We start from the raw sequence: 57,671 nt of genomic DNA on the forward strand, positions 1-57,671 counted from the left end.
GAGCACGTGTTTGACGTACACGGGGTCAGAGGTTCAAGTCCTCTACCGCCCACCACCCCAAGAGCCCCGGGCCGCAAGGCTTCGGGGCTTTCTTCGACTCGACGTCCGGCGAAGAGACCGGGGCGTCGCTCAGACCGTACTTCCTTTCGAGGGTTCGGGACAGGGTTCGGGATGCGGTAGACACGCTGGCGTCGATCCGCCGCGCGGGGATCTCGCGGCTCCGGACGGCCTGCCTCGGCACCGGGGTAGGAGTCCGCGGAGGTCCCCGGTCTGAGGAAGCCGCTGCCGCATCGCCGGCAAGCCATCGGGAAGACGGCGGACGGTATGCATCCTTCCAGCTCTTCCATAAAGACGGAACTCGTCCCACTTCCTACACTTGCCCATGGGTCGGCCTTCCGGCCCCGGACGAGGGGCGACCCGACTCCCGCCTGGAAAGAGGTGCTGCCTTTGAAGCGAAGCGAACATGGCCTCGCCACCCGCAAGGGGGGTTTCCTCCGGCGTGTGCTCGTTCCCGTCGCCCTCGCCGGCTTGGCGGTCGCCTGGGCCCTGCCCGCCCGGCCGGCGCAGGCGACGAGCGTCTACACGGTCCAGCCCGGGGATTCGCTCTACGCGATCGGTCAGGCCCACGGCGTGGACTACCGCGCCATCGTGACGGCCAACGAGCTGACTTCCAGCTGGATCTACCCGGGTCAGCGGCTCTTCCTGCCGAGCCCGGGCCAACCGTACACGGTCCAGCCGGGGGACACGCTCTGGAAGATCGCCCAGCGGTTCGGGGTGGGCGTGGCCGCCATACGCTCGGCCAACGGCCTTCAGAGCGACTGGATCTACCCGGGACAGGTCTTCTCGATCCCGACCTCCACGGACCCCGGCGGCGGCGCACGGCCGCCCGCCCCGGTCCCGCGTCCCGTGGTCCGGCTGGCCCCGGGTGAAAGGGATCTGCTGGCGCGCCTGGTCACCGCCGAGGCGGGCGGTGAGCCCTTCCTGGCCCAGGTCGGCGTGGCGGCCGTGGTCCTCAACCGGGTACGCAGCCCCCTCTTCCCCGACACCGTGAGCGGCGTGATCTACCAGGTGGACGCCTGGGGCAACTACCAGTTCACCCCCGTCCTGAACGGGTGGATCAACCGCCCGGCCACTCCCAGCGCCTACCAGGCGGTGGACGAGGCGCTCTCCGGCAGCGACCCCACCGGCGGCGCACTCTACTTCTGGGCGACCGGCGAGATCAGCAACACGTATCTTTTGGGCCTGCCGGTGACGGCGCAGATCGGGCACGTCACCTTCGCCCTCTGACGCGCGGGCCCGCACCGGGTTCGTCCCGGCAGACGGTTCCATGGCCAGGAGGGGCGGCTCCCGGGGGGCCGCCCCTCCTGGCCCGGCCGCCCGTGGGGGAAGCGCCGGTGCCGGCAGCCGATCGCCCCCTGGACGGAGCCGGCCGGCAGGTGCAAGATGGCAGACTGGCAGGAAGCTCTCCAGGCGGGCCGTGCAGGCGACGGACGGCGCGCCCGTGACGCCGGAGGCGAAGGCCGTGGCCGTGGATTCCATTCTCCGCCCACTCTTTCAGCGCTTGGCCGTCAGCCGCACCGCCGTCCGCCTGGCCCACTCCCGCGGGCTGAGCAGGGCGGCGCGGCGGTTCGTGATCGCCGAAGGGCTGGACGAGGCCATCCGCGGAGCGGCGGAGCTGAACGCGCAGGGTGTCGGTGTCACCCTGGACAACCTGGCCGAGTCGACGCGCAGCCTGGGGGAGGCCGAGGCGGCCGCCGCCGAGGTCCGCAGCATCCTGGAGGCGGCGGAGGCGGCGGGCCTGCCGGACACCAACGTCTCCGTCAAGCTGACGGGTTTCGGCATCGACCTCTCCGAGGCCGACTGCTACCGGCTGACCGAGGGGGTGGTCCGGCGGGCGGCGGCCGGGGGGCGCCTGGTCTGGATCGACATGGAGTCCTCGGCCTACGTCGACCGGACGCTGGCGACCTACCGGCGGCTGCGCGAAGCCGGCCTGGAGAACGTGGGCGTGGTGCTCCAGGCCTACCTCTACCGGACGCCGCAGGACCTGGAGGCCCTCTCCCCGTATCGCCCGGCGGTCCGCATCGTCAAGGGCGCCTACGCGGAGCCCCCGCGACGGGCCTTGCAGGACCGGCAGACCATCCGCCTCGCCTTCCGGCGGCTGGTCATGGCCAGCCTGCAGAATGGCAACTTCACCGCCATCGCCACCCATGACGACGAACTGATCGGGCCGCTCCGCCAGTCGCTTCGTGAGGCCGGCATCGACCGGACGCGCTTCGAGTGGCAGATGCTCTACGGGATCCGGCCCGAGCTGGCACGCCGGCTGGTGGCCGAGGGTGAGCACGTGCGGCTCTACGTCCCCTTCGGGCGCGCCTGGTTCCCCTACTTCATGCGCAGGTTGGCCGAGCGGCCGGCGGACCTGTGGCTGCTTCTGGGCCGCTGAACGGGAGTCCGCTGTAACCGTCCCGTAACCTTTCGCGCACCTCCGCCGGCGCTTCTGCGGCTCCTTTCCTCGAATCCCTCTCAGGGAAGTCCGTTTCGGAGGAAAGGAGTGAGGGAGCATGCAGAGGCCGAGGCGGGGCCTGATCGCGCTTTTCGCGCTGCTCGCGCTGGTCCTGGCGGTCACCCCGGGTCTCACGTCGGCCGCCGGGCCCAAGAAAGGGCAGGTGGCGACCGCGGTGCGCTTCGGGGACCTGGAGGAGTACCCCTGGGCGGAGGCGGCCGTCGAGGCGCTGGCGGAACGGGGCGTCTTCCAGGGCACCGCGGCGGGCACCTTCTCGCCCTCGGGCTTCACGAACAGGGCTGAGATGGCGGCGGTCCTGGGACGCCTGGAGGGTTGGCAGCCCACGCCGGCCCAGTCGGCCTACGCGGCACGCTTCCGCGACGCCGGCGCGATTCCGGCCTGGGCGCGGGCGTGGGTGGCCGTGGCGGCCCGGAACCGGGTCCTCATGGGTTACCCCGGCGGCCGGTTCCAGCCGCAGGAGAAGATCACCTGGGCGCAGCTGGCGGTGCTCGTCGCCCGCGTCTTCCAGTACCCGCCTGTGCCCGCCGGGCGGGTGGCCGAACTCCTGGCGGAGCTGCCGAGAGGGGCCCAGACGCCCTACTGGGCGGCGGAGGCGGTGGCCCAGAACGTGGAACAGGGGAACTTCCAGGGCGTGCTGCGCTACCTCTACGACCCGAACCGGCCGGTGACCCGGGCGGAGCTGGCGCTCTTCCTGGAGGCCGCGGTGGAGCACCGGAACCCGCAACCGCCGGCGCCGCAGCCCTCGGTGCTGGTGGGGACGGTGACCGCCGTCACGTATAGCGACATCACCCTGAGCCTGCCCCGCCTGCCGGCTGCCATCACGGTCACGCTGCCCCTGGCCGGCGACGTGAGCGTCAGCGTCTACGGCCAGCCGGGCAGCCTCGCGGACGTGACGGCGGGGGCACAGGTGCGGGTGACCGTGGACGCCGCGGCGCGCGTCACCTCCATCACCGTCCTGCCGCCGCCCCTGCCGGCTCCGGTCGAGTCGGTGACCGGCTTCGCCGTCGGCTGGAGCCCGGACGGCCGGACGCTCGGCGTCTATACGCCGACGGGTTCGTCGCCGGGTCTGCACAGCTACGTCCTCCTGCCCGGCGCGCGGGTCACGCTGGACGGCCAGCCGGCGGAGGGGAAGTCGGAGAGCCTTCTCGGCCAGAGCGTCAGCGTGGCGCTGGATGCGCAAGGGCAGGCCGTGGGCGTGGCCGCCACCACGCCGGCCGCGCCCGTGGTCCGCGTCTGGGGTTACCTGGTGGGCACGGCCACGGGCGGGACGACGGAGATCTACCGGGACGGCATCTTCACCCCGGTGGATCTGGGCACGCATCCGCTCGCCTTCCGGGGTGGCCAGACCGTCGACCCGTCCACCCTCTCGGCCGGAACCCCGGTCGTCGTGGACCAGAAGGCCCTGGCAGACGGCTCGGCGCTGGTGATCGTCGCCGGATCGGCGGAACCCTGACCGACCGGGCCCCGGGCGCCAGAGCCTCGTCCGGGCGCCCCGGGGAGCCGGAGCGGCCAGGCTGAGCGCTGCCGAAAGGGGTGCGGAGTAGAGCCCCGCCCGTCCGGGCGGGGCTCCGCCGCACGCCCGGGCCGGACTCCGCCGCATGTCCGGGCCGGACTCCGCCTCCCCTCTCATCCCTTTCCCTCCCCGCGCTGCGAGCCCGGGTGCGTGCCGGTGTGCCAGGAACTTCCCGCCCTTGGCGCGAAAGCCTCCGTGGCCCGTGAGGGGGTACGAACCGCCGCGCCCGAGGGAGGAGGTTCCCCATGCCAGTCGACCCACTCGACCTGTTGGAGAGCCGTCGTTGGTTACGGGAGGATGAGCGCCAGATCCGCGATGCCGTCCGCCGCTTCGTCGACCAGGAGGTTCTGCCCCTGGTCCGGGAGGCATGGGAGGAAGGGCGCTTCCCCCGCGAGCTGATCCCGCGCATGGGGCAACTCGGCCTGCTGGGGGCCGACCTCCCCGAAGAGGTCGGCGGGGTCGGGATGGAGGCGGTCGGGTACGGGCTGGTGATGCAGGAGCTGGAACGGGCCGACTCCGGCATCCGCAGCTTCGCCTCCGTCCAGGGCGGGTTGGTGATGCACGCCATCCACGCCTTCGGTTCCGAGGAGCAGCGGCGGCGTTGGCTCCCCAGGCTCGCCCGCGGCGAGGCGGTCGGCTGCTTCGGCCTGACCGAGCCGGGTGCCGGCAGCGACCCGGCCGCCATGCGCACCCGGGCGCGGCGGGAGGGTTCGGGCTGGCGGCTGAGCGGGAGCAAGATGTGGATCACCAACGCGCCCATCGCCGACGTGGCGGTGGTCTGGGCGCGGGAGGAGAGCGAGGCGGGTCCGGGCCGCGTGCTGGGCTTCCTGGTGGAGCGGGGGACGCCCGGATTCCGCGCCGAGCCCATCCACCACAAGGCGTCCATGCGCTGCTCGGAGACGGGTTCGCTGGAGCTCCAGGACGTCCGGGTGGACGAGCAGGCGCGCCTGCCCGGGGCGGAGAGCCTGCGCGCCCCCCTCTCCTGCCTGGACCAGGCGCGTTACAGCATCGCCTGGGGGACGGTGGGCGCGGCTGCGGCCTGCCTGGAGGAGGCGCTGGCCTGGGCGCAGGCGCGGGAGAGCTTCGGCGCGCCCATCGCCGCCCGCCAGATGATCCAGGAGCGGCTGGTGGCCATGGCCTCCAACCTGGCGGAGATGCGCATGACCGCGCTCCAGGTGGGCCGCCTGAAGGAGGCCGGCGAGCTGGACCCCGTCCAGATCTCCCTGGCCAAGCGGAACAACGCCCGCAAGGCGCTGGAGATCGCCCGCCAGGCCCGGGCCATCCTGGGCGCCAGCGGCATCTCCCTCGAGTACGCCTCCATCCGCCACATGCTCAACCTGGAGACGGTCGAGACCTACGAGGGGACGTACGAGGTGCACACCCTCGCCCTGGGCCGCACCATCACCGGTTTCAACGCCTTCGGCCGCTGACCGCCGCCAGCGCCCGGGCCAGCTCGCCGAAGAGGCTGGCCCGGGCCAGCCGCACGACGAGGAAGGCCGCCGCCAGCACCAGGTAGATCCCCGCCACCACCATGCGCACCGATTCCACCGGTAGGACGAACTGGACGGCGAAGAGGCCGAGGAGGCCGATCGCCTCGAGCTTCGAGAAGTGGAGCTCGGTCAGCAGGAGGACGCCCAGGAGCGACTGGGCGGCGGTCAGGAGCAGTTCCTCCACGCCCACCGGGGAGAGCGGCATGGCGGCGGGCCGCCCGAGGCTGAGGCTGTAGGCGATGGGGATGGAAGCGATCAGAAGCGTCCACTGGTTGAGCTTGGAGGAGACCAGGTTGGCCATGCCCTTGGGCGCATGGACCACCGTGGCCGCCCAGAGGAAGGCGGTCAGGCTCTCGGGGAACTCCGAGAGGAAGGGCGCCACCCACTGGATCAGGAAGAACTCGGAGATCCCGAACCCCCTGGCCACCCCGATCACCCCGTCGATGAAGGGCTCGGCCCCGAAGAAGATGACGAAGGCGCCGAAGAGGATGAAGCCGCCGACGGCCAGCGCCTTCTGCAGGCCGGGAAGGCGCTTCACCGTGGCCCCCACCCCGAGGGCCGGTTCGTCCTCCTCCTCGGCCACCGGCAGGCGCATCGCCATCCAGACGTAGGCCAGGTAGACGGCGACCAGCACCGCGCTGTCGAGGAGCGTGATCCTGCCTTCCAGGACGATGACGAAGGCGTAGGCCGAGGCGATGAGGAGGAAGAGCACTTCCACCGCCTGGTGGCGCGAGAGCTCGATGCCGTCGAAACGCTGCCCCCGCCGCCGCGCCATCCACCACGCCAGGAACAGGACGACCGGCCAGCCCAGACCCAGGAGCAGCCGGTTGGAGCCGGTCATGGAGGAGATGGCCAGGTCGGTCCGCTGCTGCCAGGCCAGGATCACTTCGAAGGAGTACTCCGGAGCCACCTCGATCAGGGCCAGAACGGCCAGGGCGACGGCCTGCGGCACCACCGTCTCCAGCCCCTCCACGGCCCAGGCCAGGAACATGGAGGCGGCGACGATGGCCAGGCCGGTGACGGCGGAGACCACCAGCGGGTTGTCGCGGCCGAAGCCGGCGAAGAGGACGAGGACAAAGGGGACCAGGGTCAGCGCCAGGAGAAGGATCTGCCTTCGCTCCGACGGGCTGAATCCCGGGTTCGGCGCGGGCGGCTCCTCGGGGCGACGATGACCGTGGGGAGCAGGATGCACCACCGGACCTCCTCACTCACCCACCCGGCCGACAGCGAGACCTTCACGCCGACCGGGGCGTGAAGGTCTCGCCTGCAAGGATCGCACGGCCGGCCGGGCGGCGCTCCCGAGGGGAGGCCCCGTGTTGACGACCGAACCGACCGCCCCCTCGGGGCGGCGGCTACTCCCCTTCACCGAAAGTGACACGCGTTGGCAGGATTATATCCCTTCGAGCCGCTGCCTGGCAGCCCTGCCCTCAATCCAGCAGGAGGCGGCGCAGGATCTTGCCCGCGGCGCTCCGCGGCAGCGCCGGCAGGAAGCGGACCTCCACCGGCAGCCCTTCCAGGCCCAGGCGCCTGCAGCGCTCCTCCAGCTCGGCACGGCTCACCTCCGGCGCCGCCACCACCACCCGCAGGCCGGTGGCCGTCGTCGAGCCGGGTTCCCGGCCCAGGGGGACCACCGCCGCCTCGCGGACGCCCGGCGAGGCCGAGAGGGCGCTCTCCAGCGCGTGCACGTCCAGAAGGTGCCCGTCGATGCGGACCAACTGGCTCCGGCGCCCCGCCAGGAAGAGGTGCCCTTCCTCGTCCAGCCAGCCCATGTCCCCGGTGCGCCAAAAGCCGCGGTCAAGGCCGGCGGCGCGGCTGCGTTCCTCGCCTCCGGGGCCGAGGTAGGCTCGGGCCAGGCCGGGCGAGCGGAGCACCACCTCGCCCGTCCGGCGCGGGGGGAGCGGCTCGTCCGCCTCGTCCAGGATGGTCACCTGGCGGTGCCGCACCGGCCGCCCCACCGAGCCGTCCAGCGGCTCGCTCCAGGCCAGGCGCAGCGTCATGATCCCCGCCTCGGTCGAGCCGTAATCCTGACCGATCCGCCGCCCGTACGCCTCGGCGAAGGCGTCGTGGACCCCCCGCTCCAGAGGCGCCCCCGCGCTGAGGAAGCCGAGCACAGAGCGGAAGGCGTCCGGCTCGGCCTCCCCTTCTACCAGCCTGCGGTAGAGCAGCGGCACCCCAAAGAGGAGGGCCGGCCGGCTCCGCCTCGCCAGCGCCACCACCGGCTCCCGTTCCGGCCCCGGGGCGACGGCGACGCGGCCGCCCAGGGCCAGGGGCGTGAGCGTCCCGCCCACCAGGGCGTACGAGTGGGCGAGGGAGGTGGCGACCAGGGTGGAGAGGACGAGCTCGCGACCGGCGTCGGCGGCGAAGTCCACGATCTCGTTCCAGACCGCTGCGCCGGTGCGGACGGCCAGCTTGGAGGGCTCATCCGCCCCCGAGGTCAGCTGGGCGATCAGGTCGCCGGGCCGCCAGCCCGCGCCCCGCCCCTCCCATCGCTCCAGCCGCAAGCCCAGCGCATCGATCCGGCCTGCCACCGGGCGTCCCGTGGGGCCCGCCTCCAGGGGAAGCAGGAGCCACCGCGCTCCCGCCTCCTCCGCCCGGCGGACCATCTCGGCGTGCGGCAGGGTCGGCGGGAGGAGCGCCGCCGGCCGGCCGTCGGAGGCGGCCGCGAGGAGGGCGGCCACGAAGGCGAGGCCGTTGGGGAGCGCCAGGGCACCGGGGTCGAGCGCCTGCCCGGCGGGGGCGGTCGCCTGCAGGAGGTGTCGCACCTCCCTCGCCGCTTGCTGGAGATCGCCGTAACGGGCGGCCCCTCCGGGCTCGACCAGGGCGACCGCCCCGGGCTGCCGTCCCGCCCATCCCAGGACCGCCTCGGCCCAACGCGAAGCGGCGCCCGCCACCGCCCCGGCAGGCTCGGCCGCCCGTGGCCGGCGGGCGGGCGCCCTTCTTCTCTTCCGTCCCGACGTCGCGGAAGGTCACCTCCCCGTTGTCAACCGAGAATACGGGAGGGCGGGGGCGGCCCCCTGCCCGTGCGGCGCACGGCAGCCGGACATTTGCTAACGTGGGGGTACAGGCCGGTCGCGGCTTCCGGACGAGGAGGGGAGAGTGGGGCGTGACCGAGGTGCTGCTGGTCGACGACGAGAGCTCCATCCGCAAGCTGCTGGAGTTCAACCTGCGCAAGGCGGGCTTCCAGCCGCTCCTCGCGGGCACGGGCAGGGAGGCCATGGAGATCCTGCGCACGCGGCATCCCGATCTGGCCATCCTGGACGTGATGCTGCCGGACTGCGACGGCTTCGACCTCTACCGCCGCATCGCCGCCGAACGGCCGATGCCGGTCCTCTTCCTGACGGCGCGGGACAGCGAGGTGGACCGGGTGCTGGGGTTGGAGCTGGGCGCCGACGACTACGTGACCAAGCCCTTCTCGCCGCGGGAGCTGGTGGCCCGGGTCCGCGCCATCCTGCGCCGTACGGAGCGGGCCCGGGAGGCGGCCGACGGGCGGGCGCCGGTCGGGGAGGAGGCGCCGCTCCTCCGCTCCGGCGACCTGGTGATCGACGTCCGGGCCCACCAGGTGCGGCGGGGAGGGCGCGAGGTGCCGCTCACGCCGAAGGAGTTCGAACTCCTTCTCTACCTCGCCCGCCACCGGGGGGTGGCGCTCTCCCGCGAGACGCTGCTGCAGGCGGTCTGGGGCGACGACTTCTTCGGGGACCGGCGGGTGGTCGACGTTCACGTCCGTCACCTGCGCGAGAAGCTGGAGGCCGATCCCGCACGGCCGGTCCTCATCCGGACGGTCCGCGGCGTAGGGTACCGTTTCGGGGGGTGATGGCGTGTCGGCGCCTCTGGGGCTCTTCCTGGCGGTGGCCTTTCTCGCCGGCCTGCTTCTGGGAGGCTGGCTGCGCGAGCGCTCCTGGCAGGCGGCGGCGACCCGTTGGCGGGCCATCCTGGAGGGGTCCGGGAGCGCCGAGGAGCTGGAGGCGCCCCCGGCCATGGTCGACCTCTTCCGCGTGGCCCGGAACCGGCTGCGCGAGCTGGCGGGCGAGGTGGAACGGTGCCGGCAGCGGACGCACCTTCTGGAGGAGTCGATCCGCACCCTGCCCACGGGGCTGATCCTGGTGGACCGGGAGGGGCGGGCGCTCCTCTTCAACCCCGCCTTGACCGAGCTCCTGGGCATCGCCCGCAGCCGCGTCCAGGCCGGGCGGCCGCACATCGAGCTGCTCCAGAACTTCCGCCTGAGCGAGATGGTGGACCGGGTGCTCGAGGACGGTGTGGAGCGCGCCATGGAGGTGGCGCCGGCCGCCTTTCGCGACCGCTACCTGGAGGCGCGCTGCGTGCCGCTGCGGGCTCCGCTTCCCGAGGCCGGGGCGGGGGAGAAGGGCGCGGCCGGGCCGGGGGAGCGGACGGAGGCCGAGGGACGGCACCAGGGGGCGCTCCTCGTCCTCCACGACGTCAGCGCCATCCGCCGGGGGGAACGGCTCCGGCGCGACTTCGTCGCCAACGTCTCGCACGAGTTGCGGACGCCGGTCACCTCCATCCTCGGCTTCACCGAGACGCTCCTCGACGGCGCCATCGACGACCGGGCCCTGGCCCGCGAGTTCGTGGGCATCATCGAGGGGGAGGCGCGCCGCCTGGCGGCCATGGTGGAGGAGCTTCTGGACCTGGCGCGCCTGGAGGCCAAGCAGGTGGAGCTCAACTACCGCACCTTCCTGGTGGCCGACCTGGTGCGCGAGGTGCTGGACCGCTTCCGTCCCCTGGCCAGCCAGCGGAGCGTCGGGCTGGAGAGCGACGTCGACTCCTCGCTCCAGCTGGAGGCCGATCGCGAGCGGGTCGCACAACTCCTGGGCAATCTGGTGGACAATGGGATCAAGTATACGCCCGAGGGGGGGACGGTGCGGGTCCGCGCCCAGGGCGCCAGCCGCCAGGGGAAGGGAGGCGTCCTGCTGGTAGTGGAGGATACGGGGCGCGGGATCCCGTCCGACCAGCTGGACCGCATCTTCGAGCGCTTCTACCGGGTCGGCGAGGGACGCGAGCGGCCCGAGTCCCAGGCGGGCGGGAGCGGTCTCGGCCTGGCCATCGTCAAGCACATCGTGGAGGTACACGAAGGCACCGTCGAGGTCTGGAGCGAACCGGACAGGGGATCGCGGTTCGAGGTCTGGTTGCCCGCCCAGGCACCGGGCCGTTGAGGCGGCCCCGGGTTTCGGGGGGGTGCCGAAGGGAGGAAGCACCCATGCCGAGGGAAAGCTTCAACGCGCAACTGGAGGAGCTGCGCAGCGCGGTGCTGAGGATGGGCAGCCGGGTCGAGGAGGCCATTCAGACCACGATGAGGGCGCTGGTGGAGCGCGACGTGGCCCTCGCCCGCGCCGTGGTCGAGGGCGACGACGAGATCGACCAGATGCAGCACGGGGTGGAGCAGCTGGCCTCGCGCCTCATCGCCCTGCAACAGCCGCTGGCCGGCGACCTGCGCGTGATCATCAGCGCCATCAAGATCAGCGGCGACCTGGAGCGTATCGGCGACAACTGCGAGAACATCTGCAAGGTGGTCATCCGCCTGGACGGCAAGCCCTACGTGAAGCCGCTCATCGATGTGCCGCGCATGGCCGAGCTGGCCAGGAGCATGCTGCGGGACACGCTGGAGGCGTACGTCTCCCACGACGTGGGTGCGATCCGGAACCTGCCCGAGCGCGACGACGAGGTGGACCACCTCTACTCCCAGGTGCTGCGGGAGCTCCTCACCTACATGATGCAGGATCCGCAGACGATCCAGCAGGGGCTCGAGCTGCTCCTCGTCTCCCGCTACCTGGAGCGGATCGCGGATCACGTCACCAACGTGGGCGAATCGGTCATCTACCTGGAGACGGGCGAGCACGTCGACCTGAACGCCTGACGGCGGACCTGTCCCGGGGCGGTCGGGCGGCGGACAGGCGGCGGCAGGGCCGCCGCGGGCTGGAGGTGCTCGGGTGAAGCAGCTCTACGGAGGCATCGACCTGGGTGGGACCAAGATCGAGTCCGTGATCTGCGACGACACGGGACGGGTGCTGGCTTCGGACAGCCGCCCGACGCCGCTGGGGAGCGCCGGGGCGCTGCTGGCGGGGCTGGTCGCCTCGCTGGAGGCCACCTGCCGGAGCCTCGGCCTGCGGCCGGACGAGTTGGCGGGCGTCGGCCTGGGCGCCCCGGGCCCGCTGGACGCCGAGAGCGGCATCCTCCTCGAGCCGCCCAACCTGGGCGGTCTCCGCGACCTGCCCCTGGCGGGACCGCTGGCGGAGAGGCTGGGGGTCCGTTGCTTCCTGGAGAACGACGCCAACGCCGCCGCCCTGGGCGAGTTCACCTTCGGCGCGGGACGCGGGGCGCGGGACGGCGTCTACGTCACCCTCAGCACTGGCATCGGCGGGGGCCTCTACCTGGACGGGAAGCTGTACAGGGGCGCCGCCGGGACGGCCGGCGAGATCGGGCACATGATCCTGGAGCCGGGTGGACCGCTCTGCGGCTGCGGGCGACAGGGCTGCTGGGAGGCGTTGGCCTCCGGGCGGGCGCTGGCCCGGGAGGCGCGAGCGGCGCTGGAGGCGCTCCCGCCGGGACCGGAGCGCGACTGGTGGCTCCGGCGGCTGGACGGGCGGCTGGATGCGGTCACCGCCCGCGACGTCTTCGCCGCGGACGAGGCGGGCGTGGCCCCGGGACCGGAGCTGGTCGAGCGGGAAAGCTTCTGGGTGGGGGTCGGCCTGGCCAACCTGATCCAGATCCTGGCGCCGCGGCGGATCGTGGTCGGCGGGGGCGTCAGCAGGGCCGGCGAGCGGCTGCTCGGCCCGGCGCGCGCGAAGGCCCTGGAGCTCGCCTTCGCCAGCGCCACCCGCGGGCTGGAGATCGTGCGGGCCGGGTTGGAGGCGCCGGGGGCGGTGGGAGCCGCCACGGTGGCCCTGCGGAGGCTGCAGGAGGCGGGCTGACCCGCCCGCGAGGCGCCGGCCGGGGCCTGGACAGGCGGTATACGGGCTGGAGGGGGGCTCATATACTAGAGCGCCTTCCGGGTGCGGCAGAGAGGCTGGCCGGAGAGGAGGGGAGAGGCGTGGAGACGATTCTGATCGGCACCACGATGGCGGCGGACGCCATCGCGGACCGGCTCCGCTTCGAGGTCGGCCTGGCTTCCGACGGCGGTTACCGGCTGGAGGTCCGCTCCGAGCGACGTGACCGCTGGGAGTTCCTGACCTGCCAGTTCGCCACGCCCTACCCCCTCACCGTCGAGGCCACCCGCGCCATCCGGCACCTGGTGGCGGACTCGCTCTCGGACGTGATCGTCGAGCGGCTGGAGCCGCGCTGGCTCGAGCGGGTGCTGGAGCGGAACTACGGCTACTTCGACGAGCGGGCCCGGCAGGAGATCGGGCGGCTGGCCCGCGTCCGCCTCTACGGCTCGCCGGAGGGCCGGCCCAGGGTCAGCTACCTGATCGCCCGCCGCTCGCAGGTGCTGGAGCGGCTGTCCGAGTTCCTGGAGCGCCACAACGAGGTGGTGGTGGACGGCTTCCTCCGCTTTCGGATGAAGGATTACGTCCAGGAGCTGGAGGACGCGGTGGACGAGGCGGTCGACGAGTACCTCAACCGGCGGGAGCAGGAAGAGCTGATCCGCTTCCTCCACGAGGTGCTCGCCACGCGGAAGCCCCGCCTGCCCGAGGTCCACGTCCTGGTCCGGCCGGGGGGCTCCTTCTACCTCGCGGACGGCCGGCACCGCCAGCTCTCCCAGGAGCTGCTGGTGGAGATGGGGGTCGAGCTGGGGGAGGCGGACGAGATGGTCGACCTCCTCCTGAGCGCGCTGCTCTCGGTGGCGCCGGAGCGCGTCGTCCTGCACGGGGCCGAGCACCTGGATCCGCCGGCGCTCCAGATGGCCCGGGGCATCTTCGCCGAGCGCCTCGACCTCTGCCCGGGTTGCGCCTGGTGCCGGCGGGCCGTCTTCGGCGCCCGCCCGAGCCCCTCCTGAACCGGGAAGAACGCCCGCAGGCACCCAGCGACGAAGGGGCGGCCCCCCGCCGGCCCCCGGCCGGCTGCGGGCGGCCGCCTGTCTCCGCCGCGGCCGCGGACGGCCCGCGACCGCCTTGTCGCCCTACTTGACCTTCTTCACCAGGATCCGGTCGTAGCCGTCCTTCTCCTCGACGCCGAGGAACTCCTGACCGGCCTTCTGGGCCCAGTTGGGGATGTCCCGCTTGGAGCCCTGGTCGGTGGAGAGGACGGCGATGACGTCGCCCACATTGGCCGAACGCATCGCCCGGATCAGCTCCATCATGGGCCCGGGGCAGAAGCTGCCCCGCGCGTCGATCTCCTTGGTCGCCGGAATGCCTTCCGCCATCTTCGTCGCCGCCTCCCCTGTCGTGGTGGAGGGAGGAGCTCCCTCCGTCTCCCATCCTGTCGCCGCTTGCCGACAGACGCCTCGTCGCACCCGCGCCGGCCCTTCAGCCCTCAGATGAAGAGGGTCGAGGAGGCGTCCTGGGTCATCTCGATGAACTCGCCGACGCCGATGATGTCCTCGATGACCGGCTCGAAGTCTTCCTTGGTCAGCCCGAAGAGGTCCGCTGTCATCGCGCAGGCGTGGACGTGGACGTCTCCCAGCTCCTTCGCCTGGAGCAGCGTGTCGTACCAGTGGGGGACCTTCTTCTCCTGCATCACCGCCATCATCTGGGCGGCCTGGTCCTCGTAGTCCTTGCTCACCGCCTGCACCTTGTAGGGCTCGCCCTTGCGGAAGGCCATCAAGCCCCAGAAGGTGAGGAAGATGTCGACCCGGACATCGTTCATGACCGCGCCCGAGGTCATGATGGAGACGGGGTAGAGCTTGTCGACCGTCCCGTCGAAGACCACCATGCAGAGACGCTTCTTCTCCTCCGCCATGCTGCAGGCTCCTTTCTCTCCGCCGGCCCTCCAGGGCTTGGGGCGGTTTGTTGACTAGTGCTCCGCCGGAGCAGCCGCCACCGGCCTGCCCCGTCGCGCGGCCTCCTCGCGGGCGCCGCGCCCCGCACGGCTCAAGACCTCCAGGGCCAGCTCCAGCCCGTCCTGCAGGTCGGGGTCGCGGAGCCTGGCCATCAGGTGGCGGAGCTCGCCCCGCGGCTGGTGCCGCGGCGGCTCCCGCAGGACGTGGTCGACGTCGGCCAGCGCGGCCGGCAGCTGGCGGAAGATCTCGCTCTGCATCAGCAGGTCGGCCACGTCCAGCAGGCGGCTGAGCGTGCCGGCCAGCGAGCCGACCAGCTCGGGCGTGGTCGCGCTCAGCGCGGTCCCCAGGAAGCCCAGAAGCTCCTCGACCCGGGCCAGCCCGCCGTCCTTCTCCATCCGCTCGACCCGCTCCAGCAGCCGCTCCAGCGTCGGCAGCTCCGGCAGCAGCCGGTCCAGGAATCCCGCCAGTTCCGGCTTCGCCAGGCGGTCGGCCAGCTCCGCCAGCTGGCTCACCAGCGCCATCAGGCTGGAGAGCGTCTCGGGCGTCATGGAATCGGTGAAGGCGGTGAGAAGGCGGGCCGTCTCCTCCACGGTCCGGGCCGCGGGCTCGTCCAGGACCGGCGACGGGACGGCGCCGTCCGCCTCCACGCTCACCTTCGCCTCGTCCTTCTCGGTCACCCCGTGTCGCCTCCCTTCCGGCTGCCCGGCCTAGAGCAGCCCGCGCAGCGACAGCCAGTACATCTCGTTGTAGGCCAGCTTGAACCAGTGGATCATGGCGGCCGGCGCGGTCGGCCGGGGCGGGGTCTTGTAGTCGAAGGCGACGTAGGTGGCTTCCTCCAGGCCCGCCTCGATGAAGCAGAAGACCTTGCCGTCGTAAAGGACGGTGGGCGGCTCGCCACGCAGCTCGTGGACCAGGTTCCTGGCCACCACCTCGGACTCGTAGTGGGCCACCGAGCCGGCCTTGGAGATGGGCAGGTCCGTCGCGTCGCCCAGCACGTAGATCCGCTCCTGGCCCTTCATCTTCAGCGTCTTGGGGTCGGTGGGGAGCCAGCCCTCGTTGTCGGCCAAGCCCGAGTCCCGGACCACCTTCGCGCCCACGTGCGGCGGGATGGCGACCAGCAGGTCGTACTCCATCTCCTCTCCCTCCAGGGTGCTCACCTTGTGGGCGTCGGGGTCGACGCTCTCCATGTTGAAGAAGGTCTCGCCGCGGATGTTCCGCTCCGCGAAGACCCGGGCGGTCCAGTCGGCCACCGGCTGGACGGTGTGGAGCCGGGCGATGGGGTAGGTGTAGACCAGCTCCGTCTTCTCGCGCAGGCCTGCGCGCCGGAGATAGTCGTCCAGGATGAACATGAACTCCAGGGGGGCCACCGGGCACTTGTGCGGCACCCCGATGGTCATCAGGACGCGGCCGCCCTGGAAGCCCTGGAGCGCCTTGCGGAGGCGGAGCGCCTCCTCCGTGGTGTAGAAGGAGTACCCGCCCTGTCGGAGCCCCGGGATGGCGTCCAGGTCGGGGTGCGACCCGGTGGCGATGACCAGGAAGTCATACTCCACCCGCCTCCCGCTGGCGCATTCCACCACCCGCTTCTCGGGCGCGATGCGCACGGCGGGATCGACGATCAGCTGGACGCCGGGAAGGGTGAGCTGCCGCTGCGGGCGGAAGAAGCCGTCGGGCTGCGCCTGGTCCAGGGCGATGTAGAGGAGGCCCGGCTGGTAGAGATGACGGTCGCTGTCGCTGATGAGGAGGATTTCCAGCTCGCCGCGGTCCAGCTCCTGGCGCATCATGCGGGCCAGACGGTTGGCGGCCATGAGGCCGCCGTCGCCCGCACCGAGGAAGACCACTCGCTGCGTCATCGTCCCACGCTCCTTTGAAATCCCAAGGCGTTATAGCGCCTTCCGTACCCCCGGGGGCATCGGGTGACGGACCCACATGACGGCCGCCTTAGGGCGGAGATCCTAGGGCGGCCACCGGACGGCAGCGGGCCCCGGGCCGCTCCGCCCCACCCGCCCGCCTTGACGGCGCGTCGGGCGCCCGCTAGACTCGACCCCGCAGGGAACAGCGTGCCCGGCGATGAGCGGGGCGAGTACGTTCCGGCACGGGTCCCCAGAGAGGGCGCGGCAGCTGCGAAGCGCCCGGCACCGCCGGATCGGAAGACCACCCGCGAGCCGTCCCCGAGGGGAGGCCGGCCGGCCGGTGCCGAAGGGGACCGGGAGCGCCCGATACAGCGCGAAGAGAGCGCGCCCGCGCGGCGCGAAGCAGGGTGGAACCGCGTCCAGCCGTCCCTTCGGGGCGGCTTTTTTGTTGGCCACCCGTGCTGCGCCAGCGCCGGCGACGACGGAGGAGGGTGCGACGACAATGGATGGTCCCCACGCGCGCCCGGAGTCGGGCGACGGCAGGGTGCCGGAAGGACGGGAGGAGGGCCCGGTGCGCCTGCTCTTCCCCGACGGCGTGGAGCGGAGCTTTCCGGCGGGCGTGACCCCGCTCCAGGCGCTGGTGGAGAGCGACCGGCGGCTGGCCCGGGAGGCGGTGGTGGCGCGGCTGGACGGCGAGCTGGTCGACCTCAGCCGGCCGCTGGAACGCGGCGGCCGCATCGAGTTCCTCACCGCCCAGGACCCCGAGGGGCGGAAGGTTCTCCTGCACAGCGCCGCCCACCTGACCGCCCAGGCGGTCAAGCGGCTCTGGCCGGAGGCCCGTCTGGGCGTGGGGCCGGCGCTGGAGGAGACCTACTACTACGACATCGACCTGCCCGAGCCGCTCAGCGCCGACGACCTGCCCCGGATCGAGGAAGCGATGCGCGACATCGTCTCCCAGGACCTCCCCATCCGGCGGGAGGTGCTCACCCGGGAGGAGGCGCTCGAGCTCTTCGAGCTGCGCGAGGAGCCGTACAAGTTGGAGATCATCCGCCAGCTGCCCGAAGGCGCCACCATCACCGCCTACCGGCAGGGCGAGTTCGTCGACCTCTGCCGGGGGCCCCACGTCCCCTCCACCGGGATGATCCGCGCCTTCAAGCTGCTGGGCGTGGCCGGCTCCTACTGGCGCGGCGACGAGCATGGACCGCGCATGCAGCGGATCTCCGGCACCGCCTTCCGGAAGAGCGCGGAGCTGGAACACTTCCTCTGGGTGCGGGAGGAAGCCAGGCGGCGCGACCACCGCAAGCTGGGACCGGAGCTGGACCTGTTCTCCTTCCACGAGGAGGCGCCCGGCTTCGTCTTCTGGCACCCCAAGGGCTGGACGCTCTACCGCCAGCTGGAGGCCTTCTCGCGCGAGCTGCAGGAGGCGGCCGGCTACCGGGAGGTGCGCACGCCCCAGGTCTTCCGCACCGACCTCTGGAAGGTCTCCGGCCACTGGGAGCACTACCGCGAGAACATGTTCCTGATGGAGCGGGACGACGAGGTGCTGGGGCTGAAGCCGATGAACTGCCCGGCCCACTGCCTGCTGTACAAGGAGAAGACCCGCTCCTACCGCGACCTGCCGCTCCGCTTCATGGAGTATGAGGGACTCGCCCGCTACGAGCGCTCGGGCACGCTCCACGGCCTCCTCCGCGTCCGCGGCATGCACCAGGACGACGCGCACCTCTTCGTCCGCGAGGAGCAGATCCAGGAGGAGATCGCCCGCGTGCTGGAGCTGGTGGAGCGGGAGTACTCCACCTTCGGCATGCCCTACCGGGTGCTCTTCTCCACGCGGCCGGAGGATTACATGGGCGAGCTGGCCACCTGGGAGCGCGCCGAGGCGGCGCTCCGGCAGGCGCTGGAGGCGACGGGCAAGCCGTACCAGATCAACGAGGGCGACGGCGCCTTCTACGGCCCCAAGCTCGACTTCATGGTGACCGACACGCTCGGCCGGGAGTGGCAGTGCGCCACCGTCCAACTCGATTTCCAGCTGCCGGAGCGCTTCGATCTGACCTACGTGGACGAGCGCGGCGAGCTGCGCCGGCCGGTCATCATCCACCGCGCCATCCTGGGCTCGCTGGAGCGCTTCATCGGCATCCTGGTGGAGCACTACGCGGGCGACTTCCCGCTCTGGCTGGCCCCGCTCCAGGCGCGCATCGTGCCCGTGGCCGACCGGCACCTGGAGTACGCGCGGAGGCTGGAGCGGGAGCTGGGCGCCCGCGGGCTGCGGGTGGAGGTGGACGACCGCAACGAGAAGCTGGGCTACAAGATCCGCCAGGCGGAGCTCGAGAAGGTCCCCTACGTGCTGGTGGTGGGCGACCGGGAGGCGAGCTCGGAGACGGTCGCCCTCCGCAGCCGCGGCGAGGGCGACCAGGGCCGGCTTCCTTGGGAGGAAGTGGCCGCGCGCCTGCTGGAGGAGGTCCGGCTCCGAAGCGGGCGGCCCGCGGCGCCCGCGGGCCGCCCGGGCTGAGCCGCCGGGGGATCCGGTGCGGCCTCGCGCTCCCGGGCGCGGCCCGGCCGCAACCGTTGACTCTTCCTGCGGCCGATGGTAGACTGCGCGCGACAAGTGCGGTCCACGAAGCAGAAGCTCGGCTTCTCCCCTGCCGCTCGAGCGCGCAGGGCCACCGGAACGAAGACGACCACGAGGGACGAAGTTCCGTCGGCGGTGGGCGCGGTGGCCCATCGCCGGTTTCGTTACATGGGGGTGATGGAGCATCGCCAGGGAGTTGCGGGTCAACCAGGCCATCCGGGCCCGTGAGGTGCGCGTCATCGACGCGGACGGCGAGCAGCTGGGGGTCTTCCTGACCCGGGAGGCGCTCCGCGTCGCGGCCGAACGGGGCCTGGACCTGGTTGAGGTGGCGCCCAACGCGACGCCGCCGGTCTGCCGGCTGATGGACTACGGCCGCTACAAGTACGAGCAGGCCAAGCACGAGCGGGAAGCCCGGCGCCACCAACGGCTCGTCGACATCAAGGAAGTGAAGCTGCGACCGAACATCGACGACCACGACTTCGAGGTCAAGGCGCGGAACGCAGAGCGCTTCCTTCGCGAGGGAAACAAGGTGAAATGCACCATCATGTTCCGCGGCCGGGAGATCGTGCACTCCTCCTTGGGCCTTCAGCTGCTCCAGCAGCTGGTGGAACGGGTGCAGGACTTGGCTGTCGTCGAGCAACAACCCCGGGTCGAGGGCCGCAACATGGTGATGCTCCTGAGCCCCAAGCCCAACGCGGTCCGGCAGCGGGCGGGTGGCTCCCCGCAGGGCGAGGAGGAGACCAAGCCGAGCGAAGGCGGCGAGGCCGCGGGTGCAGGGTCCCAGTGACCGGTTTCGCCCGCACCGGCTCGGAGGGACGAGGGGGTCAGACGGGATGCCCAAGATGAAGACGCACAGGGGTGCCGCCAAGCGGTTCAAGCTGACCGCCAAGGGCCACTTCCGGCGCCAACGCGCCTACAATCACCACATCGCTCGCACCAAGTCCAAGAAGCAGCTCCGCCGTCTCGAGCGGCCGGCCGTGATCAGCCGGACGGACGAGCGGCGCCTGCGCCGGCTCCTGCCGGGGACCTGATCCAGGGGAGGGGTCCGGATGACCCGTGTCAAGGGCGGGCCGCACAGCCGGCGCCGCCACAAGAAGATCCTGAAGCTGGCCAAGGGCTATTTCGGGGGGCGCCACGCCCTCTTCCGGCCGGCCAACGAGACCGTCATGCACGCGCTCGCCCACGCCTACCGGCACCGCCGCCTGCGCAAGAGGGAGTTCCGCCGGCTGTGGATCGCGCGCATCAACGCCGCCGCGCGACGGAACGGGCTTTCGTACAGCCGGCTGATCGCCGGGCTGAAGCGGGCCGGCGTGGCCATCAACAGGAAGATGCTGGCGGAGATGGCGGTGCGAGACCGCGCCGGGTTCGAGCAGCTGGTGGAGCGGGCGCGCGCCGCGCTCTGAGCCGGGTGCGCCTGGAAAGCGCGGGCAACCCGCGTCTGAAGCTGGTCCGCCGCCTGGCCCGCGACCGCAGGCTCCGGCACCAGAGGGGCCTGGTCCTGGTGGAGGGCGTGCAGCTCGCCCGGGATGCACTGGCGGCGGGGCTGGGCGTGGAGCTGGCGGTGCTGGCACCGGAGATGTGGGGAGAGGAGGCCCGCGGCTTGGCCGCGGGCCTTCCTGCCGATCGCGTGGTCGAGGTGAGCCCCTCGCTCTTCCGCCAGCTGAGCGATGTGGAGAGCCCCCAGGGCGTGGCGCTCCTGGTGCGCATGCCGGCCCCGTGGGACGGGCGCTCCGGCAGCGCGGACCATCCGCTGCTGGTGGTCGACCGGCTCCAGGATCCGGGCAACCTGGGCACGCTCCTGCGCGCGGCCGAGGGGCTGGGCTGCCGGGCGGCGCTTCTCCTGGAGGGGACGGTGGACGTCTGGAACCCCAAGGTGGTGCGGAGCGCCATGGGGGCCGCCTTCCGCCTGCCCCTCCGCTGGGGGGTGGAGCGGGAGCGGCTTCTGGCGGAGACGGTCGCGCAGGGCTGGAGGCTGCTGGTGGCGATGCCGCGGGGCGGGCGGCCGCTCTGGGAGACCCCCTTGCTGGGGCCCGTGGCGGTGGTGGTGGGCAACGAGGCCGGAGGCGTCTCCGAGGAGATCCGGCGCCGGGCGGAGGCGGTCACCATCCCCATGGAGGGTGGAGAGTCGTTGAACGCCGCCGTCGCGGGTGCGATGATCCTCTATGAGGCGGCGCGGCAGAGGGCTGCCATTCAGCGAAAAGCGATGTTATAATGCGTGCGAACGCGCCTCCGTCGAGGCGAACGCGCCAGCGGATGCAGTGAGAGCGGGCGGGCGATGGCCGGAAGGGGGCAGACCCACGGTGCCGGCGGCCGACTTCTTCTGGGCGATCTTCGAGCGTACCGGGTCGATCCTGGCGTACTTGCTCTATCGGAGCCTGCTGGGCGGCAACGGCTGAGTCGGAAGGCGGGGGCCGATCCGGTTGCAGGCCCGCCCGGTGGATGGGGGCGGAGCGGGCACAGCGTCGGCGCCGGTCCGGTTCACGGGATCTGGTCACCCCTCCTCGGGGGTGGCTTTCTTGTTCGGCGGAAGGCCGCGGGCCGGCGCCGGCGGGGAGCCGGATGCGCGCGGGCACAGGCGGCCGCCGCTCGCGGTTGACATCTCCGGCCGCGCGGGCCGATACTGGCGTATCATCCCGAAGAGAAGAGTCCGGTCGTTCCGCTTCGGCCGGATGCGCGATGAGGGGGAGAGTAGCCCGGGAGTGCCGCCTCAGGGAGGCCGGCCAAGACTGGAAGCCGGCTGCGGCGGTTCCGGGTGAAGTTCACCCCTGAGCAGGTCTCCTGAGGGGGGAGGCGTCCCGCCGCACCGACGCCGTGCGGGACCTCCTCCGCCAGGGGGACGCGGGTGCGCCCGGTACCGCGCGCAGAGCCCTGCCGCCGAAGGATGCGGGCGGGGGAAGCAAGGGTGGTACCGCGGTGGACTTCCGCCCCTGGAGAGGGGGCGGTTTTTTTTGGCCCGGTGGCCCCCTCGGGGCAAGGGTGGCGTGCTGCCGGGATAGCGCCGGGATCCCGCCGGGATCCCGGTCGAGACGGGGGTGAGACCGTGAACGAGGGCGTGGGGGAGAAGGGCGTGGAGGCGCTCGCCGAGGAGGCGCTGGCCCAGGTGGCGCAGGCCTCCTCCCCCGAGGAGGTCGAGCGCGTCCGGGTCGCCTTCCTGGGCAGGAAGGGCCGGCTCGCCGAGGCCTTCCGGCGCCTGCCCTCCCTTCCTGCCGAGGAGCGGAGGGATTACGGGCAGCGGTTGAACCGGGTGAAGAGCCGGATCGAGGAGGCGCTGCGGGGCCGGGCGGAGGAACTGGAGCGGAGCCGGCTGGAGGCTCGCCTGGCCGGAGAGCGCGTGGACGTGACGCTACCCGGCGTCCGGCCGCCCCTGGGCGCCTTCCATCCCCTCCGCCTGGCCGAGGAGCGGGTCGAGTCGATCATGGAGTCGCTGGGCTACGAGATCTGGGAGGGACCGGAGGTGGAGAGCGACGAGCTCAACTTCACCGCCCTCAACATCCCCCCGGACCACCCGGCGCGCGACATGCAGGACACGTTCTACCTGGAGGAACCGGCGGAGGGCAGGGCGGAAGCGGGGGCGCTCCTTCTGCGCACCCACACCTCGCCCGGCCAGATCCGCTACATGCGGGCGCACGCGCCCCGCCTCCCCGTCCGCATGATCTCGCCGGGCAGGGTCTACCGCCGCGACGACGACGCGCGCCACTCGCCGGTCTTCCACCAGGTCGAGGGGCTGGCGGTGGACCGCGGCGTGAGCATGGCCGACCTGAAGGGGACGCTGGAGGCGCTGGCGCGCGGCCTCTTCGGCGCCCGGACCCGGATCCGGCTGCGCCCGAGCTACTTCCCGTTCACCGAACCCAGCGTGGAGGTGGACGTCACCTGCACCATCTGCGGCGGCGAGGGCTGTACCGTCTGCGGCACGGGCTGGCTGGAGATCCTGGGCGCCGGCATGGTCCACCCGGTGGTGCTCCGCAACGGCGGCTACGACCCGGAGGAAGCGAGCGGTTTCGCCTTCGGCCTCGGCATCGAGCGGGTCGCCATGCTCCTCTACCGGATCGAGAACATCCGCCTGCTCTACCGGAACGACCTGCGCTGGCTCGAGCCGTTCCGCGGGGGGAGGGCCGTGGATGCGCGTTGACTGGCTCTGGTTGAAGGAGTTCGTGCTGCCGCCGGTGGGGCCCGAGGAGCTGGCCCGTCTCCTGCCCCTGCAGGGGCTGGAGGTGGCCGCCCTCGAGCTGGGTCCCCGCGGCTGGGAGGGGGTGCGGGTGGCACGGGTGGTGGCGGTGGAGCCCCACCCGGACGCCGACCAGCTCCGCGTCTGCCGCCTGGAGGCCGGGCTGGGCCGGACGGTCCAGGTGGTCTCCGGCGCCCCCAACCTGCGCGCCGGCATGCTCGCCGTCTGGGCGCCCCCGGGCAGCCGGCTGCCCGGGCGGAGCGAGCCCCTGGCGGCGGTCCGCTTCCGCGGCGTCCTCTCGGAGGGGATGCTCTGCGCGGGCGACGAGCTGGGCCTGCCCGGCGGCGACCACGGGGGGGTCCTGGAGCTGGCCGGGGGCGAGCCGGGGGAACCGGCGGAGCGGCGGCTGCCCGCCGGCGACGCGGTGCTGGAGCTGGAGCTGACGCCGAACTACGCGGTCCACTGCCAGAGCGTGCTGGGCGTCGCCCGGGAGGTGGCCGCCCGGTTCGGCCTGCCCCTTCCTGCCGGGCGGGCCCCCGAAGTCGACTGGGCTGCCCTGACCGCGAGCCCGGAGGCACCCGTCATCGAGCTGGAGGCCCCGGACGGCTGCGGCCGCTACGTGGCGCTGCTCCTGGAGGGGGTGCGGCCGCTCCCCTCGCCGGCCGAGGTCCAGCGGCGGCTCCGGGCGGCCGGCGTCCGGCCGATCAACGCCCTGGTGGACGCCACCAACTACGTGATGCTGGAGACCGGGCAGCCGCTCCACGCCTTCGACGCGGACCGCCTCGCCTGGCGCGACGGCCGGCCGCTGGTGGGCGTCCGCCGGGCGCGCCCCGGGGAGCGGCTGGTCACGCTGGACGGCGCCGAGCGGGAGCTGTCCCGGGAGGACCTGGTGATCGCCAGCGGCGAGCGGCCGGTGGGCCTGGCGGGAGTCATGGGCGGGGCCGGGAGCCAGGTGGACGAGGGCACCCGGCGGATCCTCCTGGAGTCGGCCTGGTTCGAACCGCGGAGCATCCGCCGGACCTCGCGCCGGCTCGGCCTGGCCACGGAGGCGGCCGGCCGCTTCGAGAAGGGCGTCGACCCGGCGCTCCAGAGGGCGGCGGCGCTGCGCGCGGCCGAGCTCGTGGCCGCCTGGACGGGTGGCCGCCTGGTGGCGGCGGCGGAGGCGGCGGGGAGACTGCCGGAAGAGCGGACCGTCCGCTGGCGGCCCGAGCGGACGCGTTCGCTCCTGGGCGCGGAGATCGAACCCGGGGAGCAGCGGGACCTCCTGGAGCGGCTCGGCTTCCGGGTGGAGGAGGAGGCAGGGGCGGGGGGCGGGTCGGCCTTCCTGGTGCGCGTCCCCAGCTGGCGCGGCGACGTCGAGGGCGAGGCGGACCTGGCCGAGGAGGTGGCGCGGCTGGCGGGCTACGAGCGGATCCCGTCGCGTCTGGCGGTGACGCCCGCCCACCTGCCCGAGCCCGACCGGCCGGGCCGGCTGCGCAGGCTGGTCCGGGAGACGCTGGTGGGCGCGGGGCTGACGGAGGCGGTCGGCTACCCCCTGCAGGGGGAGGAGCGCCTCCGCACGCTGGGCTTCGATCCGGCGGGCTGCCCCCGCCTGGCCAACCCCATCACCCGCGAGCAGGCCTACCTGGAGCCCTCGCTCCTGCCCTCGCTGGTGGAGTCGGCCGAGGAGAACCGCCGGCAGGGCCGGGACGAGTGGGCGCTCTTCGAGATCGGGCGCCGCTTCGCCCGCTCCGAGCCGGGCGGCGTGGTGGAGCGGATGGCGGTGGGCTTCCTGGTGCGCGGGCGGCTGGCCGCCAGCTGGGCGGAGCCGGGCCGGCCGGCCGACTTCTTCACCGGCAAGGGGCTGGTGGAGGCCCTGCTCGAGCGGCTGGCGATCCGCGAGGTTCGCTTCGTCCGCGGCGGGCCGGCCGCGCTCCATCCCGGCCGCGCGGCCGAGCTGCGCGAGGCGGGGGGCGAAGGGCGGCTCCTGGGCTGGGTGGGCGAGCTCCACCCGGCGGTGGGCCGCGCCCTGGACTGGCCGGAGGGCGTGGTGGCGGGCGAACTCGACCTGGACGCCCTTCTGCCGCTGGCGCAGCCGCCGCGGGAGCCGGGGCCGCTGCCGCGCTACCCCGGCGTGGCGCGGGACCTCTCGCTGGTCGTCCCCGAGGAGGAGCCGGCGGAGAAGGTGGCAGAGGCGATCCGCCAGGCGGCCGGCCCCTGGCTGGACCAGCTCCGCCTCTTCGACGTGTACCATGGGGAGGAGGTGGGGGCGGGCCGGAAGAGCCTCGCCTTCTCCCTCACCTACCGCGCCCCGGACCGGACGCTGAGCGACGAGGAGGTGGCCGGGGTCCACGAGGCGGTGCGCCGGCGCCTCAAGGAGGAAGGGGCGCAGCTCCGTTCGTGAAAGGGGTCGGGTCGAGGCTTCATGCCGCTTCTGGAGCTGGAGGACGTGGGCTGGTGGGCCGGCGACCGGCCGGTGCTCGAGGGTGTCTCGGCGGCCGTGGAACCCCGGCAGCGGATCGGCGTGGTCGGGCGCAACGGCGGCGGGAAGAGCACCCTTCTCCGGCTGATGGCCGGCGAGCTCCTTCCCGACGAGGGGAGCGTCCGGCGCCGCCCCGGCCTGCGCGTCCGCTACGTGCGCCAGGAGGCCGGGACCGCCGACGGGCGCAGTGCCTGGGAGCGGGCCGAGGCCGCCTTCGCGGAGCTGAGACGGCTGGAGGCGGAGATGCACCGCCTCGAGATCGAGCTGGCCGAGGGCCGTGCCTCCCCCGCCGACCTGGAGCGCTACGGCCTCGTCCAGGCGCGCTTCCAGAGTGCGGGCGGGTGGAGCTACCGGAACCGGATCGAGACGGTGCTGCGCGGTGTCGGCCTGGCCGAGTCGCGCTGGCGCCTGCCCTCGCGGGAGTTGAGCGGGGGCGAGCGCGTCCGCCTGGAGCTGGCGGCGGCGCTTCTCGATCCCGGTGACGTCCTGCTCCTGGACGAACCCACCAACCACCTGGACCTGGAGGCGGTCGCCTGGCTGGAGGAAGCGCTCCAGGCCCTTCCTGCGGCGGTGGTGGTGGTCGCTCACGACCGCCACCTGCTCGACCGCGTCCCCTCCGTCACCTGGGAGGTGGCCGGCGGCCGCCTCCGCACCTACCCGGGCGGCTACTCGCACTACGCGGAGCTGCGCAGGCAGGAGGAACGCCGCCAGGAGGCGGAGGAGGGGCGACGCCGGCGGGAGGCGGCCAGGCTCCGCGCCTTCATCGAGCGGAACCGGGCGGGCCAGCTGGCCCGCCAGGCGAAGAGCCGCGAGAAGCGGCTGGAACGGCTCCTGGGCGAGTCGGCGGGAGGCGGGGCGAGCGGGCGGGAGCCGGGGGGCGTCCCCCGGCTGGGAGCGGCTGCCGACCGGCTGGCGGTGGCGGGCGCCCTGGCCCTCCGCCTGGAGAGACTCTCCATCGGGCGCGGCGGCTACCGGGCCGGCCCCTTCTCCGCCGAGCTCCGGGTGGGCGAGCGGGTGGCGGTGGTCGGCCCCAACGGCGCGGGCAAGAGCACGCTCCTGGCCACCCTGGCCGGCGCGCTGGAGCCGCTGGGGGGGACGCTCCTGCCCGGGCCCGGGCTGCGCGTCACCTGGCTGGCCCAGGGGCGCTGGCCGCCCGAGCTGGAGGCGCTGCCGCCGGAGCGATCGCTCCTGGACGCGCTGCTGGAGCTGCGGCCGCTGGACCGCGAGGAGGCGCACCGTTGGCTGGCCCGCTTCGGCTGGCCGGGGGAGACGGCGCTCCGGCCGCTGGCGGGCCTCTCGGGAGGTGAGAGGGCGCGGCTCGCCCTGCTGCTGGCCCTGATGGAGCCGTGCGACCTCCTGCTCCTGGACGAGCCCACCAACCACCTGGACCTGGAGACGCGGGAGGCGCTGGAGCGGACGCTGGCTCGGCTTCCCGCCGCGCTGGTGGTGGTCAGCCACGATCGGACCTTCCTCACCCATGTCGCCGGCCGCCTCTGGCTGGTGGAGGGGGGACGGATCCGGGAGCTGCCGGAAGGGACGGCCCTCCTTGCCGGTGAGGGCCTTCCCTGGGCCGCCGGGGCGGCCGCCCGGCCCGCACCCCCCGCCACCGGGTCGGGCGAGGGGCGTGTGCGGGAGGCGGGCGAGCACGCCGACCGGCGCGGAGGCGCGCAGAGCCGGGAGGCGGCCGCCCGCGGGCGGGCGACGCTCCGGCGGAGGCAGGCGGAGCTGGCCGAGCTGGAAGCGCGCATCGAGGCGCTGGAGGAGGAGCGGGACCGGCTCCGGGAGCGGCTGACCCGCCCGCCCTCCGCCCAGGAGGAGCTGACCCGCCTGGGCGAACGGTACCAGGCGCTGGAGGCGGAGCTGGAGAACGCGTACGGCCGCTGGCTCGAGATGGCGGAGGACTCGGCGGCGGAGCTCCCGGGCGGCGAACGGGGGGCGAAGTGACGCCATGGCGGAGATGGAGCGCGTCGAGGTGAAGATCTTGGAGCGTCCGTTCGTCCTCCGGGGGACGGCTTCGGCGGAGGAGCTGGAGCGACTGGCGGCGGAGACCGACCGGCGGATGCGCGAGATCGCGGAGAAGAACCCGCACCTCTCCGCCCTGCAGGTGGCCGTGCTGGCGGCGCTCAACCTGGCGGGCGAGCTCGAGGAAGCCAGGCGCCTCAACCGCCGGCTGCAACGAGCGCTGGAGGAGGAGTGGAGCCGCGAGCTCCGCCCGCTGCGCGACGGGTCGGCCGAGGGCGACCTCCCCTCCTCCGGGTGACCGAGCCCAGGGGCCGGCCGCAGCCGGCGGGCGGCCGGGCCATCCTCAGCCGGAGACGACGGCCTCCCCCTCCAGGGCGAGGCGACGGAGCCGCTCCCGCTCCGCTCGCTCGAGCGCGGGGCCGCCCTCCAGGCTGAGGAGCAGCGCGCCCCGCACCGGCTCGCGCGCCGCCCTGCGGCAGTCGGCGGCGGGCAGCGAGCGGTGGAGCTCCAGGCGGAGCGCGTCCTCCAGCCAGGGGTTCTCGGGTCGGAAGAGTCCCCCGGCCAGCACCACGGGCAGCGCCGGGCCGCCCACGGGCGCGCTCAGGCCGGCCTGCCGCGCGGCCGCCCGGGCCGAGCCGGCCAGCTTCCTCCCCATCTCCAGCAGCAGCTCCTGGGCGACGGCGTCGCCCTCGCCGGCCAGGCGGACGACCAGGGGCGGGATGGCGGCCACCAGCCGGAAGACCTCGTCCGAGGGAGCCGCCTGACCTCCGCCGAGCCGTTCCGCCAGCTCGTCGTAGTCGCGGGCGCCGGTCAGCGCCAGCAGCTCCGGTTCGAGGCGCGTGCCGGCCCCCGAGCCTTCCTCGGAGCGGAAGGCCGCGTGGAGGGCGGCCCGCGCCAGGTCGATGCCGCCGCCGTAGTTCCCCTGTTCGTATCCCTTGCCGCGGAGGGTGAAGAGGCGGCCGGAGGCGTCCCGGGCCGCGGCGTTGGCGCCCGTCCCGGCCACCACCGCCACCGCCGGGCCGCCCTCGGGGGCGCCCCCCCAGAGTGCCGCCCAGGTGTCGTTGATCAGCCGGATCGACCAGCCTGGCAGCGCCTCGGCCAGGAGCGCCGAGACCCGGATGCGCTCCGCCTCCGTGTCCACGCCGGCCAGGGCGAAGGCGGCGGAGACGGGCGCCTCCGGGCCGCCGCCCGCCGCCGCGATCGCCCGCCCGAGCAGGTCCTTCAGAAGGGCCAGGGCGCGCTCCGGCCCCCAGACCTCGGGGCTCGAGCCCGCCCCCTCGGCGCGGCCCACCCGCCCGCTCCCGCTCTCCAGCGCCAGCACCCGCGTCCGCGACGCGCCGCCGTCGACGCCCACGTAGATCACGAGGCGACCCCCTTGGCCGGCGACGGCCGCCGGGGGGCCTCGGTGACGACGCGGAAGCCCATCCGGCGCGCCCGTTCGACGAAGTAGCGGACGTTCTCGACGCGGGCCGGACCGCCCAGCGTGCAGCGGTCGAAGGCGCCGTCCAGCGCCACCAGGATCGTCTCCGCCAGGCAGGCCGGGACCAGGCCGGGGCCGTAACCCAGGTCGATCTGGAAGCGCGCCTCCCCGGGCAGGGCGACCACGCCGCCCGGTACCACCTCCACGCCCGGGAGCTCGGCCACGGAGGGGTCGACGTCGGCCGGGCGGCCCACGTCGTAGAGGAGGGTTCCCGGGCGGACGTGCTCGGGGCGGACCACGGGCTCCACCTGGGAGGTGGCGGTGAAGACCACGTCCGCCTGCCGCAGGAGGGCGAGATCGGTCCCCGAGACCACCTCCAGGCCGGGAAAGTGGCGGCGGAGGGTGGCCGCCGACCGCTCCAGGCGGTCCAGGCTCGTCCCCAGCATGAGCAGCCGCCCCACCTGGCCGGCGATGCTGCGGGCGATGCCGAAGCCGACCACACCGTTGGCACCCACCACCGCAGCCGTCGCCTGCGAGAGGTCGAGCCCGCGGGCGCGGAGCCGCGCCATCACCCGCGGCACCGCCTCCGCCACGGCACCGGCGGTGTAGGCGCCGCCGTTGGTGACGGGGATGGGCGAGCCCTCCTGAACGGCCGAACCCTTTTCGCCCACCACCGACCAGTAGGCACCCAGCCCGAGCACCGTCGCCCCCAGCTCGCGGGCGAGCCGCGCCGCCTGCCGGGCCCGCCGCACGGCCAGGTGCTCGTGGCGTTTGATCTGGGCGGGCAGCATGGGCACGCCCAGGAGGTAGATCCGCGCCCGCTTCCCCGTGGAGGTGAGGATGCCGGAGATCTCGTCCACCTCCATCGGCCGGATCCGGAGGGCCAACCGTTCCAGCCAGCGCTCCGGCAGGAGCCGCCGCCGGACCAGCGGCGCCAGCCAGCCGAAGCGCCGCGGCTGCCACCAGTCCTCCGGCGTCATCGGGTGGATCAGGAAGGCGCAGGCGACCTCCTCCGGGTCGGTCTCGGGGAGCGGCCTGCGCTCGCCCAGGCGGGGTTCGACACCGTCCAGGATGCGGCCGAGGTGCTCCTTCTGCCGCCAGAGGAGGAGCGAGGCGAGGAGCAGGGTGGGCCAGAGGAGGCCGGTGGCGCCCCCCGCGGCCGCGGCCACCGGCAGCGCCAGGGCGCCCAGGGCCACCGCCAACGAGGGCCAGCCCCAGCGTCCCCCCACCAGCCGGGGGAGCAGGAGCGCGGCCGCAGCCGCCAGCAGCGGCAGGAGCGCGGCCCCCGCCCCGAGCGAACCGGAGAGGGCCAGGGCCGCCCACCCGCCGGCGGCGGAGGCGGTGCCGCGGCTACGCGGCGCCAGCCCGCCCGGCCAGAGGAAGGCGGGCGAGTACAGGTGCCCGGCGGTGACGCCCAGCACCGCCCAGTAGGCGAGATCCCGCCCGACCCGCGCGGCCAGCCAGACGGCCAGAGCCGCCTTGAGCAGGTCCGGAAGGCCGAAGAGCAGCGGCCAGGCGCTCCCCAGCCGCCGCCTCAGCGTACCCAGGCCCAGGTTGTAGGGACTCAGCCAGCGGACGTCCGCATGCTTCAGCGCCCACGCCAGGGCGTAGCCCACCGGCAGGGCGCCCCAGGCGAAGGAGGCGGCCAAGGCCGCGAGGAGCACCGCGGCGCGCAGGAGCAGATCGGACACACGCACCCTCTCCTTCTGGAAAGGCGTCGGCCCGATTCTACCTGGATTGCGACGGCTTGGGCTGGGCCAGGGGATCTTCGGAGAGAAGCCGGGCGAGAGGGAGAATCTGGTATCCGTGCGCCTCGATCCGCCGGATCAGCTCGGGAAGCGCGCGGGCCGTCTCGGCGGTGGGGTGCATCAGGACGAGCGCGCCGGGGTGCAGCTTCTGCTCGACCCGCTCCAGGATCGCCTCCGGGGAGGGATGCTGCCAGTCGACGGTGTCGACGGACCAGAGGATCACCTGGTGCCCGGCGGCCAGCGCCTGGTCCAGGACGGCCGGGGTGACCACTCCCCGGTGGGGGCTGAAGTAGAGCGGTCGCCTTCCCGTCACCGCCAGGATGACCCGGTCGGCCTGGACCACCTGGCGGGCCACCTCCGCCTCGCCCAGGTGCTCGTACTCCACCGTCTGCCAACCGTGGGAGTCGATCTCCTGCCCGGCGTCGGCGATGGCCTGCGCCAGGCGGGCGTTCTTCTCGGCCCAGCTGCCCACCAGGAAGAAGCTCGCCTGAACGCCCGCCCCCTGCAGCGCCTCCAGGATGGGCGGCAGGTACTCGTTCCCCCAGGCGACGTTGACCAGCAGGGAGACCGCGCGCCGCTGGGGGTTCCCCTGGTAGATGGGCGCCGGCGGCAGGTCGTCGAGGTGGACGCGGGGCGGCTGGAGCCGGTAGACGGGGCTGACGCGGGCTCCGTCGGGAGCGCGCAGCGCCGCCTCTACGGTGGCGGCCACGTCGAGGCGGAGGCCGGCCAGGCCGGGGACCCTTCCTCGCGTGACCGGGTCGATGCGGGCGTCCTCGGGCTGCGAGGAGAGCTGGCGGGACAGCTGGTCGAGCCAGCGGCGCAACTCCCGCTCGGTCCACCCGCTCACCTCGCGGTCGGCCAGCATGACGCCGGGGCGGACGGTGCGGAAGGGCTGGTCCAGCGGTCCCGTGGAGGAGCGGGAGGCGGGGCCGATCGGCGCGTCGTGGAGGAAGGCCCAGAGGAGGCCGAAGAGCAGCAGGGCGGCGGCCAGGTGCGCCGCCACGCGCAGGAGTCGCCGGAAGCTCCTCGCGTCGAAGATCACCGTCGCCAACCTCCCGCCGGGGGGCCGGGTCGTGCGGTGGAGCCGCCGAGAGAGGGTATGGCGGGAGGGACGCCGGGAGACCTGGCCGCGGACGGGGAGTCGTTCCCGGTGGGAGGGACCGGTAAGATGGGGAGCTGCAAAGGAGGTCGGTGAGGAGTGGAGTCGGAGGCCACCCGGGTGGTGGTGACCGGCGTCGGCGCCGTCAGCGCGCTGGGAGTGGGTGCGGAGAGGCTCCGCGCCGGCCTGGCGGGCGCATGCGCCGCCGCCCGCATCGAGGAATGGGACGGCCTGGGGCGGCTGCCGGTGGCGAGGGTGGAGGGTTTCGAGCCGGAGCGCTTCCTCCCGCCCCGGGTCGTGCGGAACAACGAGCGCTTCAGCCACCTGGCGGTCGCCGCCGCCGACCTGGCGCTGGAAGAGGCGGCTCTCGACCCGGCGGCGCTGGACCCCTGGCGCGTGGGCGTCGTCGGCGGAACGACGGTGGGCGGCCCGGGCGAGCTGATCGCCGGGCTGGAGCGGGTCCAGGTGAGCGGCCCGCGGCGGGTCGGCCCGCACACGATCCCGCGCATCATCCCCAACATCGCGGCCGGTCTGATCGCGGAGAAGCACGGGTTCCGGGGCGTCAACACCACCCTGACCACCGCCTCGGGGGCGGGTCTGGATGCGCTCGGCACCGCCTTCCTCTCGCTGTCGGAGGGCGAGGCGGACGTGATCCTGGCGGGTGCCAGCGAGTCCTCGCTGGAGCCGCTTCTTCTCGGGCCGCTCCTGCGCACCGGCGAGCTGAGCCGGAGCGGGGGACGGCCGTTCGACGCGCGCCGCGACGGGGTGACGGCCGGCGAGGGCGCCGCCTGGCTGGTCCTGGAGAGCCTGGCGCACGCGGAGGCCCGCGGCGCCCGCATCCTGGCCGAGGTGGTGGGCTACGGGCGGGCGCTGGCGACGGGCCCGCTGCTGGACGGCCCGACGCTGGCCGACGGCCTGGCGCGGGCGATCCGCGCCGCCCTCGACGAGGCCGGCGTGGGCCCGGAGGCGGTGGCGGCGGTGGTCGCTCACGCCGCCGGCTCGCCGCGGGTCGACCGGGCGGAGGCGGAGGCGTTGCACGCCGTCTTCGGCGGGGCGCTGCCGCCGGTGACGGCGCCCGCGGGGGCGCTGGGCTACACCATGGCCGCCAGCGGCGCCCTCCAGGCGGCGGTCGCCGTCCTCAGCCTGGCCGCCGGGGAGCTCCCCCCCACGGCCGGCTGGCAGGAAGCCGACCCGTCGCTGGAGCTCCTCCCGGTCCATGACGGCCCGCATCCGTTGGGCACGCGGCCGGGCCGGCCTCTCCTCCTCTGCACCGCCATCGGCCTGGGCGGCCCGTGCAGCGCCCTCCTGCTGGCGGGGTGGTCCTGACGGCGCACCTGGAGCTGGAGGATGTCTGGGTCGCGTCGCCCGAGGGCGGCTGGATCCTGCGCGGAATCCGGCTCGACTTCCCGGAGCGCGCCCTGACCGTCCTGATCGGGCCGTCCGGCGCCGGCAAGAGCACCCTTCTCTCGCTGCTCGACCGGCTGCGGGACCCCGACCGCGGCCGGGTCCTTCTGGACGGTCGGGACGTGCGCCAGCTGCCCGTCCGCGAGCTGCGCCGGAGGGTCGGCCTGGTGCTCCAGCGGCCCTGCCTCTTCGCCGGCACGGTGGCGGAGAACGTCCGCTTCGGCCCGTCCGCCCGCGGCGAGGCCGGCCCGGCGGTGGAGGAGCTGCTGGCCCAGGTGGCGCTGCCACCGGAGGCGGCGGGCCGGCGCGTGGACGGGCTCTCCGGCGGCGAGCAGCAGCGGGTGGCGCTGGCCCGGGCGCTGGCCAACCGGCCGGAGGTGCTCCTCCTGGACGAGCCGACCGCGTCGCTCGACCCCGGCGCCACGCTCCACGTGGAGGAGACGGTCCGGCGGCTGGTGGACGGGACGGGGCTGACCGTCGTCTGGGTCAGCCACGATCTGGCCCAGGCGCGGCGGGTGGCCGACCACGTGGCGCTGCTGGTGGCCGGGGAGCTGGTGGAGAGGGGGGAGGCGCGGGCGTTCTTCGCCGAGCCGGTCACCGAGACGGGGCGCCGCTTCCTGACCGGGGCACCGCCCGGGAGAGCCGAGACGGAGGAGACGCCGGCGTGAGCTGGATCTCGGTCCTGGTGACGCTGGTCTTCGTCGCCGTGGCGCTGGTGGTCTCCTACCTGCAGCGCCTCGACCTGGAGCGGGATCTGACGGTGGGGGCGGTGCGGGCGCTCCTCCAGCTGCTGGCCATGGGCTACGTGCTGGAGTTCGTCTTCCGCCTGGCTTCCTGGCCGCTGATCCTCCTGGTGCTGGCGGCCATGGCGGGGGTGGCGGTCCAGAACGCGGGGCAGCGGGGCGCCGGGCTGCCGCAGCGCTTCCTCCCGCCGGGGGTGGGTATCGTGGTGGCCGAGGCCGTCACCCTCGCCCTCCTGCTGCTCCTCGGTCTGATCCCCGGGGAGGCGCGCTACGTCATCCCCATCAGCGGCATGATCATCGGCAACAGCATGGTGGCCAGCGGCCTCGTCCTCAACCGCCTGAAGGCGGAGATGCGCGGGCGCCGGGGGGAGGTGCTCTCCGCGCTGGCGCTGGGCGCCCCGCCCCGGCTGGCGGCGGCGGTCCCGCTGCGCGAATCGGTCCGGGCGGGTATGATCCCCACGGTCGACTCGCTCAAGACGGTGGGCATCGTCCAGCTGCCGGGGATGATGACGGGGCTGCTCATCGCGGGCGCCAGCCCGCTCCAGGCGGTCCGCTACCAGATCCTGGTCATGTTCATGCTCTCCACCTCGGTGGGGGTCGCCTCGATCCTGACGGGCTTGCTGGCCTACCGGCAGTTCTTCAACGCGGCGGAACAGCTGGTCCTGCCCGCGGAGGCGGAGGCGGCACCCCGGGGGGCGGGACGGCGCTGACGGGGGAGGAGGACCGCCGCCGGAGCCGATCCCGGGGGCGGAGTCGGGAGTGAAGCGGCAGTCGTGTTCGACAAGACGGTCTTGGAGATGCTGGACTTCCCCCGCATCCTCGAGGAGCTGGCCGCCTGCACGGAGTTCGCGCCCGCCCGGGAGGCGGCGCGCCGGCTGGAGCCCTCGGCCGACCCGGGGGCGGTGGCCGCGCGGCAGGGCTGGACGGCGGAGGCGATCCGGCTCCGCGGGCGAGGGGGGAGCCCGGCCCGCATGCCGGCGCTGGATCCGCGACCCTGGCTGGAGAGGCTCCGGATGGGTGCGACGCTGACCGGCGAGGAGCTCTTCGCGCTCCTCTCCTTCCTGAGGGCCACGGGGCGGATGGCCGACTGGCTGCTGGCCGAGGCTGCCTCCGAGCCACACCTCCGGGAGGAGGCCCGGCGCCTCCCCCGTCTGCCCGCGCTGGAGGAGCGGCTGGAACGCTCGGTCGGCGCCGACGGCGGCTGGCTGGACACGGCCTCTCCCGCCCTGGCCGCGCTGCGGCGCCGCCGTCGGGAACTGGAGGCGGCGCTCCGGGAGCGGCTGGAGAGCCTCGCCCGCGGGCTGGCCGCCCGCCAGGTGCTCCAGGAGCCGGTGGTCACCGTCCGGGGTGGCCGCTTCTGCCTGCCGGTGCGGGCCGACCAGCGGGCGGCGGTGCCGGGCATCGTCCACGACCGCTCGGCCACCGGCGCCACGCTCTTCGTCGAGCCGGCCGTGGTGGTGGAGCTGGGCAACCGGATCCGCATGGTGGAGCGCCAGGAAGAGGAAGAGTGCCAGCGCCTCGCCCGCCAGCTCTCCGGTCTGGCGCGCCGCGAGCTGGACCTGCTGGAGGCGGGGTCGGAGGCGGCCACCCGGCTCGAGCTCCTGCTGGCGGCGGCCGAGATGGCCGAGCGCCAGCGGGCGGCGCTGCCGCTCCTCCGCCCGGGGCCTCCCGCCGCCGTCTTGCGCGGGGCCCGCCATCCGCTGCTGGGGGAGCGGGCGGTCCCGATCGACCTGGAGATCGGCCGGGAGTTCGATCTCCTGGTGATCACGGGGCCCAACACCGGCGGCAAGACCGTGGCGCTGAAGACGCTGGGGCTCCTGGTCCTGATGGCGCAGAGCGGCCTGGCCGTCCCGGCCGGGGAGGGGAGCGAGCTCGCCCCCTTCCCCTCCGTCTGGGTGGACGTGGGCGACGAGCAGAGCATCGAGCAGAGCCTCAGCACCTTCTCCTCGCACATGAGCCGGATCGTGCGCATCTTCCGCGAGCTGGAGCCGGGCGCCCTGGTCCTGCTGGACGAGATCGGCGCCGGCACCGACCCGAGGGAGGGGGCGGCGCTGGCCACCGCCATCGTGGAAGAGCTCCTCCGCCGCCAGGCACGGGTGCTGGCCACCACCCACCTGGGCGAGCTGAAGACGCTGGCGACGCGCCTGCCCCGCGCGGAGAACGCCAGCGTCGCCTTCGACGAGGAGACGCTGGAGCCCGTCTACCGCCTGGAGCTGGGCCTCCCCGGCCGCTCGCACGCGCTGCGCATCGCCGAGCGGCTCGGCCTCCCCGCCCCGCTGGTGGCGCGCGCCCGCTCCCTCCTCCCCGAGGAGGAGCAGGATGTCAGCGAGCTGATCCGTCACCTCGAGGAAGAGCGGGCCGAGCTGGCCGCCCAGCGCCGGCGGCTGGCGCGGCTTCTGGAGCGGCAGGAGCAGCTGACCCGGGAGGCCGAGGAGCGCCTGGCCAGGGTGCGGGAGCGGGAGGCGCGGTTCCAGGCCGAGGCGCGGGCGGAGGCGCTGGCCATCGTCGCCGAGGCGAAGCGCGAGGCGGACGAGCGCCTGCGCGAGCTGCGCCGGCTGGCCGAGCAGGCGACCGCGCGGCCGGAGAGTCTGCGCGAGGCGGAGAGCGCCCGCCAGGGGCTGAACCGGCTGCGCAGACGCGTCGAGGCGGTCACCGCCGGCGGGGAGGAGGCGGAGGCCGCGCCCGCGCGACCACCCCGGGCGGGCGAGCCGGTCTGGATCGGCTCGCTGCGGGCGGAGGGGCGGCTCCTGGAGGTGAAGGGGCGGGAGGCGGTGGTCCAGGTCGGCTTCCTCCGCGTCAACCTCCCCCTGGAGCAGCTCCGGCCGCTGGGCAAGGGGGAGCGGTCCGCCCGGGCGGCGGAGGGTGCCGGCGACGGCGCCGCGGGGAGCGCGGCGGCCCCGCCTTCCGGCGCGGGGGGCGCCGGGGCGGCGGTCGGCGAGCTGGGCCGGCGCAAGGCCGAGAGCGTCCGGTCCGAGATCGACCTCCGCGGCCTGACCGTGGACGAGGCGCTGGAGCGGGTGGACAAGTACCTGGACGACGCGCTCCTGGCCGGCCTGGAGAGGGTGCGGATCATCCACGGGAAGGGGACGGGGGCGCTCCGCCAGGCGGTGGGCGAGCACCTGCGGGCAAGCCCCTGGGTGGCGGAGCTGAGCCTGGCGCCGCCGGAGGAAGGGGGCGCGGGCGTCACCGTGGTGACGCTCCGCGGGGCGAAGCCCCCTAGGGGGTGACCGTGATCGCGCCCTGCTCGCCCGGGTGGAGCGCGCAGTGGAAGGTGTAGGTGCCCGGCCTCTCGATCCGGACCGGCACGTCGGTGCTCTCCCCGGCCGGGATCTTGACGTCGAGCTGGAGCCCGTCCACGACCAGCTCGTGCTCCTGGTCCGTGGTGTTCCGCACGTGGAGGAGGCCGAGCCCGGCCTTGAGCTGGAAGGCGGCGGGCGACCAACCCGTGCCGGTGATCTGGAGGTCGACGGCGTCGGACGGTCCGGACGGGGACGCATCACCCGGCGGCGTGGGCGGCGTCCCGGCCGCCCCCTGGTCCGGCGGCGGGCTGCCCGCTGCCGGCGCGCCGTTGCAGCTGGCGGTGGGCGCGGTCATCGACATGTCGGCCGCCTGGGCCGGCGGCCGGCGGAGAAAGAGCTTGGTCACCGGGGTGCAGGCGCAGCCGGGTTGGTAGAGCAGCCCGGGCTGGTCGGCGCAGACCTCCGCCTGGTAGAAGGCGTCGTCCAGCTCGGCCGGCTGCGTCCCGGCGATGAAGAGCTCGTCCCGCGCCCAGCGGTCCGGGGTGAGCGGACCGGCTACCTTGCCGGACTTGGCGGAGATGCGGACGCTGACCAGGCCGCTCGGACGGGGGAAGTCCACCGGCTTCTGGCCGCGGAGCGCCGCGCTCATCACCATGCGGAAGAGGGCCGCCGGCCCCCGGGAGGAGCCGCCCTGCATGTTCCCCGGTAGCGGGCTCAGATGCCCCTCGTGGCCGACCCAGACGATTCCCGTCAGCCGGGGCGTGAAGCCGGCGAACCAGGCGTTGACGTAGTTCTCGTCCGTCCCCGTCTTGCCGGCCGTGGGCCAGCCGGGGATCTTGGCCGCGCCGCCGGTGTGGCCGGGCGAGATGAAGCCGTTGGCCGGCAGGTCCTCCACCACCGAGCGGAGGATGTCGGTCATGACGTAGGCCACCTGCGGGCTGATCACGCGGGTCAGCGAGGGCTGGTTCTCCTCCAGCACCTTCCCGTCGGCGGTGACCACCTTCCGGATGGCCAGCGGCTGCGGGCGGAGCCCGCCGTTGGCGATGGTGGAGTAGGCGACCGCCATCTCGAGCGGCGTCACGCCGCGGGTCAGGCCGCCCAGCGCCAGCGCCAGCGTCCGGTCCTGGGGCGTCAGCGACTCCAGCCCCAGCGCGCGCGCCATGGCGTAGCCCTTGTCGACGCCGATGGCGTCGAGCACGCGCACGGCCACCACGTTGACCGAGCGGCGGACGGCCTCGCGGACGGTGGTCAGGCCCATGAACTGGCCGCTCTCGAAGTTCTGCGGAGTCCAGGCTCTCTGCCCGGGCCGCGGGAAGGTGACGGGCGCGTCGTCGAAGACGGAGGCCGCGGTCACCCCCTGGCTCAGGGCGGGCACGTAGACGGCGATGGGCTTGATGGCCGAGCCGGGCCGGTTCGGTAGCACCGCCCAGTTGTTGCCGCGGCTGGTGGTGTGCTCGAGGCCGCCCACCATGGCCAGGATCTCGCCGGTCTGGGGGTCCATCAGCACGGCGGCGGCCTGGATCGGGCGCGAGAGGCGGGCGGGAGGGTACCAGCCGCGCAGGTTGTCGGTGACGATCTTCTGCGCTTCCTGGTCGATGCGCGGATCCAGGGTGGTGTAGATGCGCAGGCCGCCCTCGTACACCTGCTTCCAGCTGTACCCGTGCTGGCGGAGCTGGTCGATCACGTAGTCGACGAACCAGGGGTCGGGGTAGTCCTTCTGCACGATGCGCCGCGCCGGGTGGACGCCCAGCGGCTGGCGCTTCGCCTCCTCCGCCTGGTCGGCGGTGATGAAGCCCGCCTCCGCCATCTCGTCCAGCACCAGGTTCCGCCGGTCCAGCGCCGCCTGCGGGTGGCCGATCGGCTCGTACAGGTTGGGCGCCTTGGGCAGCGCCGCCAGCGTCGCCGCCTGGGCGAGCGTCAGATGCTTGGCGTCCACGTCGAAGTAGGCGCGGGAGGCGGCCTCGATCCCGTAGGCGGCGTGGCCGAAGTAGATCAGGTTCAGGTACATCTCCAGGATCTGCTGCTTGGAGTACTGGCGCTCCAGCGCCACCGCCGTGACGGCCTCGCGGATCTTCCGGTCCAGCGTCCGCTCGGTCCCCACCTCGCGGGCGTACAGGTTCCGGGCCAGCTGCTGGGTGATGGTGCTGCCGCCCTGGAGCGAGCCGCCCCGCAGGTCGTGGACCAGCGCTCCCAGCGTCCGCACCACGTCGATGCCGTGGTGCTGGTAGAAGCGCCGATCCTCGACGGCCAGGAAGGCCTCCGGCACCACCCGCGGCAGATCGCCCAGGTGGGTCCAGGTCCGGTCCTGGGTGGCGAAGATGGTGGTCACGGGCTGCCCGTAGCGGTCGTAGATGATGGACGACATCTGCGGAGAGGGCGGGGTCGGGGCCAGCTCCGGCAGGCTGCGCAGCGCCGCCAGGACGAGCCCCGCGCCGACCCCCAGACCGGCCACGACGGAGACCAGGAGGAGGAGGCCGATGATCCGGCCGATGCGGAGGCGGCGGCGAGGCTGACCGCGGTCGTGTCGGGCTGCCATGCGGGGCGATACCCCCTGTCCCATCGGGCGATGGAATTATACCATTGGCCCCTGAGGGCCCCGGCCGGGGTGGCGACCGGCCGGGGGGAGGAGGGTGAAGAGCCCGACATGGCAGCAGAGGGTGCTCCCGGAACGCGATCGGACGCCAAGGAAGCCGACCTGGACGAGCAGGTGCGCCTGCTCACCCAGGGAGCGGTGGCGGTGGTCTCCCCGGAGGAGCTCCGCCGGAAGCTGGAGCGGGCGGCGCGGGAGGGACGGCCGCTCAAGGTGAAGCTGGGGCTGGACCCGACCAGCCCCGACGTCCACCTGGGTCACACCGTGGTCCTGCGGAGGCTGCGGGCCTTCCAGGAGCTGGGCCACGAGGTGGTGGTCATCGTCGGCGACTTCACCGCCCGCATCGGCGACCCCAGCGGCCGCTCGGAGACGAGGAAGCCGCTGGACGAGGCGACCATCGAGGCGAACGCGCGGACCTACGCCGAGCAGGTCTTCCGCGTGCTCGACCCGGGCAGGACGCGGGTGGTCCACAACTCCGCCTGGCTGGCGCCGCTCGATCTGGCCGCGGTCATCCGCCTGACCGGCATGACCACCGTCGCCCGTATCCTCGAGCGGGACGACTTCGCCAAGCGCTTCCGGGAGAACCAGCCCATCGGCCTCCACGAGCTGCTCTACCCGCTCCTGCAGGGATACGACTCGGTCGCCCTGGAGGCGGACGTCGAGCTGGGCGGGACGGACCAGACCTTCAACCTGATGATGGCGCGGGAGATCCAGCGCGCCTTCGGCCAGGAGCCGGAGGTGGCGATGACCATGCCCGTGCTGGAGGGGCTGGACGGCGTCCAGAAGATGAGCAAGAGCCTGGGCAACTACGTGGGGGTCACGGACCCGCCCGGCGAGATGTACGGCAAGCTGATGTCCATCCCCGACGGGCTGGTGGCGCGCTACCTCCTCCTCTGCACCGACGTGCCCGAGGCGGAGATCCGGTCCATGGAGCGGTCCATGCGGGCGGGCCGCCTCAACCCGCGCGACGTCAAGGCGCTGATGGCGCGGGAGATCGTCCGCCTCTACCATGGGCAGGAGGCGGCGCAGGCGGCCGAGGCCGGCTTCCTCGCCGTCTTCCGCCAGCGGAAGCCGCCCGAGGAGGTGCCGGAGGTGCGGCTGGCGGCGTCGCAGCTGCCGGAGGGCGGATCGGACGTCCCCCACCTGCTGGCCGCGGCGGGGCTGGTGACCAGCGTCAGCGAGGGCCGGCGGCTGGTCCTCCAGGGCGGCGTCCGTGTCGACGGCCAACGGGTCGACGACGCCGACCGGCTCTGGCAGGTGCACGACGGACTGCTCCTCCAGGTCGGGCGACGCCGGTTCGCGCGCATCCGGCTCTCCGGAACCTGACGCGCGGGGGGCACATAAGCTGCCAGCGCCCCCGCGAAGGGTGGCGGTGGTGGCGATGCGGCGGCGTCGGTGGCGACGGAGGCGGCGGGGTCGCCCCTCCCTGGCTCTCTTCCTGGCGATCGTGCTGCTGGCGGCAGGCGTGGTGGAGGCGGACCGGCTCCTCGCCCCCTCCCTCGCGGCGCTGGCCGCCCAGCAGGCCCGGACCTGGGCGGAGTCGGCGATCAACAGGGCCGTCCAGCAGGAGATCGGCTCGCAGATCCGCTACAGCGACCTGTACACGGTGGTGCGCGGCGGCGGCGGGCAGGTCGACTTCCTCCAGCCGAACACCCCCAGGATCAACGCGCTGATCGCGGCGGTGACGCTGGACGCGGAGCGGCAGCTGGGGCAGCTCGACCGGCAGACCGTTCCGATCCCGCTGGGCCAACTCTTGCATATTCGCCTGCTGGCCACCTTAGGACCGGCGATCCCGGTGGCCGTCGAACCGATCGGCCCGGTCTCGGCCGAGGTCTCCTCGCGCTTCGAGTCCGCCGGCATCAACCAGACCCGGCACGTGGTCAGCCTCCGGCTGACCAGCCGGGTGGCGGTGGTGATCCCGCCCGTCGTCCGCTCGCTCCAGGTGGCCCAGAATGTCCCCATCGCCGAGGCGATCATCGTCGGGCCGGTGCCTCCTTCGCTCTTCTCCTGGCCCGGGACGACAGGCAGCGGCGGCCCGGCGGCGCCGGGGTCGCTCCAGGGACGGCCGCCCGCCCGGTTCCCGGCGCCGGCGGGCGCAGGGGAGGGCAGCTCGGGCCCGATCACCGAGAAGAGCGGCAGCGTAAATTCCGATGAACTTAGTCGGATTAGAAGGATTTGACCGCCTCCCTCCCGAACTCCCAGGGGCGTCGGATCCCTCCGGGGGAGGCGCGGGGAAGCGCGGGCCCCGCCGGCGGTGGTACGCCGGGGCGGCGGGGAAGCTTCCTCCCGGAGGGGGGAGGGAGGAATCCGAGTGCGCATCGCGCGAGACATCACCTGGACGATCGGGAACACGCCGCTGGTGGAGCTGAGGCGGGTGACCGACGGGGCGGGGGCGCGGGTGGTGGCCAAGCTGGAGTCCTTCAACCCGCTCTCCAGCGTCAAGGACCGGATCGCCCTGGCCATGGTGGAGGCGGCGGAACGCCAGGGGAGGATCGGGCCGGACAGCCTCCTGGTGGAGCCGACCAGCGGCAACACCGGCATCGGCCTCGCCTTCGTCTGCGCCGCCCGCGGGTACCGCCTCGTGCTGACCATGCCGGAGACCATGTCGCTGGAGCGAAGGAAGCTCCTGCGGGCCCTGGGCGCGGAGCTGGTGCTGACGCCGGGCAGCGAGGGCATGTCCGGTGCCATCGCCAAGGCCGAGGAGATCGTCCGGCAGCATCCGGGCGCGGTCATGCTCCAGCAGTTCGAGAACCCGGCCAACCCGGAGGTGCACCGGAGGACGACGGCGGAGGAGATCTGGCGCGACACCGACGGCCTGGTGGACGCGGTGGTGGCGGGTGTGGGCACGGGCGGGACGCTGACCGGGGTGGGCGAGGTGCTCAAGGAGCGGAAGCCCGGCATCCGAATGGTGGCGGTCGAGCCGGAGGAGTCGGCAGTATTGTCAGGTAAGCGGCCAGGACCTCACAAGATTCAGGGTATCGGAGCAGGTTTCGTCCCCAAGGTGCTGAACACTAGCCTCTATGATGAGGTGATCCAGGTCAGCTCCGAGGACGCCCTGGCCATGGGCCGGCGCCTGGCGCGCGAGGAAGGGATCCTGGCCGGCATCTCCTCCGGGGCGGCGGTCCACGCCGCGGTCCAGCTGGCGCACCGCGAGGAGATGCGCGGGCGCCTGGTGGTGGTCATCCTTCCTGACACGGGGGAGCGCTACCTCTCCACGGCGCTCTTCTCCACGCCGGACGAGGCCTGACCGCCGGCGTCCGCGAGCGAGGGAGGCGACGGGTACGGAAACGAGCATCCGCGAGGAGCCCGCCCTGGAGCGGGCCCGGCACCTCGCCGGCTGGCTGGAGGAAGCGCGCCGGCGGGCGGGTGCCGACTGGTTCGTGGTGGGACTGAGCGGCGGCGTCGACTCGGCGGTGACGGCCGCGCTCTGCAAGCAGGCGCATCCGCAGGTGGTGGGGGTGATCATGCCCTGCCACTCCCAGCCCGAGGACGAGCGCGCCGCCGCCGAGGTGGCCCGGGCGCTGGGCATCGAGACGCTCCGCTTCGACCTGGGACCCGCCTACGACGCGCTCCTGGCGACGTACGAGTCGGTTCTGGGAGCGCAGCCGGAGCGCTCGCTGGCGCGGGCCAACCTGAAGCCGAGGCTGCGCATGGCCACCCTCTACTTCGTCGCCAACGTCCGCAACGGCCTGGTGGTGGGCACGGGCAACCGGAGCGAGCTGTACGTCGGCTACTTCACCAAGTACGGCGACGGCGGCGTCGACCTCCTCCCCATCGGCGGGCTGGTCAAGGAGGAGGTCTACGCCCTGGCGCGGGCGCTGGGACTGCCCCGCATCGTGCTGGAGAAGCCGCCCTCGGCCGGCCTCTGGGCTGGCCAGACGGACGAGGGCGAGATGGGCCTCCGCTACGCCGACCTGGACCGCTACCTGCTCACCGGCCAAGGCGAAGCCGAGGTGGTGGAGCGGATCGAGCGGATGCACCGGAAGGCGGTCCACAAGCTGGAGCTGCCGCCCATCGCACCCTCCTGAGGGTCCGGTGCTATCATCGTAGCGGCATGGGGGGCGGGGCGGGACGGACGCCCCGCCCCCTTCCGCCTCAGGCCGGCCGAGAGGAGGGGAGAGGGAGTTGTCCGGGCATTCCAAATGGCACAACCGGGTGCACAGGAAGTCGCGCCAGGACGCGCAGAAGGGCGCGCTCTACTCGAAGATGGCGCGGGAGATCATGGTCGCCGCCCGGGCCGGCGGGCCGGACCCCGAGAGCAACACGGCGCTCCGGCTGGCCATCGACCGGGCCAAGGCGGCCAGCGTCCCCATGGAGAACATCCAGCGCGCCATCCAGCGGGGAGCCGGCGGCAACGAGGCCGACCAGCTGGAGGAAGTGAGCTACGAGGGCTACGCCCCGGGCGGCGTCGCCGTCTACGTGGAGGCGCTGACCGACAACCGGAACCGGACCACCAGCGAGATCCGCTACATCTTCACGCGGAACGGCGGCAGCCTCGCGGAGGCCGGTGCGGTCGCCTGGATGTTCGACCGGAAGGGCTACCTGGTGATCAACCGCGAGGAGCACGACGTCGACGAGGAGCGCCTGCTGGAGTGGGCGGCCGACGCCGGCGCCGAGGACGTCCGCGTCTCGGACGACGCCTACGAGGTGATCACCGCGCCCGAGGACCTCGTCCCGGTGCGGAGGGCCCTGGAGGGGCAGGGCGTGACCTTCGCCGAGGTCTCGCTCAGCATGCTGCCCAAGAGCGAGATCCGCATCGAGGGCAAGGAGGCCGAGCAGGCCCTGCGCCTGGTGGACGCCCTGGAGGATCACGACGACGTCCAGAACGTCTACACCAACCTCCAGATCGACGACGAGGAGCTGGCCCGCCTTGAGGAGTGAAGCGGAGCCTCCGGGGCGAGGCGGAGCGAGGGCGGTCCCGGTCCGGGGAATGCGGGGCGGTGGTGAGACCACCGCCCTTCTCGCAAGATCGAGAGGCTGGATCAGGGATCATCTGTCCCTCCAGGGAAATGGCAACGACCGCGTCGAAGTGGGCACGGCGGGAGGTGATGCCCGTGCCCGGCGCCCGGCCCGAGCCGCGGGCGGGACGCCCATGGCCGGCGGACCTGCTGGACCAGGCGCGTTCGGGCGACGCCCGCGCCCGGGAGGAGCTGATCGCCCGCTTCACGCCTTTCATCCTGCGGGTGGCCGCGCAGGCCTGCGGCCGCTACGTCCGGCTGGGGCTGGACGACGAGGCCAGCGTGGCGCTCATCGCCTTCAACGAGGCCATCGACCGGTACGACGCCTCCAGGGGTGCGGGCTTCCTCCCCTTCAGCCAGCAGGTGATCCGGCGTCGTCTGGTGGACTACTTCCGCAGCCAGTCGCGCCACCCCGAGACCCCGTTCTCCTCGCTGGCCGGCGAGGCGGAGGAGGACGAGGCCCCGGGGGAGGGCGCGGTGGAGGCGTTCCAGGTCGCCGGCGCGCTCAGCGAGCACCAGCGCGCCGAGCAGGCCAGCGCGCGGCGCGAGGAGATCGAGGAGTTCCGCCGCGAGCTCCGGCGCCTGGGGCTCGACCTGACCGACCTGGTCCGCTCCTCCCCCCGCCACCGGGACACGCGCCAGGTGGCGCTCCGGGTGGCGCGGCGCATCGCCGAGGTGCCGCGCTACCGGGAGCTCCTCCTGGCGACCGGCAGGCTGCCCGTGGACGAGCTGGTGAACGACCCGGGACTCGCCGTCCGCGTCCGTCCGAAGACCCTGCGCAGGCTGCGAAGCTATCTGGTGGCGGTGGTCCTTCTCTTGACCGGGGACTTTCCCCAGCTGAGGGGCTTCCTCCCGCTGACGCCCGAGGAGGCGGAGCCCGGCGAGGGGCGGAGCGGATATGTCCAGGAAGAACGCTGAACGGAACGGCGGAGAGCGGGCGACGATCCTGGAGCAGGAGGGCGGCTGGGCGGTCGTCCTCACCCGGGACGGGGAGTTCCGCCGCCTCCGCCTGCCCGCCGGCCGCGCCTGGCAGGTGGGCGACGAGCTGGCTCTGCCGGAGCCCGCGGGCGCGGGCCGGGGCGGACGCCGCCGGCTCTGGGCGGCTGCGGCGGTGGCCGCGGCGCTCCTCCTGGTCGTCCTCGGGACGCTCTCGCCCTGGTCGCGCCCCACCGCGTGGGCCTATGTCTCGCTGGACTGGCACGGGGGCGTGGAGTTCACCACCGACCGGGACGGGCGCGTGATCGACGCCCGCGCCTTCTCGACCGCAGGCGCGGAGCTTCTGCGCGACGTGGCCTGGCGCGGCAGGCCCATCGACCAGGTGCTGGCCCAGGCCGCCGAGAAGGAGATCCAGGACGCCCGGACGGGCAACGATGCCGCTTCGGCGCAGGGCAAGGCAAGTCCCGCCGGCCAGCCCCCCACCCCGGTGCTGGTGGGGATCGCTCCGGCCCGGCAGGGCGCGTCCCCGGACCGGGTGGAGAAACGGGTCCGGTCCGGCGCGGAGCGGTTGCAGGGCCTGCTCCAGAGCCAGGCGGCCGACGTGCCCGTCATGCTCCTTCGGGTCGAGGGCTCGCTCGCCGCCGACCGGGACCGGGTCCAGAGCGTCGGGGCCAGCCAGGCCTGGGCGGAGGCGCAGCGCCACCTGCCCGGCGTCCGGGTGGAGCCGGGTTGGGCGGCGCTCTTCCGGCAGCTCCTGTCGCAGGGGCTGGACCCGCAGCGGACCATCGGCGGGCAGCTTCTGCAGGGGGTTCTTCCCAAGGAGGGCGGGGCGCCGTCCGGGAAGGAGGGCCGGGAGGCGCCGGCGACCGGGCCTGCCGCGCAAGCGGGTTTGCCCGCCGGGGCCGCCGGCTCGACCCGTTCCGGCCATCCCGGGGAAGAGGGGGGGACGGGGCAGCCGGGAGGCTCGGCCGAGACGGGCGCAGCGCATCCGCTGCCCCCTCCGGTCGGGAAGCCGCCGCAAGGGGCCGACGCCGCCGGAAAGGCCCCCTTCGAGCCCGGGCGGTCCCGGGGCGAGCCGGCTTCCGTCCGGGGCCCCTCGTCCGGTCGCACGGAAAAGGGCGGCACCGGTCTGCCGTCCCTGCCGCGGCAGGGCTGCCAACCCCGCCTCGAAGGAGCGCGGCAGCTGGTCGGGAGCTGCCCGGAGGCGGAACCGCGACCGGGCGGGAAGGTGGCACCGCCGCAAGGCGGCCGGGAGGAGGCGGGCGCGCCACAGCGGTCCCGCTCCGGTGACGCTTCCTGGAAGGGTCTCCTGGATCGCCTCGGCTCGCTCGGCCGGCAGCTCGAAGGGTTGCTGGGCGCCCCCGGCGGGGATTAAGATCGCCGCGGTGTCGGCCAGCGTGCGCGTGGATGAGTTCGACTACGAGCTCCCCGAGGAGCTGATCGCCCAGGAGCCGCTGGAGCCGCGGGACGGCTCCCGGCTGATGGTCCTCGACCGGCGCAGGGGCCGGTGGGAGCATGCACGCTTTCGCGACCTGGCGGAGATTCTGCAGCCGGGCGACTGCCTGGTGCTCAACGACACCCGGGTCAGGCCGGCGCGGCTGATCGGGCGGCGCGACTCCGGGGGCCGGGTGGAGCTGCTCCTCCTGCGACCGCTGGGCGAGGATCGCTGGGAGGTCCTGGGCCGGCCGGCGAGAAAGCTGAGGGCCGGCTCTCTGCTTCTCTTCGGCGCGGCGGAGGCGGGCCAGGGAGAGCGGCTGGAGGCCGAGGTGCTGGAAAACCGCGGCGAGGGCGTCCTCCGGGTGCGCTTCCGCTACCGGGGTGAGTGGGAGAGGCTCCTGGAGCGGCTCGGGCAGGTGCCGCTCCCTCCGTACATCCGCAGGCCGCTGGAGGATCCGGAGAGGTACCAGACCGTCTACGCCCGCGAGCCCGGGTCGGCGGCGGCGCCCACGGCCGGGCTCCACTTCACGCCGGAGCTCCTGGAGCGGCTGCGCGAGCGCGGCGTGGAGCAGGTGAAGATCACCCTCCACGTCGGCATCGACACCTTCCGGCCCGTCCTGGAGGAGGAAGTGGAGCGCCACCGCATGCACGCCGAGTTCTTCACCGTCTCGGAGGAGGCGGCCGAGGCCATCAACCGGGCCCGGGCCGCGGGCGGGCGGCGGGTGGCGGTGGGAACCACGGTGGTCCGCACCCTGGAGAGCGTCGCCGATCCCCAGGGCCGCGTCCGGCCCGCCCGGGGCTGGACCGACCTCTTCATCTACCCGGGCTACCGCTACCGGGCGGTGGACGCGCTCCTCACCAACTTCCACCTGCCCCGCTCGACGCTGCTGATGCTGGTCTCCGCCTTCGCCGGGCGCGACCTGATCCTGGCCGCCTACCGCGAGGCGGTCGGCCGGCGGTACCGTTTCTTCTCCTTCGGCGATGCCATGCTGATCCTGTGAGGACGGTGGACGAGGTGGCGATGCGGCCGCGCTGGCGTCTTCTCGCCCGGGACCGGTCCAGCCGCGCCCGGGCAGGCGTTCTGGAGACCGCCCACGGCGAGGTTCCGACCCCGGCCTTCATGCCGGTGGGCACGCTGGGCGCGGTCCGCACCCTGGCGCCGTGGGAGGTGGAGGCCACGGGGACGCGGATGCTCCTGGCCAACACCTATCACCTCTTCCTGCGGCCGGGGGCGGAGCGGGTGGCCCGGGCGGGCGGCCTCCACGCCTTCATGGGCTGGGAGCACGCCGTCCTCACCGACTCGGGCGGCTACCAGGTGATGAGCCTGGCGCCGCTGCGACGCATCGACGAGGACGGGGTGACCTTCCGCTCCCACATCGACGGCTCGCTCCAGCGGCTGACGCCCGAGGTGGCCGTCGCGGTCCAGGAGCAGCTCGGCTCCGACGTGGCCATGGTGCTGGACGTCTGCCCGCCCTACGGCGCCCCGGCGGAGGAGCTGGAGGAAGCGGTCCGCCTCACCGGCGCCTGGGCGGCGCGGGCGCGGCGCGTCCACCGGAGGCCCGACCAGGCGCTCTTCGGCATCATCCAGGGCGGCGTCGACCTGGAGCTCCGCCGCCGCTCCACGGAGCAGGTGACGGCCCTCGACTTCCACGGCTACGCGCTGGGCGGCCTGAGCGTGGGCGAACCGAAGGAGCTGATGCTGCGGACGCTGGAGGAAGTGATCCCCTGGCTCCCGGAGGACCGCCCCCGCTACCTGATGGGTGTCGGCACCCCCCTCGACCTGCTGGAGGGGGTGCGGCGCGGCGTGGACCTCTTCGACTGCGTGGAGCCGGCCCGGGTGGCGCGGCACGGGACGGCGTGGACCCGGGAGGGCGCCCTCCGCCTCCTCAACCGCCGCTTCGCCGACGATTTCCGCCCGCTCGATCCGGCCTGCACCTGCTCCACCTGCCGCCACTTCAGCCGGGCCTACCTCCGTCACCTGCTGAAAGTGGGGGAGGCGCTGGCCAGGCGGCTCCTCACCCTGCACAACATCACTTTCACGCAAGATATCGTTGCCGGATTGCGAAAAGACATCATCGAGGGGCGGAAACTCGGCGAAGGATGGTTTTCGTGGAGGGAAACAGGCTTGCAAGGAGAGGATTGACAAAGCAGGGAAACCGCCCTACACAGAGGGTGGAGTGAGCGGGTGGTGCCGGCGATCGGCCGGAACCGGGAGGGTCGGCTCGTGAGCTGCAGGCAAAAGCTACCTCGGCGGGTATGCCCGCATATCGCGCCCCTCCCCGGCGGCCGGGTGGAGCGGAAGTCATCCAGGGCTTGCAGGGTTTCCTGCAAGCCCTGAATATTTCGGCCACTTCAGCATGACGAAGTACCGGCCGGCGGCCCGCACGGCGACGGACCGGCTCCCCTTCCGCGGCCCATGGGGCGGCGGCCGGGAGCCGAGCGGCGCGCTGACCGCATGCGCCCCGGGGAGAGGGCGCGGCGGGGCGAAGGAGGTCGTAGCGTTGGCCGACCTGGTGGTGAAGGAGACGACCAACCCGTACAGGATCGTGCAGAGGCAGATCCGCCACGCCTGCGAGGCACTGGGACTGCCGGAGGTCGCCTACGAGATGCTGAAGGCACCCAAGCGCTTCCTCGAGGTGCAGATCCCCGTGCGCATGGACGACGGCACTGTCCGTCTCTTCACCGGCTACCGGTCCCAGCACAACGACGCCCTGGGGCCGGCCAAGGGCGGCATCCGCTTTCACCCCGGCGTCACCCCGGACGAGGTGAAGGCGCTCTCCATGTGGATGACGCTCAAGTGTTCCCTGCTCGGCCTGCCGCTGGGCGGGGGCAAGGGCGGGGTCGTCTGCGATCCCACAGAGCTGAGCGAGCGCGAGCTCGAGGCGCTGAGCCGGGGCTACATCCGGGCCATCGCCCCCTTCATCGGACCGGAACAGGACGTGCCGGCCCCGGACGTCTTCACCAACGCCCGCGTCATGGCCTGGATGATGGACGAGTACAGCCAGATCCAGGGCCACAACGTCTTCAGCGCCATCACCGGCAAGCCGGAGGTGCTGGGAGGCTCCTCCGGCCGGACAGGGGCCACGGGCCGCGGCGTGGCCATCACCATCCGCAAGGCGGCGGAGCGGCTGGGGCTGAAGCTCCGGGGCGCGACGGCGGCGGTTCAGGGGTTCGGCAATGTGGGCTCGCATGCAGCCCGCTACCTGGCGGAGCTCGGCGTGCGCATCGTCGGGATCTCGGACGTCCACGGTGGCGTCTACAACCCGGACGGCATCGACGTCCAGGCGGCCGTCGAGTGGACGCGGCGGGAGGGGAGCGTGGCCGGCCTCCCGGGGACGAAAGCCGTCGCCTCCGACGAGGTTCTCTTCCTCCCGGTAGACATCCTGGTGCCTGCCGCCCTGGAGGACCAGCTGACGGCTGAAAACGCGGGCCGGGTCCAGGCGCGCATCATCGGCGAGGGAGCCAACGGCCCGACCACGCCGGAGGCGGACGAGATCCTGTACCGGAACGGGGTGCTGGTCATCCCGGACGTGCTGGCCAACGCCGGCGGCGTGACGGTCAGCTACTTCGAGTGGGTGCAGAACCTGTACCACTTCACCTGGACCGAGGCGGAGGTCAACCGACGGCTGGAGGAGATGATGGGGCGCGCCTTCGACACCGTCTATGCGGTGCATGAGGAGCACGGCGTCCCGATGCGCGAGGCGGCCGACAGGGTGGCCGTCAAGCGGATCTACGACGCGATGGAGGCCCGCGGCTGGCTCCACTGATCACGCAGGAAGGAACGAACGAACGGGCGGCGAGGCCGGGCGGCCTCGCCGCCTCCTCTTGCCGCGGGAGTCGGCCGGCTTTCTCGCGGAAAAGGGATCTGCCGGGCCGGATTGACAATTGCCGGAAACCGCCCTACAAGAGGACGGGGCCAGGGTTTGCAGGGTTGCTTCTCGCCCTGCAGGCCTCTGTGCTGCGACCGCTTCAGCAGGCCAAGCACGTCGGCGGGCGGCCGTTCCAAGCGTCCCGCCGGGATGCCCCCGGCCCCGCGAGGGGACGACTGGCAGCGAGCGGGACGGGCGAAGCTGTGAGCGCAGGCAACCTGTGGAGGGTTGCAGCGGGGCGAGGGGGGAATCGGATGGCCGACCTGCTGGCGAAGGAAACGACCAACCCGTTCGAGATCGTGCAGGGGCAGATCCGGCATGCCTGCGAGGCACTCGGGGTACCGCCGGCCGCCTTCGAGGTGTTGAGGGCGCCCAGGCGCTTCCTCGAGGTCCGGATCCCCGTGCGCATGGACGACGGCACCGTCCGCCTCTTTACGGGCTACCGAGCGCAGCACAACGACGCCCTGGGACCCACCAAGGGGGGGATTCGCTTTCACCCTGCTGTCACCCCGGACGAGGTGAAGGCGCTCTCCATGTGGATGACCCTCAAGTGCTCGCTGCTCGGCCTGCCGCTCGGCGGCGGCAAGGGCGGGGTCGTCTGCAACCCCAAGGAGATGAGCGAGCGCGAGCTGGAGGAGTTGAGCCGCGGCTACATCCGGGCCATCGCTCCCATCGTCGGACCGGAGAAGGATGTGCCGGCGCCCGACGTCTACACCAACCCCCGGATCATGGCCTGGATGATGGACGAGTACAGCAAAATCCAGGGCCACAACGTCTTCGGCCTGATCACCGGCAAACCGGTGGCCGTCGGCGGTTCGCTGGGTCGCAGCGAGGCGACGGGTCGGGGCTGCGTGGTGACGGTGAGCCGCGCCGCCGAGCGGGTAGGCCTCGACCTGACCGGGGCGACCGTGGCCGTCCAGGGCTTCGGCAACGCCGGCAGCGTCGCTGCCCGGTTGATCGGTCAGCGCGGCGCCCGCGTCGTGGCGGTGAGCGACTCCAAGGGCGGTATCTTCAAGGCGGACGGCCTGGATGTCGAAGCGGTCGTCCGGCACAAGGCCGAGACAGGGACGGTCCTCGGCTTCCCCGGCGCGCGGGAGATCACCAACGACGAGCTCCTCACGCTCGACGTCGACATCCTCATTCCGGCCGCGCTGGAGAACCAGCTGACCGCGGAGAACGCGCCGCGCATCCGGGCGCGGATCATCGCCGAAGCGGCCAACGGTCCCACCACGCCGGAGGCCGACGAGATCCTGTACCGCAACGGCGTCCTGGTGGTCCCGGACGTGCTGGCCAATGCGGGTGGCGTCACCGTCAGCTACTTCGAGTGGGTCCAGAACCGGTATAACTTCTACTGGACGGAAGAAGAGGTCAACCAGCGGTTGGAAGCGATGATGACCAGGGCCTTCGACGCCGTCTACGTCATGCATGAGGAGCGCGGCGTCTCCATGCGCGAGGCCGCCGACATGGTGGCGGTCCGGCGCGTCGTCGACGCCATGGAGGCCCGGGGATGGCTACACTGAACGCGAGCGCCTGAGGGGCCCGGAAGGCGGCGGGGCCGAAAGAGCCTCGCCGCCTCGTCGTCAGCGGCGCCTTCGGTGCCGCCGCCGGCAGGCGGGAGGCCCGCCGGGCGCGAGGGAGGGACGCCGGATGCGCTGGGACGAGGAAGCCCGCACGCGGCACGAGGCTTGGCTGGAGCGGCTGGAGGCTGCGCCCCGGCGGCGCCAGCGGTTCGCCACGCCGTCGGGCCTCGAGGTGAAGCCGCTCTATACGCCCGAGGACCTCCCCGACGCTCCCTACGCGGAGCGCCTAGGCTTTCCGGGGGAGTACCCCTTCACGCGCGGGATCTACCCCAGCATGTACCGCGGGCGGACGTGGACCATGCGGCAGTACGCCGGCTATGCCACCGCCGAGGAGTCCAACCGCCGCTACCGCTACCTGCTGGAGCAGGGCCAGACCGGCTTGAGCGTCGCCTTCGACCTGCCGACGCAGATCGGGTACGACTCGGACCATCCCCTCGCCTTCGGCGAGGTGGGGCGGGTCGGCGTGGCCATCGACACGGTGGAAGACATGGAGCGGCTCTTCGAGGGGATCCCGCTCGACCGGGTCAGCACCTCCATGACCATCAACGCCACCGCCGCCACGCTCCTGGCCTTCTACATCGTGGTCGCGGAACGGCGCGGGATCCCGCCGGAGAAGCTGTCGGGCACCGTCCAGAACGACATCCTCAAGGAGTACGCCGCCCGGGGCACGTACATCTACCCGCCCGGCCCCTCCATGCGCCTGGTCACCGACCTGATGGAGTTCTGCGCGGAGCGGGTGCCGAACTGGAATACCATCAGCATCTCCGGCTACCACATCCGCGAGGCGGGCGCGACGGCGGTGGAGGAGCTGGCCTTCACCCTGGCCGACGGGATCGCCTACGTCCGGGCGGCGGTGGATCGGGGCCTGGAGGTCGACCGCTTCGCGCCCAGGCTCTCCTTCTTCTTCAACGCCCACATGCACTTCTTCGAGGAGATCGCCAAGTTCCGGGCGGCCCGGCGGATGTGGGCGAAGATCATGCGCGAGCGCTTCGGCGCCCGCGACCCGCGCTCCTGGATGCTCCGCTTCCACACCCAGACGGCGGGCTCCACCCTGACCGCCCAGCAGCCGGAGAACAACGTGGTCCGCGTCACGCTCCAGGCGCTGGCGGCCGTCCTGGGAGGCACCCAGTCGCTGCACACCAACGCCCGCGACGAGGCGCTGGCGCTGCCCACGGAGGAGAGCGCGCGCCTGGCGCTGCGCACCCAGCAGATCCTGGCGCTGGAGAGCGGCGTGGCCGACACCGCCGACCCGCTGGGCGGCTCCTACTTCGTGGAGGCGCTGACCGACCGCCTGGAGCAGGAAGCGTGGCAGCTGATCGAGGAGATCGACCGCATGGGGGGCGCGGTCCGCGCGGTGGAGGAAGGCTGGATGCAGGAGCGGATCCGCCGCAGCGCCTACCGCTACCAGCGGGCGGTGGAGTCGGGCGAGCAGCCGGTGGTGGGTGTCAACGTCCTCCGCGACGAGGAAGGGGCGGGCGACCCGGCCTCCGGCCTCCTCCAGATCGACCCCGCGGTGGAGCGGGACCAGGTGGAGCGCCTCCGCGCCTACCGCGCCCGGAGGGACGCCGTCGCGGTGGCCCGCGCGCGGGAGAGGCTGGAGCAGTCGGCGCGCGACCCGCACGCCAACCTGCTGCCGCCCATCCTCGAGGCGGCCCGTGCCGGCGTCACGCTGGGCGAGATCGCCGACACGCTGCGCGCCGTCTTCGGCGAGTACGGCGCCGCCCGGCAGGCGGGCTAGGCCGCGCGGGGCGAGGCGCGAGCCGGGAGGGAGGCGAAGAGGATGAGGTTGGAGCGGCCCATCCGGGTTCTGGTGGCCAAGCCGGGGCTGGACGGGCACGACCGGGGCGCCAAGGTGATCGCCCAGGCGCTCCGCGACGCCGGCATGGAGGTGATCTACACCGGGCTTCGCCAGACGCCGGCCATGATCGCGCAGGCGGCGCTGGAGGAGGACGTGGACGTGGTCGGACTCTCCAGCCTCTCCGGCGCCCACCGCACGCTCTTTCCCGAGGTGCTGCGGGAGATGCGGGAGCGGGGGCTGGGGGACGTACCGGTGATCGCCGGCGGCATCATCCCGCCGGAGGATGCGGAGCGCCTGGAGGCCGCCGGCATCGCCCGCATCTTTCCGCCGGGCACGCCGCTGGAGAGGATCGTGGCGGCCGTGGAGGAGCTGGCGCGGGGGCGCCGGACGGGCGAGCTGAGCCGCAGGGGGGAGGGATGAGCGTGGAGCGGCCGGCGTTGGACCACATCGGGGTGGCGGTGGACGACCTGGAAGCCGCCCTCCCCCGCTGGGGCGCCCTGGGGCTGGCGGCCGTCCACGTGGAGGAGGTGGCCGGGGACCGGGTCCGGGTGGCGCTTCTCCCCTTCGCCGGGGGAGGGCGGATCGAGCTGCTGGAGCCGACCGATCCCGCAGGCCCGGTGGGTCGCTTCCTCTCGCGGAGGGGGGCGGGGCTCCACCACGTCGCCCTGCGGGTGGCGGACATCCGGCGGGCGCTGCGGGAGGCGGTGGAGGCGGGGCTGGAGGCCATCGACGCGGAGCCGCGGCGCGGCGCCGAGGGCCAGTGGGTCGCCTTCCTCAAGCCGGCGGGGCTGGGGGGCGTCCTGGTCGAACTCTGCCAGAAGGAGGAGGAGGCTTGAGCGCGGGAGACGTGTCGGAGCTGCTCCGCCGCCGCCAGCAGGCGCTGGCGGGTGGCGGCCCGGAGCGCGTCGCCAAGCAGCATGCCCAGGGGAAGCTGACCGCCCGCGAGCGGCTGGAGATCCTCTTCGACCCGGGCAGTTTCCAGGAGATCGGGCAGCTGGCCGCCCACCGGGGCGACGTGCCCGGCCTGGAGGGGCGCGAGGCGCCCGGCGACGGGGTGGTGACCGGGTGGGGCCGGGTGGAGGGACGGACGGTCTTCGCCTTCGCCCAGGACTTCACCCAGATCGGCGGCACCCTGGGCGAGGTCCACGCCCAGAAGATCCAGAAGCTCCAGGAGACGGCACTCCGGGCCGGTGCGCCCGTCGTCGGCCTGCAGGACTCCGGTGGCGCCCGCATCCAGGAGGGCGTGGCGGCGCTGGACGGGTACGCCGGCATCTTCCGCAGGAACACGCTGGCCTCCGGGGTGATCCCCCAGATCTCGGTCATCCTGGGCCCCTGCGCCGGCGGGGCGGTCTACAGCCCGGCGCTGACCGACCTGGTGGTGATGGTCGAGGGGACCAGCCAGATGTTCATCACCGGCCCTGACGTGATCCGGGCCGTCACCGGCGAGGAGATCACCCACGAGGAGCTGGGCGGCGCGAGGGCGCACTTCGTGCGGAGCGGCGTCGCGCACCTCGTGGCGCCGGACGACCGGAGCGCGCTGGAGCTGGTGCGGCGGCTCCTGGGATACCTTCCTTCCAACAACGTCGAGGATCCGCCGGCGGGCGAAGCCCGCGAGCCGGACGCGCAGGCCTCCGAGGAGCTGGAGCACGCCATCCCCGCGGACCCCAACCGTCCCTATGACGTGCGCCGGGTGATCCAGGGGCTGGTGGACGCGGGCAGCTGGCTGGAGATCCAGGCCGGCTTCGCGCAGAACGCGGTGGTCGGACTGGCGCGCATGGCCGGCCGGGTCGTCGGGGTGGTGGCCAACCAGCCGCGGACGCTGGCGGGCACGCTGGACATCGACGCCTCCGACAAGATCGCCCGCTTCGTCCGCCTCTGCGACGCCTTCAACATCCCCCTGGTGACGCTGGTGGACACGCCGGGCTACCTGCCCGGGCGGGCGCAGGAGCACGGCGGCATCATCCGCCACGGGGCCAAGGTGCTTTACGCCTACGCCGAGGCGACGGTACCCAAGGTGAGCCTCATCCTGCGCAAGGCGTACGGCGGCGCCTACATCGCCATGTGCTGCCGCGGGCTGGGCGCCGACCTCGCCTGGGCCTGGCCGACCGCCGAGATCGCGGTGATGGGGCCGGAGGGCGCCGCCAACATCATCTACCGGCGGGAGATCGAGGCGGCCGAGGATCCCGCCGCCGAGCGCGCGCGCCGGGTGGCGGAGTACCGCGAGCGGTTGGCCAACCCCTTCGTCGCGGCGGAGCGCGGCTTCATCGACGACGTGCTCCTGCCCGGGGAGACGCGGGCGCGGCTGATCGCGGCCCTGGAGGGGCTGGCCGCCAAGCGGGAGGAGCGCCCCCCCAGGAAGCACGGCAATCTCCCGCTGTGACGCGGGGAGGAGGGGAACGGACCTTGGCCGGCACGGAGGACCGGGCGGGCGGGCGGAGGCTGGCGCCCGCGCAGGTGGCGGCCATCGCGGCCGCGCTGGCGGCGTCGGAGGAGGAGGGCGGGAGGGCCGGTGCCCGGATCCGGGTCCGGCCGGCGGCCGGCTCGGCGCCCGGCGTCGACGGCTTCTCCCCCTGGCGGTGGGCCGGTCGGATGGACGGGATGCGCGGGGCGGAACGCCTGATGCTGATGCGAGGAGGTCGCAAGGCGTGATCCGACGCTATCGGGTTCGGGTGGACGGGCAGGAGTTCGAGGTGGAGGTGGAGAGCCTGGGGCCCGTCGTGGCGGAGGGCGCGGCCCGGGCCGTCGCCGGGGCGCCGGTGGAGGCGGCCGCGGAGGTGGCCCCGCCGCCGCGGCCCGAGGCGGCGGAGCCGCGCGCCGGCGGCTCCGGGGGAGCGCGTCCCGCGGCCGCCGCCGGCGAACGGGTGGTCGCCCCGCTTCCGGGCGTGGTCCTGGAGGTGCGGGCGGAGGAGGGCCAGCGCGTGGAGGAAGGCGACGTTCTCTGCGTCCTGGAGGCGATGAAGATGGAGAACGAGATCACGGCCCCGGTCGGCGGCACCGTCGCCGAGGTGGCCGTCCGGCCGAGCGAGGCGGTGAACACCGGCGACCTCCTCTTCGTCCTGGCTGCCGGTTGAGGAGGAGAAGGCGCTCCTGCGCAGGCAGCTCCTCGCCTGGCGGCGGAGCCTCCCGCCCGCGCAGCGGCGTGCCTGGGACCGGGCCATGGTCCGCCGGTTGCTGGCCTGGCCGCCCTTTCTCCAGGCGCACCTGGTGATGGGCTACGTCGCCTGGCGGGGGGAGCCGGACCTGGGGGCGGCCCTCCGCTGGCGCCGGCGGCAGGGGGGAGCGGTGGTCCTGCCCGCCACCGATCCCGCCGCGCACCGGATCCTGCCGCGCCGCTTCCTCTCGGGGATGAGACTGCGACGGGGCCCGCTGGGGATCCCGGAACCCCCCGAGGAGGCTCCGGCGGTCGACCCCTCCGAGATCGACCTGGTCCTCCTG

Annotated in this window: 51 protein-coding genes (1 of these 51 running past the window's edge); 41 read left to right on the forward strand and 10 right to left on the reverse strand. The window is 73.5% G+C overall.

Annotation, left to right across the window (positions count from 1 at the left end; all coding sequences use genetic code 11):
- The first annotated feature begins 447 nt into the window (after window positions 1-447).
- From QJR14_00005 to QJR14_00020, 4 genes are all read left to right on the forward strand, one after another.
- Window positions 448-1,287 (forward strand): LysM peptidoglycan-binding domain-containing protein, encoded by an 840-nt coding sequence (locus QJR14_00005; GenBank protein ID MDI3316011.1) that lies wholly within the window; start codon window positions 448-450, stop codon window positions 1,285-1,287.
- Window positions 1,288-1,477: 190 nt separating this feature from the next.
- A complete protein-coding gene (locus tag QJR14_00010; protein ID MDI3316012.1) occupies window positions 1,478-2,440 on the forward strand; it encodes a proline dehydrogenase family protein in 963 nt (320 codons plus the stop codon).
- Window positions 2,441-2,558: 118 nt separating this feature from the next.
- The gene (locus QJR14_00015) at window positions 2,559-3,974 is read left to right on the forward strand and encodes an S-layer homology domain-containing protein (GenBank protein ID MDI3316013.1); all 1,416 of its coding nucleotides are present in this window, start codon (window positions 2,559-2,561) and stop codon (window positions 3,972-3,974) included.
- A gap of 305 nt (window positions 3,975-4,279) precedes the next feature.
- Window positions 4,280-5,464, forward strand: a complete 1,185-nt coding sequence (locus tag QJR14_00020) for an acyl-CoA dehydrogenase family protein (GenBank protein MDI3316014.1) — start codon at window positions 4,280-4,282, stop codon at window positions 5,462-5,464.
- On the opposite strand, the gene QJR14_00025 is transcribed toward QJR14_00020, so the two are convergent.
- Window positions 5,445-6,716, reverse strand: a complete 1,272-nt coding sequence (locus QJR14_00025; protein ID MDI3316015.1) for a hypothetical protein — start codon at window positions 6,714-6,716, stop codon at window positions 5,445-5,447. The genes QJR14_00020 and QJR14_00025 overlap by 20 nt on opposite strands.
- A gap of 235 nt (window positions 6,717-6,951) precedes the next feature.
- Window positions 6,952-8,415 carry a class I adenylate-forming enzyme family protein gene (locus QJR14_00030; protein ID MDI3316016.1) on the reverse strand — a complete coding sequence of 488 codons (1,464 nt, stop codon included), beginning with the start codon at window positions 8,413-8,415 and terminating at the stop codon, window positions 6,952-6,954.
- A 212-nt stretch (window positions 8,416-8,627) separates the two neighbouring features.
- On the opposite strand from QJR14_00030, the gene QJR14_00035 reads away from it, so the two are divergent.
- The 5 genes from QJR14_00035 to QJR14_00055 all read left to right on the forward strand — a co-directional run bounded on the left by QJR14_00035 (window position 8,628) and on the right by QJR14_00055 (window position 13,469).
- Entirely contained in the window at window positions 8,628-9,335 is a 708-nt protein-coding gene (locus tag QJR14_00035; protein MDI3316017.1) for a response regulator transcription factor, read from the forward strand.
- A 4-nt stretch (window positions 9,336-9,339) separates the two neighbouring features.
- Window positions 9,340-10,692, forward strand: coding sequence for an ATP-binding protein (locus QJR14_00040; GenBank protein MDI3316018.1), 1,353 nt, complete (start codon window positions 9,340-9,342; stop codon window positions 10,690-10,692).
- Between the two features lie 44 nt (window positions 10,693-10,736).
- Window positions 10,737-11,393 (forward strand): phosphate signaling complex protein PhoU, encoded by a 657-nt coding sequence (gene phoU / locus QJR14_00045; GenBank protein MDI3316019.1) that lies wholly within the window; start codon window positions 10,737-10,739, stop codon window positions 11,391-11,393.
- Window positions 11,394-11,466: 73 nt separating this feature from the next.
- Window positions 11,467-12,447, forward strand: coding sequence for an ROK family protein (locus QJR14_00050; GenBank protein ID MDI3316020.1), 981 nt, complete (start codon window positions 11,467-11,469; stop codon window positions 12,445-12,447).
- A gap of 119 nt (window positions 12,448-12,566) precedes the next feature.
- Window positions 12,567-13,469: a putative sporulation protein YtxC gene (locus tag QJR14_00055; GenBank protein MDI3316021.1), complete on the forward strand. Its 903-nt coding sequence runs from the start codon at window positions 12,567-12,569 to the stop codon at window positions 13,467-13,469.
- A gap of 123 nt (window positions 13,470-13,592) precedes the next feature.
- Here the strand turns inward: QJR14_00055 and QJR14_00060 are convergent, their stop codons facing one another.
- The 4 genes from QJR14_00060 to QJR14_00075 form a co-directional block, all read right to left on the reverse strand.
- A complete protein-coding gene (locus tag QJR14_00060; GenBank protein ID MDI3316022.1) occupies window positions 13,593-13,835 on the reverse strand; it encodes a sulfurtransferase TusA family protein in 243 nt (80 codons plus the stop codon).
- 110 nt (window positions 13,836-13,945) lie between these two features.
- Window positions 13,946-14,371: a DsrE/DsrF/DrsH-like family protein gene (locus tag QJR14_00065; GenBank protein MDI3316023.1), complete on the reverse strand. Its 426-nt coding sequence runs from the start codon at window positions 14,369-14,371 to the stop codon at window positions 13,946-13,948.
- Between the two features lie 54 nt (window positions 14,372-14,425).
- Complete coding sequence (locus QJR14_00070) at window positions 14,426-15,088, reverse strand: hypothetical protein (protein ID MDI3316024.1); 663 nt, start codon at window positions 15,086-15,088, stop codon at window positions 14,426-14,428.
- Between the two features lie 30 nt (window positions 15,089-15,118).
- Window positions 15,119-16,261, reverse strand: a complete 1,143-nt coding sequence (locus tag QJR14_00075) for an FAD/NAD(P)-binding oxidoreductase (protein MDI3316025.1) — start codon at window positions 16,259-16,261, stop codon at window positions 15,119-15,121.
- A gap of 502 nt (window positions 16,262-16,763) precedes the next feature.
- Here QJR14_00075 and thrS point away from each other — a divergent pair.
- From thrS to QJR14_00125, 10 genes are all read left to right on the forward strand, one after another.
- Window positions 16,764-18,767 (forward strand): threonine--tRNA ligase, encoded by a 2,004-nt coding sequence (gene thrS / locus QJR14_00080; protein MDI3316026.1) that lies wholly within the window; start codon window positions 16,764-16,766, stop codon window positions 18,765-18,767.
- Between the two features lie 244 nt (window positions 18,768-19,011).
- Window positions 19,012-19,614, forward strand: a complete 603-nt coding sequence (infC, locus tag QJR14_00085; GenBank protein MDI3316027.1) for a translation initiation factor IF-3 — start codon at window positions 19,012-19,014, stop codon at window positions 19,612-19,614.
- A gap of 46 nt (window positions 19,615-19,660) precedes the next feature.
- Window positions 19,661-19,858 (forward strand): 50S ribosomal protein L35, encoded by a 198-nt coding sequence (gene rpmI, locus QJR14_00090; GenBank protein MDI3316028.1) that lies wholly within the window; start codon window positions 19,661-19,663, stop codon window positions 19,856-19,858.
- 18 nt (window positions 19,859-19,876) lie between these two features.
- Complete coding sequence (gene rplT / locus QJR14_00095; GenBank protein ID MDI3316029.1) at window positions 19,877-20,230, forward strand: 50S ribosomal protein L20; 354 nt, start codon at window positions 19,877-19,879, stop codon at window positions 20,228-20,230.
- A gap of 5 nt (window positions 20,231-20,235) precedes the next feature.
- On the forward strand, window positions 20,236-21,039 hold the full coding sequence (locus QJR14_00100; GenBank protein MDI3316030.1) for an RNA methyltransferase: 804 nt from the start codon (window positions 20,236-20,238) through the stop codon (window positions 21,037-21,039).
- Between the two features lie 88 nt (window positions 21,040-21,127).
- Window positions 21,128-21,223: a YqzL family protein gene (locus QJR14_00105; GenBank protein MDI3316031.1), complete on the forward strand. Its 96-nt coding sequence runs from the start codon at window positions 21,128-21,130 to the stop codon at window positions 21,221-21,223.
- A 644-nt stretch (window positions 21,224-21,867) separates the two neighbouring features.
- Window positions 21,868-22,956: a phenylalanine--tRNA ligase subunit alpha gene (gene pheS / locus QJR14_00110; protein MDI3316032.1), complete on the forward strand. Its 1,089-nt coding sequence runs from the start codon at window positions 21,868-21,870 to the stop codon at window positions 22,954-22,956.
- Complete coding sequence (gene pheT / locus QJR14_00115) at window positions 22,946-25,375, forward strand: phenylalanine--tRNA ligase subunit beta (GenBank protein MDI3316033.1); 2,430 nt, start codon at window positions 22,946-22,948, stop codon at window positions 25,373-25,375. Before pheS ends, pheT begins: the two co-directional genes overlap by 11 nt.
- A gap of 21 nt (window positions 25,376-25,396) precedes the next feature.
- Window positions 25,397-27,397 carry an ABC-F family ATP-binding cassette domain-containing protein gene (locus tag QJR14_00120; protein MDI3316034.1) on the forward strand — a complete coding sequence of 667 codons (2,001 nt, stop codon included), beginning with the start codon at window positions 25,397-25,399 and terminating at the stop codon, window positions 27,395-27,397.
- Window positions 27,398-27,401: 4 nt separating this feature from the next.
- Window positions 27,402-27,713: a cell division protein ZapA gene (locus QJR14_00125; GenBank protein MDI3316035.1), complete on the forward strand. Its 312-nt coding sequence runs from the start codon at window positions 27,402-27,404 to the stop codon at window positions 27,711-27,713.
- 45 nt (window positions 27,714-27,758) lie between these two features.
- Here QJR14_00125 and QJR14_00130 read toward each other — a convergent pair whose 3' ends face one another.
- Genes QJR14_00130 through QJR14_00140 form a run of 3 tightly spaced genes read right to left on the reverse strand, consistent with a single transcriptional unit; the run spans window position 27,759 to window position 31,625 of the window.
- The gene (locus QJR14_00130; protein ID MDI3316036.1) at window positions 27,759-28,778 is read right to left on the reverse strand and encodes a BadF/BadG/BcrA/BcrD ATPase family protein; all 1,020 of its coding nucleotides are present in this window, start codon (window positions 28,776-28,778) and stop codon (window positions 27,759-27,761) included.
- The gene (locus QJR14_00135) at window positions 28,775-30,526 is read right to left on the reverse strand and encodes a glycerol-3-phosphate acyltransferase (GenBank protein ID MDI3316037.1); all 1,752 of its coding nucleotides are present in this window, start codon (window positions 30,524-30,526) and stop codon (window positions 28,775-28,777) included. The genes QJR14_00130 and QJR14_00135 overlap by 4 nt, the downstream gene beginning before the upstream one ends.
- Before the next feature lie 37 nt (window positions 30,527-30,563).
- Window positions 30,564-31,625 carry a polysaccharide deacetylase family protein gene (locus tag QJR14_00140; GenBank protein ID MDI3316038.1) on the reverse strand — a complete coding sequence of 354 codons (1,062 nt, stop codon included), beginning with the start codon at window positions 31,623-31,625 and terminating at the stop codon, window positions 30,564-30,566.
- 156 nt (window positions 31,626-31,781) lie between these two features.
- Between QJR14_00140 and QJR14_00145 the strand changes: the two genes are divergently transcribed.
- The 4 genes from QJR14_00145 (at window position 31,782) to QJR14_00160 (ending at window position 37,056) form a co-directional block, all read left to right on the forward strand.
- A complete protein-coding gene (locus QJR14_00145; GenBank protein MDI3316039.1) occupies window positions 31,782-33,008 on the forward strand; it encodes a beta-ketoacyl synthase N-terminal-like domain-containing protein in 1,227 nt (408 codons plus the stop codon).
- A complete protein-coding gene (locus QJR14_00150; protein MDI3316040.1) occupies window positions 32,999-33,754 on the forward strand; it encodes a phosphate ABC transporter ATP-binding protein in 756 nt (251 codons plus the stop codon). The genes QJR14_00145 and QJR14_00150 overlap by 10 nt, the downstream gene beginning before the upstream one ends.
- Window positions 33,751-34,539: an iron export ABC transporter permease subunit FetB gene (gene fetB / locus QJR14_00155; protein MDI3316041.1), complete on the forward strand. Its 789-nt coding sequence runs from the start codon at window positions 33,751-33,753 to the stop codon at window positions 34,537-34,539. Before QJR14_00150 ends, fetB begins: the two co-directional genes overlap by 4 nt.
- A 63-nt stretch (window positions 34,540-34,602) precedes the next feature.
- Window positions 34,603-37,056, forward strand: coding sequence for an endonuclease MutS2 (locus QJR14_00160; protein ID MDI3316042.1), 2,454 nt, complete (start codon window positions 34,603-34,605; stop codon window positions 37,054-37,056).
- Here the strand turns inward: QJR14_00160 and QJR14_00165 are convergent.
- Window positions 37,046-39,604 carry a PBP1A family penicillin-binding protein gene (locus tag QJR14_00165; protein ID MDI3316043.1) on the reverse strand — a complete coding sequence of 853 codons (2,559 nt, stop codon included), beginning with the start codon at window positions 39,602-39,604 and terminating at the stop codon, window positions 37,046-37,048. The two genes, QJR14_00160 and QJR14_00165, sit on opposite strands and share 11 nt — an antisense overlap.
- Window positions 39,605-39,712: 108 nt before the next feature.
- On the opposite strand from QJR14_00165, the gene tyrS reads away from it, so the two are divergent.
- From tyrS to QJR14_00255, 18 genes are all read left to right on the forward strand, one after another.
- Window positions 39,713-40,984, forward strand: a complete 1,272-nt coding sequence (gene tyrS / locus QJR14_00170; protein ID MDI3316044.1) for a tyrosine--tRNA ligase — start codon at window positions 39,713-39,715, stop codon at window positions 40,982-40,984.
- Between the two features lie 55 nt (window positions 40,985-41,039).
- The gene (gene yunB / locus QJR14_00175; protein ID MDI3316045.1) at window positions 41,040-41,837 is read left to right on the forward strand and encodes a sporulation protein YunB; all 798 of its coding nucleotides are present in this window, start codon (window positions 41,040-41,042) and stop codon (window positions 41,835-41,837) included.
- Between the two features lie 132 nt (window positions 41,838-41,969).
- The gene (cysK, locus tag QJR14_00180) at window positions 41,970-42,905 is read left to right on the forward strand and encodes a cysteine synthase A (protein MDI3316046.1); all 936 of its coding nucleotides are present in this window, start codon (window positions 41,970-41,972) and stop codon (window positions 42,903-42,905) included.
- Window positions 42,906-42,969: 64 nt separating this feature from the next.
- The gene (nadE, locus tag QJR14_00185) at window positions 42,970-43,686 is read left to right on the forward strand and encodes an NAD(+) synthase (GenBank protein ID MDI3316047.1); all 717 of its coding nucleotides are present in this window, start codon (window positions 42,970-42,972) and stop codon (window positions 43,684-43,686) included.
- Window positions 43,687-43,783: 97 nt separating this feature from the next.
- Window positions 43,784-44,539 (forward strand): YebC/PmpR family DNA-binding transcriptional regulator, encoded by a 756-nt coding sequence (locus QJR14_00190; GenBank protein ID MDI3316048.1) that lies wholly within the window; start codon window positions 43,784-43,786, stop codon window positions 44,537-44,539.
- Between the two features lie 128 nt (window positions 44,540-44,667).
- Window positions 44,668-45,534, forward strand: coding sequence for a sigma-70 family RNA polymerase sigma factor (locus QJR14_00195; GenBank protein ID MDI3316049.1), 867 nt, complete (start codon window positions 44,668-44,670; stop codon window positions 45,532-45,534).
- Window positions 45,515-46,927, forward strand: coding sequence for a hypothetical protein (locus QJR14_00200; GenBank protein MDI3316050.1), 1,413 nt, complete (start codon window positions 45,515-45,517; stop codon window positions 46,925-46,927). The genes QJR14_00195 and QJR14_00200 overlap by 20 nt, the downstream gene beginning before the upstream one ends.
- A 22-nt stretch (window positions 46,928-46,949) precedes the next feature.
- Window positions 46,950-47,990 (forward strand): tRNA preQ1(34) S-adenosylmethionine ribosyltransferase-isomerase QueA, encoded by a 1,041-nt coding sequence (queA, locus tag QJR14_00205; GenBank protein MDI3316051.1) that lies wholly within the window; start codon window positions 46,950-46,952, stop codon window positions 47,988-47,990.
- Window positions 47,991-48,010: 20 nt separating this feature from the next.
- Window positions 48,011-49,132 carry a tRNA guanosine(34) transglycosylase Tgt gene (tgt, locus tag QJR14_00210; GenBank protein MDI3316052.1) on the forward strand — a complete coding sequence of 374 codons (1,122 nt, stop codon included), beginning with the start codon at window positions 48,011-48,013 and terminating at the stop codon, window positions 49,130-49,132.
- A gap of 370 nt (window positions 49,133-49,502) precedes the next feature.
- On the forward strand, window positions 49,503-50,756 hold the full coding sequence (locus QJR14_00215) for a Glu/Leu/Phe/Val dehydrogenase (protein ID MDI3316053.1): 1,254 nt from the start codon (window positions 49,503-49,505) through the stop codon (window positions 50,754-50,756).
- A 368-nt stretch (window positions 50,757-51,124) separates the two neighbouring features.
- Window positions 51,125-52,378, forward strand: a complete 1,254-nt coding sequence (locus QJR14_00220; GenBank protein ID MDI3316054.1) for a Glu/Leu/Phe/Val dehydrogenase — start codon at window positions 51,125-51,127, stop codon at window positions 52,376-52,378.
- A gap of 127 nt (window positions 52,379-52,505) precedes the next feature.
- Window positions 52,506-54,176 (forward strand): methylmalonyl-CoA mutase family protein, encoded by a 1,671-nt coding sequence (locus QJR14_00225; GenBank protein MDI3316055.1) that lies wholly within the window; start codon window positions 52,506-52,508, stop codon window positions 54,174-54,176.
- Window positions 54,177-54,218: 42 nt separating this feature from the next.
- Window positions 54,219-54,656, forward strand: coding sequence for a cobalamin B12-binding domain-containing protein (locus QJR14_00230; GenBank protein ID MDI3316056.1), 438 nt, complete (start codon window positions 54,219-54,221; stop codon window positions 54,654-54,656).
- Window positions 54,653-55,072 carry a methylmalonyl-CoA epimerase gene (gene mce, locus QJR14_00235; GenBank protein MDI3316057.1) on the forward strand — a complete coding sequence of 140 codons (420 nt, stop codon included), beginning with the start codon at window positions 54,653-54,655 and terminating at the stop codon, window positions 55,070-55,072. The genes QJR14_00230 and mce overlap by 4 nt, the downstream gene beginning before the upstream one ends.
- Window positions 55,069-56,616 carry an acyl-CoA carboxylase subunit beta gene (locus tag QJR14_00240; protein ID MDI3316058.1) on the forward strand — a complete coding sequence of 516 codons (1,548 nt, stop codon included), beginning with the start codon at window positions 55,069-55,071 and terminating at the stop codon, window positions 56,614-56,616. Before mce ends, QJR14_00240 begins: the two co-directional genes overlap by 4 nt.
- A 23-nt stretch (window positions 56,617-56,639) precedes the next feature.
- Complete coding sequence (locus tag QJR14_00245; protein MDI3316059.1) at window positions 56,640-56,885, forward strand: hypothetical protein; 246 nt, start codon at window positions 56,640-56,642, stop codon at window positions 56,883-56,885.
- Entirely contained in the window at window positions 56,882-57,307 is a 426-nt protein-coding gene (locus QJR14_00250; protein MDI3316060.1) for a biotin/lipoyl-binding protein, read from the forward strand. The genes QJR14_00245 and QJR14_00250 overlap by 4 nt, the downstream gene beginning before the upstream one ends.
- 16 nt (window positions 57,308-57,323) lie before the next feature.
- Window positions 57,324-57,671: the 5' portion of a 5-formyltetrahydrofolate cyclo-ligase gene (locus QJR14_00255; protein ID MDI3316061.1), read on the forward strand. It continues 234 nt past the right edge of the window; only the first 348 of its 582 coding nucleotides appear in the window; the start codon lies at window positions 57,324-57,326; its stop codon lies off the right edge, out of view.

Source organism: Bacillota bacterium (assembly GCA_029961055.1).
In the GTDB taxonomy this organism is placed as follows: domain Bacteria; phylum Bacillota; class Sulfobacillia; order JAIMAT01; family JAIMAT01; genus JAIMAT01.

Coding starts and splice junctions, on each gene's coding strand:
- QJR14_00015 (MDI3316013.1), top strand. CDS start 2,559: ATGCAGAGGCCGAGGCGGGGCCTGATCGCGCTTTTCGCGCTGCTCGCG.
- QJR14_00020 (MDI3316014.1), top strand. CDS start 4,280: ATGCCAGTCGACCCACTCGACCTGTTGGAGAGCCGTCGTTGGTTACGG.
- phoU (MDI3316019.1), top strand. CDS start 10,737: ATGCCGAGGGAAAGCTTCAACGCGCAACTGGAGGAGCTGCGCAGCGCG.
- QJR14_00060 (MDI3316022.1), bottom strand. CDS start 13,835: ATGGCGGAAGGCATTCCGGCGACCAAGGAGATCGACGCGCGGGGCAGC.
- QJR14_00065 (MDI3316023.1), bottom strand. CDS start 14,371: ATGGCGGAGGAGAAGAAGCGTCTCTGCATGGTGGTCTTCGACGGGACG.
- QJR14_00075 (MDI3316025.1), bottom strand. CDS start 16,261: ATGACGCAGCGAGTGGTCTTCCTCGGTGCGGGCGACGGCGGCCTCATG.
- thrS (MDI3316026.1), top strand. CDS start 16,764: ATGGATGGTCCCCACGCGCGCCCGGAGTCGGGCGACGGCAGGGTGCCG.
- rpmI (MDI3316028.1), top strand. CDS start 19,661: ATGCCCAAGATGAAGACGCACAGGGGTGCCGCCAAGCGGTTCAAGCTG.
- rplT (MDI3316029.1), top strand. CDS start 19,877: ATGACCCGTGTCAAGGGCGGGCCGCACAGCCGGCGCCGCCACAAGAAG.
- pheT (MDI3316033.1), top strand. CDS start 22,946: ATGCGCGTTGACTGGCTCTGGTTGAAGGAGTTCGTGCTGCCGCCGGTG.
- QJR14_00120 (MDI3316034.1), top strand. CDS start 25,397: ATGCCGCTTCTGGAGCTGGAGGACGTGGGCTGGTGGGCCGGCGACCGG.
- QJR14_00125 (MDI3316035.1), top strand. CDS start 27,402: ATGGCGGAGATGGAGCGCGTCGAGGTGAAGATCTTGGAGCGTCCGTTC.
- QJR14_00165 (MDI3316043.1), bottom strand. CDS start 39,604: ATGGCAGCCCGACACGACCGCGGTCAGCCTCGCCGCCGCCTCCGCATC.
- tyrS (MDI3316044.1), top strand. CDS start 39,713: ATGGCAGCAGAGGGTGCTCCCGGAACGCGATCGGACGCCAAGGAAGCC.
- yunB (MDI3316045.1), top strand. CDS start 41,040: ATGCGGCGGCGTCGGTGGCGACGGAGGCGGCGGGGTCGCCCCTCCCTG.
- QJR14_00195 (MDI3316049.1), top strand. CDS start 44,668: ATGGCAACGACCGCGTCGAAGTGGGCACGGCGGGAGGTGATGCCCGTG.
- QJR14_00200 (MDI3316050.1), top strand. CDS start 45,515: ATGTCCAGGAAGAACGCTGAACGGAACGGCGGAGAGCGGGCGACGATC.
- tgt (MDI3316052.1), top strand. CDS start 48,011: ATGCGGCCGCGCTGGCGTCTTCTCGCCCGGGACCGGTCCAGCCGCGCC.
- QJR14_00225 (MDI3316055.1), top strand. CDS start 52,506: ATGCGCTGGGACGAGGAAGCCCGCACGCGGCACGAGGCTTGGCTGGAG.
- QJR14_00230 (MDI3316056.1), top strand. CDS start 54,219: ATGAGGTTGGAGCGGCCCATCCGGGTTCTGGTGGCCAAGCCGGGGCTG.
- mce (MDI3316057.1), top strand. CDS start 54,653: ATGAGCGTGGAGCGGCCGGCGTTGGACCACATCGGGGTGGCGGTGGAC.